The sequence below is a fragment of the Shinella zoogloeoides genome (genome assembly GCF_022682305.1).
GTDB classification, from domain to species: Bacteria; Pseudomonadota; Alphaproteobacteria; order Rhizobiales; family Rhizobiaceae; genus Shinella; species Shinella zoogloeoides_B.
The window spans coordinates 3969826-4020000 of record NZ_CP093528.1 but is presented as its reverse complement, the minus strand read 5'-3'; the positions used below and the strand labels follow the sequence as shown (position 1 = coordinate 4020000).

Annotated in this window: 44 protein-coding genes (1 of these 44 only partly in view); 29 read left to right on the top strand and 15 right to left on the bottom strand. The window is 65.3% G+C overall.

Translation table 11 applies throughout. The features are described 5' to 3' along the window. The first annotated feature begins 489 nt into the window (after positions 1–489). The 3 genes from hrpB to MOE34_RS19895 all read left to right on the top strand — a co-directional run bounded on the left by hrpB (position 490) and on the right by MOE34_RS19895 (position 4921). Positions 490–2961, top strand: coding sequence for an ATP-dependent helicase HrpB (hrpB, locus tag MOE34_RS19905; RefSeq protein ID WP_242224154.1), 2472 nt, complete (start codon positions 490–492; stop codon positions 2959–2961). Positions 2962–2972: 11 nt separating this feature from the next. Beyond that, positions 2973–4274 (top strand): ActS/PrrB/RegB family redox-sensitive histidine kinase, encoded by a 1302-nt coding sequence (locus tag MOE34_RS19900; RefSeq protein ID WP_242219165.1) that lies wholly within the window; start codon positions 2973–2975, stop codon positions 4272–4274. Positions 4275–4351: 77 nt separating this feature from the next. Next, the gene (locus MOE34_RS19895; RefSeq protein ID WP_160786108.1) at positions 4352–4921 is read left to right on the top strand and encodes an ActR/PrrA/RegA family redox response regulator transcription factor; all 570 of its coding nucleotides are present in this window, start codon (positions 4352–4354) and stop codon (positions 4919–4921) included. Here the strand turns inward: MOE34_RS19895 and MOE34_RS19890 are convergent, their stop codons facing one another. Beyond that, positions 4922–5452 carry an MmcB family DNA repair protein gene (locus tag MOE34_RS19890; protein ID WP_242219164.1) on the bottom strand — a complete coding sequence of 177 codons (531 nt, stop codon included), beginning with the start codon at positions 5450–5452 and terminating at the stop codon, positions 4922–4924. 379 nt (positions 5453–5831) lie between these two features. On the opposite strand from MOE34_RS19890, the gene MOE34_RS19885 reads away from it, so the two are divergent. After that, positions 5832–6494: a L,D-transpeptidase gene (locus MOE34_RS19885; protein WP_242219162.1), complete on the top strand. Its 663-nt coding sequence runs from the start codon at positions 5832–5834 to the stop codon at positions 6492–6494. A 109-nt stretch (positions 6495–6603) separates the two neighbouring features. Here the strand turns inward: MOE34_RS19885 and MOE34_RS19880 are convergent, their stop codons facing one another. Then, on the bottom strand, positions 6604–8772 hold the full coding sequence (locus MOE34_RS19880; protein WP_242219159.1) for a malate synthase G: 2169 nt from the start codon (positions 8770–8772) through the stop codon (positions 6604–6606). A 287-nt stretch (positions 8773–9059) separates the two neighbouring features. Between MOE34_RS19880 and hslV the strand changes: the two genes are divergently transcribed. From hslV to MOE34_RS19860, 4 genes are all read left to right on the top strand, one after another. After that, on the top strand, positions 9060–9620 hold the full coding sequence (gene hslV / locus MOE34_RS19875) for an ATP-dependent protease subunit HslV (protein WP_242219157.1): 561 nt from the start codon (positions 9060–9062) through the stop codon (positions 9618–9620). Between the two features lie 109 nt (positions 9621–9729). Next, positions 9730–11034 carry an ATP-dependent protease ATPase subunit HslU gene (gene hslU, locus MOE34_RS19870; RefSeq protein WP_242219156.1) on the top strand — a complete coding sequence of 435 codons (1305 nt, stop codon included), beginning with the start codon at positions 9730–9732 and terminating at the stop codon, positions 11032–11034. Between the two features lie 183 nt (positions 11035–11217). Further along, a complete protein-coding gene (locus MOE34_RS19865) occupies positions 11218–12165 on the top strand; it encodes a DUF1402 family protein (RefSeq protein ID WP_242219155.1) in 948 nt (315 codons plus the stop codon). 54 nt (positions 12166–12219) lie between these two features. Beyond that, complete coding sequence (locus MOE34_RS19860; protein ID WP_242219154.1) at positions 12220–13629, top strand: cytochrome P450; 1410 nt, start codon at positions 12220–12222, stop codon at positions 13627–13629. Here MOE34_RS19860 and MOE34_RS19855 read toward each other — a convergent pair. Further along, positions 13574–14113 (bottom strand): hypothetical protein, encoded by a 540-nt coding sequence (locus tag MOE34_RS19855; RefSeq protein ID WP_242219153.1) that lies wholly within the window; start codon positions 14111–14113, stop codon positions 13574–13576. The genes MOE34_RS19860 and MOE34_RS19855 overlap by 56 nt on opposite strands. Before the next feature lie 124 nt (positions 14114–14237). Between MOE34_RS19855 and MOE34_RS19850 the strand changes: the two genes are divergently transcribed. The 8 genes from MOE34_RS19850 to coaA all read left to right on the top strand — a co-directional run bounded on the left by MOE34_RS19850 (position 14238) and on the right by coaA (position 20910). Beyond that, positions 14238–16244 carry a hydantoinase/oxoprolinase family protein gene (locus MOE34_RS19850; protein ID WP_242219151.1) on the top strand — a complete coding sequence of 669 codons (2007 nt, stop codon included), beginning with the start codon at positions 14238–14240 and terminating at the stop codon, positions 16242–16244. A 91-nt stretch (positions 16245–16335) separates the two neighbouring features. After that, positions 16336–16929: an imidazoleglycerol-phosphate dehydratase HisB gene (gene hisB, locus MOE34_RS19845; protein ID WP_242219150.1), complete on the top strand. Its 594-nt coding sequence runs from the start codon at positions 16336–16338 to the stop codon at positions 16927–16929. Positions 16930–16952: 23 nt separating this feature from the next. Further along, complete coding sequence (locus tag MOE34_RS19840; RefSeq protein WP_242219149.1) at positions 16953–17423, top strand: DUF2628 domain-containing protein; 471 nt, start codon at positions 16953–16955, stop codon at positions 17421–17423. A gap of 1 nt (position 17424) precedes the next feature. Next, positions 17425–18066, top strand: coding sequence for an imidazole glycerol phosphate synthase subunit HisH (hisH, locus tag MOE34_RS19835; protein WP_242219147.1), 642 nt, complete (start codon positions 17425–17427; stop codon positions 18064–18066). 1 nt (position 18067) lies between these two features. Beyond that, positions 18068–18811 (top strand): 1-(5-phosphoribosyl)-5-[(5-phosphoribosylamino)methylideneamino]imidazole-4-carboxamide isomerase, encoded by a 744-nt coding sequence (hisA, locus tag MOE34_RS19830; protein ID WP_242219145.1) that lies wholly within the window; start codon positions 18068–18070, stop codon positions 18809–18811. Next, positions 18808–19584 (top strand): imidazole glycerol phosphate synthase subunit HisF, encoded by a 777-nt coding sequence (gene hisF, locus MOE34_RS19825; protein WP_242219143.1) that lies wholly within the window; start codon positions 18808–18810, stop codon positions 19582–19584. The genes hisA and hisF overlap by 4 nt, the downstream gene beginning before the upstream one ends. Before the next feature lie 10 nt (positions 19585–19594). After that, positions 19595–19915 (top strand): phosphoribosyl-ATP diphosphatase, encoded by a 321-nt coding sequence (locus MOE34_RS19820; protein WP_242219142.1) that lies wholly within the window; start codon positions 19595–19597, stop codon positions 19913–19915. After that, complete coding sequence (coaA, locus tag MOE34_RS19815; protein WP_242219141.1) at positions 19915–20910, top strand: type I pantothenate kinase; 996 nt, start codon at positions 19915–19917, stop codon at positions 20908–20910. Before MOE34_RS19820 ends, coaA begins: the two co-directional genes overlap by 1 nt. Before the next feature lie 5 nt (positions 20911–20915). Here the strand turns inward: coaA and MOE34_RS19810 are convergent, their stop codons facing one another. The 4 genes from MOE34_RS19810 to MOE34_RS19795 form a co-directional block, all read right to left on the bottom strand. Continuing rightward, entirely contained in the window at positions 20916–21539 is a 624-nt protein-coding gene (locus tag MOE34_RS19810) for an alpha-ketoglutarate-dependent dioxygenase AlkB family protein (RefSeq protein WP_242219139.1), read from the bottom strand. After that, on the bottom strand, positions 21539–22051 hold the full coding sequence (gene lysM / locus MOE34_RS19805; protein WP_160786126.1) for a peptidoglycan-binding protein LysM: 513 nt from the start codon (positions 22049–22051) through the stop codon (positions 21539–21541). Before lysM ends, MOE34_RS19810 begins: the two co-directional genes overlap by 1 nt. A 75-nt stretch (positions 22052–22126) precedes the next feature. Continuing rightward, complete coding sequence (arfB, locus tag MOE34_RS19800) at positions 22127–22561, bottom strand: alternative ribosome rescue aminoacyl-tRNA hydrolase ArfB (RefSeq protein WP_242219137.1); 435 nt, start codon at positions 22559–22561, stop codon at positions 22127–22129. A 113-nt stretch (positions 22562–22674) separates the two neighbouring features. Next, entirely contained in the window at positions 22675–24285 is a 1611-nt protein-coding gene (locus tag MOE34_RS19795) for a phosphoenolpyruvate carboxykinase (protein WP_242219135.1), read from the bottom strand. A 314-nt stretch (positions 24286–24599) separates the two neighbouring features. On the opposite strand from MOE34_RS19795, the gene MOE34_RS19790 reads away from it, so the two are divergent. From MOE34_RS19790 to trxA, 12 genes are all read left to right on the top strand, one after another. After that, positions 24600–25334, top strand: coding sequence for a response regulator transcription factor (locus MOE34_RS19790; RefSeq protein WP_160786129.1), 735 nt, complete (start codon positions 24600–24602; stop codon positions 25332–25334). Between the two features lie 121 nt (positions 25335–25455). After that, positions 25456–27234, top strand: coding sequence for a sensor histidine kinase (locus tag MOE34_RS19785; protein WP_242224152.1), 1779 nt, complete (start codon positions 25456–25458; stop codon positions 27232–27234). Then, positions 27231–27686, top strand: a complete 456-nt coding sequence (locus MOE34_RS19780) for an HPr kinase/phosphorylase (protein WP_242219133.1) — start codon at positions 27231–27233, stop codon at positions 27684–27686. Before MOE34_RS19785 ends, MOE34_RS19780 begins: the two co-directional genes overlap by 4 nt. Before the next feature lie 150 nt (positions 27687–27836). Further along, complete coding sequence (locus MOE34_RS19775; RefSeq protein ID WP_242219132.1) at positions 27837–28238, top strand: PTS sugar transporter subunit IIA; 402 nt, start codon at positions 27837–27839, stop codon at positions 28236–28238. Positions 28239–28253: 15 nt separating this feature from the next. After that, positions 28254–28526 (top strand): HPr family phosphocarrier protein, encoded by a 273-nt coding sequence (locus MOE34_RS19770; RefSeq protein ID WP_242219130.1) that lies wholly within the window; start codon positions 28254–28256, stop codon positions 28524–28526. A gap of 108 nt (positions 28527–28634) precedes the next feature. Further along, on the top strand, positions 28635–30032 hold the full coding sequence (gene ahcY, locus MOE34_RS19765; protein WP_242219129.1) for an adenosylhomocysteinase: 1398 nt from the start codon (positions 28635–28637) through the stop codon (positions 30030–30032). A gap of 203 nt (positions 30033–30235) precedes the next feature. Further along, positions 30236–32767: an ATP-binding protein gene (locus MOE34_RS19760; RefSeq protein ID WP_431522447.1), complete on the top strand. Its 2532-nt coding sequence runs from the start codon at positions 30236–30238 to the stop codon at positions 32765–32767. A gap of 4 nt (positions 32768–32771) precedes the next feature. Then, positions 32772–34268 carry a tRNA (adenosine(37)-N6)-threonylcarbamoyltransferase complex ATPase subunit type 1 TsaE gene (gene tsaE / locus MOE34_RS19755; RefSeq protein WP_242219126.1) on the top strand — a complete coding sequence of 499 codons (1497 nt, stop codon included), beginning with the start codon at positions 32772–32774 and terminating at the stop codon, positions 34266–34268. Positions 34269–34281: 13 nt separating this feature from the next. Then, the gene (locus MOE34_RS19750; RefSeq protein ID WP_242219123.1) at positions 34282–35016 is read left to right on the top strand and encodes a nucleotidyltransferase family protein; all 735 of its coding nucleotides are present in this window, start codon (positions 34282–34284) and stop codon (positions 35014–35016) included. Then, positions 35013–38189 carry a double-strand break repair protein AddB gene (gene addB / locus MOE34_RS19745; RefSeq protein ID WP_242219121.1) on the top strand — a complete coding sequence of 1059 codons (3177 nt, stop codon included), beginning with the start codon at positions 35013–35015 and terminating at the stop codon, positions 38187–38189. The genes MOE34_RS19750 and addB overlap by 4 nt, the downstream gene beginning before the upstream one ends. Beyond that, on the top strand, positions 38182–41739 hold the full coding sequence (gene addA / locus MOE34_RS19740; RefSeq protein ID WP_242219120.1) for a double-strand break repair helicase AddA: 3558 nt from the start codon (positions 38182–38184) through the stop codon (positions 41737–41739). Before addB ends, addA begins: the two co-directional genes overlap by 8 nt. Positions 41740–41844: 105 nt before the next feature. Further along, positions 41845–42165, top strand: a complete 321-nt coding sequence (gene trxA, locus MOE34_RS19735; RefSeq protein ID WP_160786138.1) for a thioredoxin — start codon at positions 41845–41847, stop codon at positions 42163–42165. A gap of 56 nt (positions 42166–42221) precedes the next feature. Here the strand turns inward: trxA and MOE34_RS19730 are convergent, their stop codons facing one another. Genes MOE34_RS19730 through MOE34_RS19710 form a run of 5 tightly spaced genes read right to left on the bottom strand, consistent with a single transcriptional unit; the run spans position 42222 to position 47235 of the window. Next, entirely contained in the window at positions 42222–43565 is a 1344-nt protein-coding gene (locus MOE34_RS19730) for a bifunctional folylpolyglutamate synthase/dihydrofolate synthase (protein ID WP_242219118.1), read from the bottom strand. A gap of 1 nt (position 43566) precedes the next feature. Beyond that, the gene (accD, locus tag MOE34_RS19725; protein ID WP_242219117.1) at positions 43567–44463 is read right to left on the bottom strand and encodes an acetyl-CoA carboxylase, carboxyltransferase subunit beta; all 897 of its coding nucleotides are present in this window, start codon (positions 44461–44463) and stop codon (positions 43567–43569) included. Between the two features lie 39 nt (positions 44464–44502). Next, on the bottom strand, positions 44503–45342 hold the full coding sequence (trpA, locus tag MOE34_RS19720) for a tryptophan synthase subunit alpha (RefSeq protein ID WP_242219116.1): 840 nt from the start codon (positions 45340–45342) through the stop codon (positions 44503–44505). Position 45343: 1 nt separating this feature from the next. Then, positions 45344–46564 (bottom strand): tryptophan synthase subunit beta, encoded by a 1221-nt coding sequence (trpB, locus tag MOE34_RS19715; RefSeq protein ID WP_242219114.1) that lies wholly within the window; start codon positions 46562–46564, stop codon positions 45344–45346. Further along, entirely contained in the window at positions 46561–47235 is a 675-nt protein-coding gene (locus MOE34_RS19710) for a phosphoribosylanthranilate isomerase (RefSeq protein WP_242219112.1), read from the bottom strand. Before MOE34_RS19710 ends, trpB begins: the two co-directional genes overlap by 4 nt. Before the next feature lie 130 nt (positions 47236–47365). Here MOE34_RS19710 and MOE34_RS19705 point away from each other — a divergent pair, with 130 nt between their 5' ends. Beyond that, positions 47366–47563 carry a YqaE/Pmp3 family membrane protein gene (locus MOE34_RS19705; protein ID WP_242219109.1) on the top strand — a complete coding sequence of 66 codons (198 nt, stop codon included), beginning with the start codon at positions 47366–47368 and terminating at the stop codon, positions 47561–47563. Positions 47564–47596: 33 nt separating this feature from the next. On the opposite strand, the gene MOE34_RS19700 is transcribed toward MOE34_RS19705, so the two are convergent. The 3 genes from MOE34_RS19700 to phaZ all read right to left on the bottom strand — a co-directional run. Next, positions 47597–48358 carry a M48 family metallopeptidase gene (locus MOE34_RS19700; RefSeq protein WP_242219108.1) on the bottom strand — a complete coding sequence of 254 codons (762 nt, stop codon included), beginning with the start codon at positions 48356–48358 and terminating at the stop codon, positions 47597–47599. Between the two features lie 95 nt (positions 48359–48453). Beyond that, positions 48454–48888: a DUF2852 domain-containing protein gene (locus MOE34_RS19695; protein ID WP_242219107.1), complete on the bottom strand. Its 435-nt coding sequence runs from the start codon at positions 48886–48888 to the stop codon at positions 48454–48456. A 128-nt stretch (positions 48889–49016) separates the two neighbouring features. Beyond that, positions 49017–50175, bottom strand: the 3' portion of a protein-coding gene (phaZ, locus tag MOE34_RS19690) for a polyhydroxyalkanoate depolymerase (RefSeq protein WP_242219106.1). It continues 128 nt past the right edge of the window; 1159 of the gene's 1287 nt are visible here — the last part of the coding sequence; the start codon falls outside the window, past its right edge; the stop codon is at positions 49017–49019.

The window sequence follows — 50175 nt, the reverse complement described above, 5'->3', positions numbered from 1 at the left end:
CGCCGACCACGTTTCTCTTTCTTCTATATTCAATTGTCAAAAAACCGACGGACAATCCGTCTCAGTCACCAGAAGCAGCAAATCAAACCCGAACCAGTCAGGCCCAATTCTCACCAGCTTCTCAAGGAAACCCTAGAGCGAGTTCGTCGGCCGCCAGAAGCGCCGCCGCTCTCGTTCGATGAGCGGCGTTATAGGCCCAACATTTTAAACCGTCAACTCACATAATCACAAAAATGAAAAAAATCAGTAAGATATTGATTTTTAATGTGTTTCCTTGATGCGCCCCTCCAAATTCCGGCGAATACCCCACTAAAACCATCAAAAGTCTTGTCTAGGTGGTAAAATTTCTCGCGAAATCCGTTTTACGTGTCCTTGCAAGGCCATAACGCCCTCGGCCCCTTCTCTCCGATATCGGAGCCGGCTATTCAGACAGAAGAAACAAGACCGGAGAGAGATATGTCCAGCCTTGCTGAAGGCACCTTCCCGACCATGACGGTGTCTCTTATAGAGCGCCTGCCGCGCCTGCCCGTTTCGGAGGCTCTTCCTTCCCTGGGCGAGGCTCTTCATGCGGGCACGCGAGCGGTACTTTCCGCACCGCCCGGCGCGGGCAAGACGACCTTGGTGCCACTCTTCCTGCTTGATGCCGCCTGGCGAGGCGATGGAAAGATCATTCTTCTGGAACCGCGCCGGCTGGCCGCCCGCGCCGCGGCGGGCCGCATGGCAGAGCTTTTGGGGGAAAAGGTTGGCGAGACGGTCGGCTACCGCATGCGGCTCGACAACCGCATTTCGGCCAGGACCCGTATCGAAGTCGTGACGGAGGGCGTCTTCGCCCGGATGATCCTCGACGATCCGGAACTTTCCGGCGTTGCCGCCGTGCTCTTCGACGAGTTCCATGAGCGTTCGCTGGATGCGGACTTCGGCTTGGCGCTCGCGCTCGACGTGCAGGCGGCTCTGCGGGACGACCTGCGTCTTCTCGTCATGTCGGCGACGCTCGATGTGGAACGGGTCTCGGCACTGCTCGACAATCCGCCGGCCATCGTCAGCGAGGGGCGGAGCTTCCCGGTCGACGTGCGCTATCAGGACCGTCCGGCGGGCGAGCGTATGGAAGACGGCATGGCGCGCGCTATTATAGAGGCGCATCGCAGCGAAAGCGGATCGATCCTCGCCTTTCTGCCTGGGCAGGCCGAGATCACGCGAACTGCCGAGCGGCTGGAGGGCCGATTCGGCCCGGAAACTGCTATCGTGCCGCTCTATGGCAATCTCAGCCAGAAGGAACAGGATACCGCAATCCGCCCCGCCCCGGCCGGCACGCGAAAAATCGTGCTGGCGACCTCCATTGCCGAAACCTCCATCACTATCGACGGCGTGCGCATCGTCATCGACAGCGGCCTGCAGCGCCTACCCGTTTTCGAGGCGGCGACCGGCATCACGCGTCTTGAGACCGTGCGGGTCTCGCGCGCCTCGGCCGACCAGCGCGCCGGACGCGCCGGACGAACGGAACCGGGCATCGCGATCCGGCTCTGGCATGCCGGCCAGATGGCGGCGCTGCCCGCCTTCACGCCGCCGCAGATCCTTTCCAGCGATCTTTCCTCCTTCATGCTCGATCTTGCCCATTGGGGCGTGACCGATCCGGCGGGCCTCCGGCTCGTCGACCAACCGCCGGCAGCGGCGGTGGAAGAGGCACGCAACCTGCTTCGCCTGCTCGGCGCGCTGGATGAGGCGGGTGCGCTCACCCCGGCGGGCAAACGCATTCGCGAACTGGCCTTGCCGCCGCGGCTTGCCGCGATGATCCTCCATGCCGCTCATGAGGGACAACAGGCCGCCGCCGCACGGCTGGCGGTGCTGCTCACCGAACAGGGCCTCGGCGGTTCGGTCGTGGACATAGAAGAGCGCCTGCGCCGCTTCGCCAATGAACGCGGCGAGCGGGCCGAGGCGGCGAAGCGGCTGGCGCAGCGCATGGCGGATGGTTTCGGCAAGGCCGCATCCCCCACGGCGAGCACGCCGGGCGCGCTGCTGCTGCATGCCTTTCCCGATCGCGTCGCCCTGCAGCGCGGCGGGCACGGGCGCTTCGTCATGGCGAACGGGCGCGGCGGCGAATTGCCGGAAACCGAGCGGCTGGCCGGCACCGAGATGATCGTCGTCGCCGACCTGACCGGGCAGGCGGGCCGGCAGCGCATTCTCGCGGCGGCGGAAATCGACCGCGCAACCGTCGAGGCGGAGCTTGCCGAAAAGATCGTACGCGAGGATCAATGCATCTTCGACCGGGCAAGCCGGCAGGTGCGGGCGCGGCGGGTCGTGCGGCTCGGTGCGATGATCCTCGAGGAGACCCCGCTTCCGCGGCCGGGCGGACCGAAGGCGGCACAGGCTCTCGCCGAGGGCGTGCGCCAGCTCGGAATTCAGGTTCTGCCGTTTTCCCGCGAGGCGGCGCAGCTTCGCGACCGGATCGGCTTCCTGCATCGTTCCATCGGCGAGCCGTGGCCGGATACGAGCGACGGCGCCCTGCTGGCGCGGCTGGACGACTGGTTCGTCCCCTTCCAGGAGACGGCGCGCGGCATCGACGACATTTCGCCGGGCCGTTTGCAGGAAGGGCTGCTTGCGCTTGTCCCCTATGATGTACAGCGTGATCTGGCGCGGCTCGCACCCACCCATTTCGAGGCGCCCACCGGGCAGCGCCATCCGATCCGCTATGATGGCGAAGAGCCGGTGCTGGCGATTCGCGTGCAGGAACTCTTCGGACTGAGGCAGCATCCGGCCGTCGCCGGCGGACGGCTGCCGCTGCTTCTGGAACTGCAATCGCCCGCCCATCGCCCGATCCAGACGACGCGGGATCTTCCCGGCTTCTGGGCCGGGTCCTGGCGGGACGTGCGCGCGGACATGCGCGGACGCTATCCGAAACATCCCTGGCCGGAGGATCCGGCCGAGGCCATGCCGACGACGCGCGCCAAGCCGCGCGGGACGTGAAGGAGACGGGAATGACATTCTACCAGGATCTCGACCTCGACGGCTCCGGCCGGCGGCTTCGCCTCGAGACGCTCATCCGCCTGCGCTGGCTGGCGGTGGCCGGCCAGTCGATCAGCGTCATCGTCGTAGCGCTCTGGCTGGACTTTCCGCTGCCGCTGCTGCCGAGCGCGGTGCTGATCGCGCTTCTGGCGGCGGTGAACTTCTTCCTCGCCGTGCGCTTTCCGCCGGCCCATCGCCTCACGCCGGCGGCGGCCTTCCTGTTGCTCGCCTTCGATCTGTGCCAGCTGACTGCGCTGCTCTTCATCACCGGCGGCCTTGCCAATCCCTTTGCGCCGCTCGTCTGCGTGCCGGTCATCATCTCCTCGTCGCTACAGCCGGTGCGCTTCAGCCTGACGCTCGGCGGGCTTGCCGTTGCGGGCATCACGGCGCTCGCCTTCACCCCCTTTCCGCTGCCGTGGTTTCCGGGCACGCTGCTCGTCGTGCCGCCGATCCTGACGGCCGGCTTCTGGTTCGCCATCGTCTCGACGACTGCCTTCGCCGCCTTCTATTCCTATCGCGTGTCGCAGGAAGCGGCGGAGCTTTCCGATGCGCTGGCGGCGACCGAACTCATCCTCCAGCGCGAAAAGCATCTTTCGCAGCTCGACGGGCTGGCCGCGGCGGCAGCGCACGAGCTGGGCACGCCGCTCGCCACGATCAGCGTCGTCGCCCGCGAGATGGAGCGGGAACTGGGCAGCGACGACCGTTTCAAGGAAGATGTGCAACTGCTGCGAAGCCAGAGCGAGCGCTGCCGCGACATCCTGCGGCGGCTGACGACGCTGTCCACCGAGGACGAGGCGCATATGCGTGTGCTGCCGCTCTCCTCCCTTATGGAAGAAGTCCTGGCGCCGCACCGCGAATTCGGCATCCGGCTCAATCTCGTCGAAAACGGCGAGCGGGAGAGCGAACCGGTCGGCAACCGCAATCCCGGCATTCTCTACGGCCTCGGCAACCTGCTCGAAAATGCGGTCGACCATGCCCGCGAGGAGGTGACCGTCACCGTGAGCCACACGCCGGAGCGGGTGACGATCGTCATCGAGGACGACGGCGACGGCTATGCGGCGGATATCCTCCAGCGCATCGGCGACCCCTATGTCACCAAGCGGCAGAAGGACGAGCGGGCCGGCGGCCTCGGCCTCGGCCTCTTCATCGCCAAGACGCTGCTGGAGCGCTCCGGCGCGAAACTGACCTTCGGCAACCGCACCGGCGACCGGCCGGGCGCACGCGTCTCGGTCGATTGGCCGCGGACCCGCATGGAAGCCAAGGGTGCGAAATGACTTTACCCACCCTCTCGAACGGGTGATAAGCTGACGCCGATCAAGACTGGACGAAAACCGGCCACGGAAGAAGAAAAATGACAGAAAATACCGAACCGCAGACGGCAACCGACGATATCGGGCCGGATCCTTCCCTTCTTCTCGTCGATGACGACGCGCCCTTCCTGCGCCGGCTTGCGCGCGCCATGGAAACGCGCGGCTTCGCCGTCGACACGGCCGAGTCCGTGGCGGAAGGGATCGCCAAGGCCAAGACGAACCCGCCGAAATATGCGGTCGTGGACCTGCGCCTCGGCGACGGCAGCGGCCTCGACGTCATCGCCGCCATCCGCCAGCGCCGCGACGACACACGCATCATCATGCTCACCGGCTACGGCAATATCGCAACGGCGGTGAATGCGGTGAAGCTCGGCGCGGTCGATTATCTCGCCAAGCCCGCCGATGCCGACGACATCTTCGCCGCGCTGACGCAGCGCCCCGGGGAGAAGGTGGAACTGCCGGAAAACCCGATGTCGGCCGACCGTGTGCGCTGGGAGCATATCCAGCGCGTCTACGAGATGTGCGACCGCAATGTTTCCGAGACGGCCCGCCGCCTCAACATGCACCGCCGCACGCTTCAGCGCATCCTGGCAAAGCGCGCGCCGAAATAATCAGGCCGGTTCGTCCCGGCGACCGGAAACGATGGCAGAGATGTCCGGCCCGTCGCGCCGGGCATCCATGGAGAATTCCGCAAGCAGCAACCGGCCCGCGGCGACGCGGGCGAAGGCGAAGGTCACGGCCTTGCGCGTCGGGGCGGAAAGCCTGTGCTCTGGCGCCTCGCGCAGCATATGCGCGCCGTAACCATCGGAAAGGATGAGGCCGCAATCCTCCGGGAAGATATCGAGCGGCACATCCTTGTGGGTGGCGAAGAACAGCCTGTCGCAATGGCGGCGGTAATCCGGCCATTTGCGGTCGACGCGAAAATCCTCGATCGACGTCTTGATCTCGACGATCCAGATCTCGCCCTTGTCCGAAAGGCTGATGAGGTCGGCGCGCCGGCCGCTCGCCAGCGTCAGCTCGGGCAGAACCGCATGGCGCATCTCCATCAGCATGCGCTGCACGCCGCGGCGCACCATCATGGCGCGGTCCGACTGGCGGCCATCGAGCAGCGGATTGTCGTTGTGCAGCGAGACGATCGTCATCTGGAAATCCTCGGGATCGAATCGCAGTCTAGCGCGAATCGCCTGTCCGGCCGGCGAAAAGTTAAGACGGGGCGTACCATCGCGACTCACGAAAGACTCCATTAACCGCCCCGCGCGGTTCCTGTGCGGCTTCGGGCCGACAGGCGCAAAGGCCGTTGAACGGGCGGGCAAGGCGTGCTTGGCATGGCGTCGGGTGCGGCGAAAGCGGCGGAAACCGGGCGATATTGTTGCAAAAAAACACTCTCCCGGTTTTTTGCTCAAGCGCAGGCCCATGCCGCAGCGCACGCGCTTGCATTGACCGGTTTAATCGAAAATAAACCATGATCGATGAAAGTTCTGCGCCACGGAACTTCCTAATTCCCTGACCCAAGAGACTCCCATGCGCCTCCGCAATGCCCTCCTTCTGTGCGGCCTCGCAGCAGCCGTCACGCTCGCCGGTTGCTCTTCCTCCTCCACGTCCGGTCCGGGCGAAAAGGTGGCGACCAATGCCATCTTCACTTCGGATTATGGCGCTGTCGAGGACAACGGCTACGCCCTGCCGGCAATCCCGATCAGCAAGGTGAACACGAAGTACCACCGCCAGATCGTCGATTACGCCACCAGCGAGAAGCCGGGCACGATCGTCGTCAACACGCCGAACCGCTTCCTTTATTATGTACTGCCCGGCGGCAAGGCCGTGCGCTACGGCATCGGCGTCGGCAAGTCGGGCTTTGCCTGGCAGGGTGAAGCCTATATCGCCTGGAAGCAGGAATGGCCGACCTGGCATCCGCCGAAGGAAATGGCGGACCGCAAGCCGGAAGTCGCCCGCTACGTCAAGGACGGCATGGGTCCGGGCCTGAAGAACCCGCTCGGCGCACGCGCCATGTATCTCTTCAACGACAAGGGCCAGGACACGCTGTTCCGCCTGCACGGCACGCCGGAATGGTCCTCCATCGGCACCGCCGCCTCCTCGGGCTGCATCCGCCTGATGAACCAGGACATCATCGACCTCTACAAGCGCGTCCGCCCCGGCACCAGCGCCCGCGTCGTTGTCCAGCAGTAAGCGGACAATCGATCCCGTATATATATAGAGAGGCCGCCGGAGCAATCCGGCGGCCTCTTTCGTTTGAGATCGTGCCGACAGGACGGCGAGCGCCTTGCCGGTAGAAACGTCAGCCGCCAGCGGCCTTCAGCTCCAGGCGGCGACGATGCAGGACCGGCTCGGTATAGCCGTTCGGCTGTTCGCGGCCCTTCAGCACCAGTTCGACGGCCGCCTGGAAGGCGATGGAGCCGTCGAAATTACCGGCCATCGGACGGTAGAGCGGATCGCCTGCATTCTGCCCGTCGACGACGGCGGCCATGCGCTTCATCGTCTCGAGGATCTGCGCCTCGGTGATGACGCCGTGATGCAGCCAGTTGGCGAGATGCTGGGCGGAGATGCGCAGCGTCGCGCGGTCTTCCATCAGGCCGACATTGTTGATGTCCGGAACCTTGGAGCAGCCGACGCCCTGGTCGATCCAGCGCACGACATAGCCGAGGATGCCCTGCGCATTGTTGTCGAGTTCACGCTGGATTTCCTCCGGCGTCCAGTTCGGACGAATCGCGACCGGAACGGAGAGGATGTCGGAGAGCTTGGCGCGCGGACGCGAGCGCAGCGAGGCCTGAACCTCGGCGACATTGACCTTGTGGTAGTGCGTGGCATGCAGCGTCGCAGCCGTCGGCGAGGGAACCCAGGCGGTGTTGGCGCCGGCCTTCGGATGGGCGATCTTCTGTTCCAGCATGGCGGCCATCAGGTCGGGCATGGCCCACATGCCCTTGCCGATCTGCGCATGGCCGGACAGGCCGCATTCGAGGCCGATATCGACGTTCCAGTTCTCGTAGGCGCCGATCCAGGCCGCCTGCTTCATGTCGCCCTTGCGGATCATCGGACCCGCTTCCATCGAGGTGTGAATTTCGTCGCCGGTGCGGTCGAGGAAGCCGGTATTGATGAAGACGACGCGTTCCCTGGCGGCGCGGATGGCTTCCTTGAGGTTGATCGTCGTGCGGCGCTCCTCGTCCATGATGCCCATCTTCATGGTGTTCGGAGCCATGCCGACGGCGACCTCGACGCGGCCGAAGAGCTTCGAGGCGAAGGCGACTTCTTCCGGGCCGTGCATCTTGGGCTTCACGACATACATGGAGCCGGCACGCGAATTCTGGCGGCGGCCGTTCGGGCCGACGTCGTTGAGCGCGATCAGCGCGGTGACCATGGCGTCCATGATGCCTTCCGGCACTTCGTTGCCGTCGCGGTCGCGGATCGCCGGATTGGTCATGAGGTGGCCGACATTGCGCACCAGCATCAGCGAGCGGGCCGGCAGCGTCAGGGTGGAGCCGTCGGGCGCGGTATAGGCGCGGTCGGGGTTGAGGCGGCGCGTGATGGTCTTGCCGCCCTTGACGACTTCTTCCGAAAGGTCGCCCTTCATCAGGCCGAGCCAGTTTCGATAGACGACGACCTTGTCCTCGGCATCGACGGCGGCGACGGAGTCTTCGCAGTCCATGATCGTGGTCAGCGCCGATTCGATCACGACGTCGGAAATATGCGCCGCATCATCCTTGCCGGTCGGCGTGGCGGCATCGATGCGGATCTCGATATGCAGGCCGTTGTTGCGCAGGAGAACACGCGTCGGCGCCGCGGCCTCACCGGCATAGCCGGCAAACTTCGTCTCGTCGGCAAGACCCGTCTTGCCACCACTCGCCAGCGCTACGACCAGCTTCCCGCCCTCGACGGAAAGGCCCGCCGCGTCGCGCCAGGAGGCGCCGGCCAGCGGCGCGCCATCATCGAGGAAGCCGCGCGCCCAGGCGATGACCTTGGCGCCGCGCACTGGATTGTAGCCCTTGCCCTTTTCCGCACCGTCCGTTTCCGGGATCGCGTCCGTGCCGTAGAGCGCGTCGTAGAGCGAACCCCAGCGCGCATTGGCGGCGTTCAGCGCATAGCGCGCATTCATGACGGGAACGACGAGCTGCGGACCGGCGACGACGGCGATTTCCGGATCGACATTGTCCGTCGTCACGGAGAACGTGTCGCCCTCGGGCAGGAGATAACCGATCTCGCGCAGGAACGCCTCATAGACGGCCATGTCCGAAGGCGCGCCGTTCTTGCGGTACCACGCGTCGATCTTTTCCTGCAGCGCATCGCGCTTGGCGAGCAGCGCGCGGTTTTCCGGCGCAAGGTCATGCACGATCGCCGAGAAATCCGAGAAGTAGCGTTCCGCGTCCACGCCCGTGCCGGGCAGCGCCTCCTTCACGAGAAAATCATAAAGGGCGCTATCGATCGAAAGACCGGCTTTTTCCGTATAGGTCATGTGAAAAGCTCTCCGAAGGACGGGACGATGGGGGAGTATCCCGAATGCTGTCACTTTCAGGAGCTTTCATTGATAGTCAATTCGGCAAGGGCATAAAGAATTTATTCCGCTTGGGATAAAATCATACTTTGTGCGTCGTTCTTCATCTCCCGCGCGGCAAAATAACCCCGGAAATCTCTCCTTCCGTCCCCCGTTTGCAATTGCCGGGGCGCTGCTTACATAGGGAACGACGAAGCCGCCTCGCCGGCGGTGCCCTGCCCGGCCCCCCGGGTCCGAAAGGTCCATCCATGAGTGAACACGATCCTTACGCTTCCATGCACGCCACGACGATCATCACCGTCCGCAAGGACGGCAAGGTGGTGATGGCGGGCGACGGCCAGGTGAGCCTCGGCCAGACCGTGATGAAGGGCAATGCCCGCAAGGTGCGCCGCCTCGCCAAGGGCGACGTGATCGCCGGTTTCGCCGGCGCCACCGCCGACGCCTTCACCCTGCTCGAACGGCTGGAAGCCAAGCTGGAGCAATATCCCGACCAGCTCATGCGCGCCGCTGTCGAGCTTGCCAAGGACTGGCGCACCGACCGCTACCTGCGCCGGCTCGAAGCCATGATGCTCGTCGCCGACAAGTCCGTCACGCTGGCGCTGACCGGCAACGGCGACGTGCTGGAGCCGGAACACGGCACCATGGCGATCGGCTCGGGCGGCAACTATGCCTATGCCGCGGCCCGCGCGCTGATGGACACCAACAAGTCGGCCGAGGAGATCGCGCGCCGCGCCATGCAGATCGCCGGCGACATCTGCGTCTACACCAACCACAATGTCGTGGTGGAAACGCTGGACGCCGATCGCTGAGACCGTCCTGCCCACGCCTTCGAGGGCGGGCACGATATACGAGACTTCACAGACGGGGCGGCCCGGCGCTGACGATGGCCCGGAACCGCTGCCAGAAACGGAAAAGCCCATGTCCAATTTTTCGCCCCGCGAGATCGTTTCCGAACTCGACCGCTTCATCATCGGCCAGCACGACGCCAAGCGGGCCGTCGCCATCGCGCTTCGCAACCGCTGGCGCCGCCACCAGCTGGAGCCGGACCTGCGCGACGAGGTGATGCCGAAGAACATTCTGATGATCGGCCCGACGGGCGTCGGCAAGACGGAAATCTCGCGCCGCCTCGCCAAGCTTGCCGGCGCGCCCTTCGTCAAGGTCGAGGCGACGAAGTTCACCGAGGTCGGCTATGTCGGCCGCGACGTCGAGCAGATCGTGCGCGATCTCGTGGAGGTCGGCATCGGCCTGGTGCGCGAGAAGAAGCGCGCCGAGGTGACCGCCAAGGCCCATGTGAACGCCGAGGAACGTGTGCTCGACGCCCTCGTCGGCGCGACCGCCTCGCCGGCGACGCGCGATAGTTTCCGCAAGAAGCTGCGCAACAACGAGCTGGACGACAAGGAAATCGAGGTCGACGTCGCCGATAGCGGCACGCCGGGCGGCTTCGAGATTCCCGGCATGCCGGGAGCCAATATCGGCGTGCTGAACCTGTCCGAGATGTTCGGCAAGGCGATGGGCGGACGCACCAGGAAGGTGAAGACGACAGTCAAGGACTCGTACAAGATCCTGATCGACGACGAATCCGACAAGCTGCTCGACAACGAGCAGATCCAGCGCGAAGCCATCCGCTCGGCGGAGAACGACGGCATCGTCTTCATCGACGAGATCGACAAGATCGCCGCGCGTGACGGCGGCATGGGCGCGGGCGTTTCCCGCGAGGGCGTGCAGCGCGACCTCCTGCCGCTCGTCGAGGGCACGACTGTCGCCACCAAGTACGGCCCGGTGAAGACCGACCATATCCTCTTCATCGCCTCCGGCGCGTTCCATGTCTCCAAGCCCTCGGACCTGCTGCCGGAGCTTCAGGGCCGCCTGCCGATCCGCGTCGAGCTGCGGGCGCTGACCAAGGAGGACTTCCGCCGCATCCTCACGGAAACGGAGGCAAGCCTCATCCGCCAGTACAAGGCGCTGATGCAGACGGAGGACGTCACGCTCGACTTCACCGAGGACGGCATCGACGCACTGGCGGACGTCGCCGTGCAGCTCAACGCCAGCGTCGAGAATATCGGCGCGCGGCGTCTGCAGACGGTGATGGAGCGGGTGCTCGACGAAATCTCCTTCGAGGCGCCGGACAAGGGGGGCAACAGCCTCCTCATCGACGCCGACTATGTGCGCAAGCATGTCGGCGCGCTGGCGGCCAATACGGACCTGTCGCGCTATATCCTGTGACGTTTCGGCACCGGCAGCCGCGAAAGGGGCCGCCGGTGCCGCATTTTTGAAGACATGGCCCCTCGACAGGAGGGGCGCTCGCGCCTTACGCCTTTGCCGCGCGCCTGGCATCATTCCGACACGATTGTCGTGCATCGGTCGCCGCCATCCGCCGACAGATTCGACCAGACGGGAAATTGAACCGTGCGACAGCTCTTGCCTGTGCTTGCCCTTGCAACCGCCCTTTTCGTCCAGAGCCAGACGACGGCGCTGGCCATCGACGTGGTGCCGCCCGGCAACCGCAACGCCGAGCAGCCGAGCATCCCGGGCGCTTCCACGCGCCGCACCAAGGCCGGCAAGACCTCCTTCGACGCCAAGTACGAGAAGGTGCGCGACCTTATCGCCAATGACGGCCAGCTCACCGGCAAGATCAAGTCGATCGCCGGCAAATACGGCATCGCCCCGATCCATATGGTCGGCGCCATCGTCGGTGAGCACACCTATAATGTCGACGCCTACGACCGCCTCCAGAGCTATTACGTGAAGGCCGCGTCCTACACCGGCAATTTCCGCTTCGCCTATGACGGCGAATCCATCGGCGACTTCGTCGCGCGGCCGGAATTTGCCCAGTGCGCGTCCAAAAAAGGCTCCTACGCGCTGTGGACCTGCCGAGAGAGCGTCTGGAACCGCAGCTTCCGGGGCAAGACGGTCGGCGGCACGTCCTTCCCGAACAACCGCTTCAGCGCGGTATTCTTCCAGCCCTTCTATGCCGGCCAGACCTTCGGCCTCGGCCAGATCAACCCGCTGACGGCGCTGACGCTCACGGACGACGTCGCCCGCATCTCCGGCTACGACAAGCTCGACGAGAACGACGCGGCCGGCGTCTACCAGGCGATCATGGACCCGGATATCTCGCTCGCCTACATGGCCGCCGCGATCCGCCGCTCCATCGACGCCTACAGGAAGATCGCCGGCGTCGACATCTCGAAGAATCCCGGCCTGACGGCGACGCTCTACAATATCGGCAATCCCGACGCCCGCGCGAGCGCCTTTTCCGCGCACCGCGCGGCCGGCGAGACGACCTGGCCGGAAGAGAACTATTACGGCTGGCTGATCAACGACAAACTGGCGGAACTCGAGGGCCTGCTCTAACTTCCGCCCACCTCTCGGCCCATCTTCGATAGAGCCGATGGAAGGAGGCAGACGATGGACATGCGCCCCGAGCCGTTCGAACCGCCAGCACCCGTTCCCCGCACGGTGCCGCCGTCGAAGCTCGAGATCATCCGCACCGTCTTCCGCAACCCGCTGGAACTGTGGGGCACGCCGTCCTATACGCTGCCCTGGATCATGACGAGCTTCTTCGGCGAGAAGACGCTGATCGTCAACGATCCCGGCCTCATCAAATACCTGCTCGTCGACAACGCCGCCAACTACAGGATGGCGACGGTGCGCCAGCTCGTGCTGCGCCCGATCCTGCGCGACGGACTGCTGACGGCGGAAGGCGCGGTCTGGCGGCGCTCGCGCAAGGCTGTCGCGCCGATCTTCACGCCACGCCACGCCAAGGGCTTCGCCACCCAGATGCTGGCGCAGTCGGAGCTTTACGCGCAAAAATACGAGGGCGCGGACGGCGCGGTCTTCGACATCGGCAACGACATGACGGAACTCGCTTTCGCCGTGCTCTCCGACACGCTGTTCTCCGGCGAGATCGTGACCTCCTCGGACAAGTTCGCCGACGACGTGGACGATCTCCTCCATTCCATGGGCCGCATCGACCCGATGGACCTTCTGCGCGCGCCGTCCTGGGTACCGCGCCTCACGCGCATCGGCGGCCTGAAGGTGCTGGGGAAATTCCGCCGCATCGTGCGCGACACGATGGACCTGCGCCTGAAGCGCATGGCGGAGGACGGCGACGGCGCGCCGAGCGATTTCCTGACGCTGCTCCTGCGCGCGGCGGGACCGGAGGGCCTGACCATGGAGGAAGTGGAGGACAATATCCTCACCTTCATCGGCGCGGGCCACGAGACGACGGCCCGGGCGCTCGCCTGGACGCTTTATTGCGTGGCCAACTCCCCCCATGTGCGCGAGGCGATGGAAGCGGAGATCGACCGCGTTCTCGAAAGCGGTGCAGATCCCGTCGACTGGCTGGACCTCATGCCCTGGACGCGTGCCGCCTTCGAGGAGGCCATGCGGCTCTATCCGCCCGCGCCCTCGATCAACCGCGAGGCGATCGCCAACGATCGCTGGACCAGCCCTTCCGGCGAGGCGGTCGATATCCCGAAGGGCGTTACCATCCTCGTCATGCCCTGGACGCTGCATCGCCACGAACTGCTCTGGCAGAAACCGCGCGCCTATATGCCGGAGCGCTTCCTGCCCGAGAACCGCGAGGCGATCCACCGCTTCCAGTATCTTCCCTTCGGCGCGGGGCCGCGCATCTGCATCGGCGCGACCTTCGCCATGCAGGAGGCGATCATCGCGCTCGGCGTGCTGATGCGCCGCTTCCGCTTCGACATGACGGCGGAAACCAGGCCCTGGCCGGTGCAGCGCCTGACGACGCAGCCGGCTAACGGGCTGGCGTTGAGGGTGACGGCTCGTCGGTCCGCTTCTTCGCCTTCTTGATCGTCTTGATCGCGGCGCAGGTCGCTTCCGGGTTCTTGCACGGCTGGTAGACGACGATCTCGCTGCCGCTGCCGTCGTCCCAGACGGCCTGTACGGCGATGGTCTCGGCCTCGCCCGGCTTCAATTCGATATAGAGCCAGTTGCTCGTGTCGTCCGAGGGCAGGTTGAAGGGCAGTTGCGGATCGCATTCCGCCATCGGGAAGGTCTTGTCGAGCGCATCGGAATTGATCGAATAGCGCACCTCCTTCAGCCGGCAATGCATGGTCTGCAACGCCGTGAAATAGATGAGCTGCCGGCCGGCGAATTCACGGAACTGCACCCAGCCCGTCTGCTTGTTGGCATCCAGCATCGCCTTGTAGATCGAGACGTCGGGGATTTGCGCCCGGTACTGCTCCTCGTCGTCCTCCTGCGCGCCCGCCGGCAGGTTGCCGGCAAGAAGGAGAAGGGCTGCCAGAAGCGGCTTTCGGATGGCGCGGTCGGTCAATGGCTGGCTCCTCGTTCTTTCACCCGATGTCGCCGCTGGAATGGTGGCAATCGGCCCGGACATGCAATAACACCATTGCAGGCCCGCTTTGCAAAGAGACGGCGGGACGCATGGAAGAATTCTCGTGGCAGACCATTTGTTACTCGGCATCGATACCGGCGGCACCTATACGGACGCCGTGCTCTATAGCGAAACGGCGGGCGTCGTCGCCCGCGCCAAGGCGCTGACCACCCGCCATGACCTGTCGGTCGGCATTTCCGGCGCGGTCGAGGCGGTGCTGGCCGAGGCGAAGGCCCCGGTCTCCGCCATCGGCCTCGTCTCGCTCTCCACCACGCTCGCCACCAATGCGCTGGTGGAGGGACAGGGCGGCCGCGCCGGCCTCGTCATGATCGGCTTTACCCCGGAAGACCTCAAGCGCGACGGCCTTGCCGACGCGCTCGGCAACGACCCCGTGCTCTTCCTGCCCGGCGGCCACAACGTTCACGGCACCGAGACGGCGCTCGACATGACGGCGCTGGACGAAGCCCTGCCGCTGCTTGCGCAAACCGTCTCCTCCTTCGCCGTCGCCGGCTATTTCGCCGTGCGCAACCCGGCGCACGAGGAGCGGGTGCGCGCGCGCATTCGCGGCGCCTCGCACCTGCCGGTCACCTGCAGCCACGAGCTTTCCTCCAAGCTCGGCGGTCCGCGCCGGGCGCTGACGACGCTGCTCAACGCCCGCCTCGTCTCGATGATCGACCGGCTAATCGGCTCCTGCGAGGACTACCTGAAACGCCGTGGCATCGACGTGCCGATGATGGTGGTGCGTGGCGACGGCGCGCTGATCTCGGCCGCCGAGGCGCGGCTTCGCCCCATCGAGACCATTCTGTCCGGCCCGGCCGCGAGCCTCGTCGGCGCGCGACACCTGACCGGACTCGACAATGCCGTCATCTCCGATATCGGCGGCACGACGACCGACGTCGCGGTGCTCGACGGCGGACGACCGAGGCTCGATGCCGACGGCGCGGTGGTCGGCGGCTTCCGCACCATGGTCGAGGCAGTCGCCATGCGGACTTTCGGCCTCGGCGGCGATTCGGAAGTGCGCGTCGACGACCGCGGCCTCCGGGCGAAGATCGATCTCGGCCCACGCCGCTTCATGCCGCTCAGCCTCGCCTCGGCACTGCATCCTGAAGCCGTCGTTTCCGTGCTGGAGCGCCAGGTCCGCGCGCCCCATGCCGGCCGGCACGACGGGCGCTTCGCGGTACGCACCGGCGTGCCCGAGCGGCTCGCCAGCGGCCTCCTGCCGCAGGAACAGGCGCTCTACGAAAAGATCGGCGACACGCCGCTGCCGCTCGACGGGCTGCTGGCGACGACGCTGCAGAAGGCAACGCTCGACCGGCTCGTCGCGCGCGGCCTCGTCCATATCTGCGGCATCACCCCGTCGGACGCCATGCATGTACTCGGCGGACAGGGCCAATGGGACCCCGCCGCCGCCCGTCTCGGCCTGGAGCTTGCCGCCCGCACCAAGGACGGCACCGGACGGCCGATCGCCGAAAGCCCGGAGGATCTGGCGCACCTCATCGTCGACCGGCTTACCCGTCAGTCGTCGGACGTCATCCTCTCCGCCTGTCTTGCCGATGACGGCGCGGGATCGATCGATCCGACCGTGTCCGCCTCCGTGCACCGCGCGCTGCACCGGGTTCCCGGCATCGTGCAGTTCCGCATCGCGCTCGACCGTCCGCTGGTCGGACTCGGCGCGTCGGCTCCGGTCTATTACCCGGCTATCGCCGAAATGCTCGGCGCCGAATCCGCCATTCCCGCCGATGCCGGCGTCGCCAATGCGGTGGGCGCGGTGGTCGGCCAGGTGCGCACCGCCGTCACCGTCTTCGTGACCATGCCGGAAGAAGGCATCTTCATCGTCGGCGGCGCCGGCGAAAGCGCGCGCTTCATCGACGAGAACGAGGCTTTTGCTCTGGCGAAGGAACGCGCCATGACGGCGGCACTCCATGCGGCCCGCGCGAACGGCGCGGACGAGCCCGTGGTGACGCTCACCGAGGATATCGACGCCCCCGAGGTGGAAGGCCGGCGCAAGCTGATGGAGGCCCGCTTCACCGCCATCGCCAGCGGCCGTCCGCGCATCGCGGAGGCCGCGTAGGGCGCTGGTGCGCATCGCCGAACGCCCGCGAAAGACTGGTCTTTTCATGACAGCCCTGTTAAGGAGCGGCGATAAAATACCGGAGAAACCCATGAGCCGCACCGCCAGCGTTTCGCGCAAGACGAACGAGACCAGCATTTCGGTCACCGTCGATATCGACGGCACCGGCACGTCGAAGATTTCGACGGGCGTCGGTTTCTTCGACCACATGCTCGAGCAGCTCGCGCGACATTCGCTCATCGACATGGAGATCAAGGCCGACGGCGACCTTCACATCGACGACCACCACACGGTCGAGGATACGGGCATCGCCATCGGACAGGCCATCGCCAAGGCGCTCGGCGACCGGCGCGGCATCACACGCTACGCCTCGCTCGACCTTGCCATGGACGAGACGATGACGCGCGCCGCTGTGGACGTCTCGGGCCGACCGTTCCTCGTCTGGAACGTGGATTTCTCCGCCCCGAAGATCGGCACCTTCGATACCGAACTGGTGCGCGAATTCTTCCAGGCGCTCGCCCAGCACGCCGGCATCACGCTGCATATCCAGAACATCTACGGCGCGAACAACCATCATATCTCGGAGACGTGCTTCAAGGCCGTCGCACGCGTGCTGCGCACCGCGACCGAGATCGATCCCCGCCAGGCGGGCCGCGTTCCCTCGACGAAGGGTTCGCTGGCCTGAAGGGCAAAGCTGGAGGCCTGTAGATGGCCACGTTCCTCGTTCTGATACCGCCGGGCGCCCGAAGCGGCGATGAAAAGGCCCGCATCGTCCGCGACCGCTTCTCCTGGCTCGCGCTTTTCCTGCCGGTGATCTGGCTGCTCTGGCATCGGGCGTGGCTCGCCGCCGCCCTCGCCTTCGCGGTGCAAGCGCTCGGCTCGGCCGTCTCGGACCATCCGGTCTTCGGTCTTGCCGGCCTCGGCCTTAGCCTTGCGACCAGCCTTCTCGTTGCCCTCGAGGGCCCTTCCATGGTCGTCGCGGGCCTCGAACGGCGCGGCTGGACGGTCGATGCGGTGATTGTCGCCGACGACCGGAAAACGGCGGAAGACATCTATTACACGGAAACCCCGGCCGGCGAGGCGGAAACGCGGGAGAGCGTTTCCCTTCCGGCCTCCGAAACCTCCCGTCGCCGGCACGCTCCCATGCTCGGCCTCGTCGGTTTCAAAGAAGGACGCTGACATGCGCGTTGCGATCATAGACTACGGCTCGGGCAACCTGCGCTCGGCCACCAAGGCTTTCGAGCGCGCGGCGCGCGAAGCCGGCATTGCCGCCGAAATCGACCTGACGGACAAGGCCGATCGCGTCGCCTCCGCCGACCGCATCGTCCTGCCCGGCGTCGGCGCCTATGCCGATTGCCGCCGCGGCCTCGATGCCGTGCCCGGCATGGTGGACGCGCTGCGCGATGCCGTCGAGACGAAGGCCCGCCCCTTCCTCGGTATCTGCGTCGGCATGCAGCTCATGTCCTCGCGCGGCCTGGAAAAGACCGTGACCGAGGGTCTTGGCTGGATCAAGGGCGACGTCGTGAAGATGACGCCGGACGATCCCGCTCTGAAAATCCCGCAGATCGGCTGGAACACACTCGACCGCAAGCGCCCTCACCCGCTCTTCGACGGCATCCCGGAAACGCTGCACGCCTATTTCGTGCATTCCTACCACCTTGCCGCCGACAACCCGGAGGACGTGGTCGCGACCGTCGACTACGGCGGGCCGATGACCGCCTTCGTCGCCAACGGCAACAAGGCCGGCGCGCAGTTCCACCCGGAAAAGAGCCAGACGCTCGGCCTCGCCCTCATCACCAATTTCCTGCGCTGGAAACCCTGATATGATCCTCTTTCCCGCCATCGACCTGAAAGACGGCCAGTGCGTTCGCCTCAAGCTCGGCGACATGGACCAGGCCACCGTCTACAATCCCGACCCGGCCGCCCAGGCGAAAGCCTTCGAGGACCAGGGTTTTGAATGGCTGCATGTCGTCGACCTCAATGGCGCCTTCGCCGGGGAAAGCGTCAACGGCGCGGCTGTCGACGCCATCCTGAAGGCGACGAAGAACCCGGTGCAGCTCGGCGGCGGCATCCGCACACTCGACCATATCGAAAGCTGGCTGTCGCGTGGCCTCTCGCGCGTCATCCTCGGCACTGTCGCCGTGCGCGATCCCGCGCTCGTCATCGAGGCCTGCAAGAAATTCCCCGGCAAGGTCGCCGTCGGCATCGATGCCAAGGGCGGCAAGGTCGCCGTCGAGGGCTGGGCGGAAGCCTCCGAACTCGGCGTGATCGAGCTTGCGAAGAAGTTCGAAGGCGCGGGCGTTGCCGCGATCATCTATACCGACATCGACCGCGACGGCATCCTGGCGGGCATCAACTGGGCTTCGACGCTGGAACTGGCCGACGCCGTCTCCATTCCCGTCATCGCCTCCGGCGGCCTTGCCTCCATGGACGATATCCGCCGCCTCGTCGCTTCCGACGCCCGCAAGCTCGAAGGCGCGATCTCCGGCCGGGCGCTCTATGACGGGCGTATCGATCCGGCCGAGGCGCTGGCCGTGATCCGCGGCGCGAAAGGACGTGCAGCATGACCCTCAAGGCACGCGTCATCCCCTGCCTCGACGTCAAGGACGGCCGTGTCGTCAAGGGCGTCAGCTTCGTCAACCTCGTCGATGCCGGCGATCCCGTGGAATCGGCCAAGGCCTATGATGCGGCCGGTGCCGACGAACTCTGCTTCCTCGACATCACCGCCTCCTCCGACAACCGCGACACGATCTTCGACGTCGTGGCGCGCACGGCCGACCATTGCTTCATGCCGCTGACCGTCGGCGGCGGCGTGCGCGCGGTCGCCGATATCCGCAAGCTGCTGCTCGCCGGGGCCGACAAGGTGTCGATCAACTCGGCCGCCGTCTCCAATCCCGATTTCGTCGCCGAGGCCGCCGACAAGTTCGGCAACCAGTGCATCGTCGTCTCCATCGATTCCAAGAAAGTATCGGCCGAAGGCGAGGAAGATCGCTGGGAGATCTTCACCCACGGTGGTCGCAACGCGACCGGCATCGACGCCGTCGCCTTCGCGGAAAAGATGGTGGAGCGCGGCGCGGGCGAACTGCTTCTGACCTCCATGGACCGCGACGGGCAGAAGGGCGGCTACGACATCGCGCTGACCCGCACGATTGCCGACCGCGTTTCCGTTCCGGTCATCGCGTCCGGCGGCGTCGGCAATCTCGACCACCTCGTCGAGGGCGTGCGCGACGGCCATGCGACGGCGGTCCTGGCCGCCTCAATCTTCCACTTCGGCACCTATACGGTGGGCGAGGCCAAGCGCTACATGGCCGAGCATGGCATCGCCATGCGGCTCGACTGAGGAGCATCCCATGAGCACCTTCACCCTCGCCGATCTCGAAGCCATCGTCGCGGCCCGCGCAGCGGTCGATCCCTCGGAAAGCTGGACGGCCAAGCTGGTTGCGGCCGGGCAGCAGAAGGCTGCGAAAAAGCTCGGAGAAGAGGCCGTCGAGACCGTTATCGCGGCCATCGAGGGCAAAAAGGCCGATTTGACGAGCGAAACGGCCGATTTGCTCTATCATCTCATGGTCGTATTGAAAATCGGCGGCGTCCCGTTACAAGATGTCATGGGGGAGCTGGAACGGCGCACAGGCCAGTCCGGTCTTGCGGAAAAGGCCAGCCGGAAGAGTTGATGATCCAGGCAGCGCGCGACAAGGACCAGCCGGATATTCCGGACGATTTCGGAAACCGCGATTATTCGCCCTACCGCTTCTTCACGGCAGACGAATGGGCACATTTCCGGGCCGACACGCCGCTGACGCTGACGGGGGACGAGGTCCAGCGCCTGCGCTCGCTCAACGACCCGATCGACCTCGACGAAGTCCGGCGCATCTATCTCTCGCTCTCGCGCCTGCTTTCGGCCCATGTCGAATCTTCGCAGATGCTCTTCGAGCAGAGGAAGCAGTTCCTCACCCTCTCGGACGAGGCCAAGACGCCCTTCGTCATCGGCATTGCCGGCTCCGTTGCGGTCGGCAAGTCGACCACCGCGCGCATCCTGATGGAGCTCCTGTCGCGCTGGCCCTCCAGCCCCAAGGTCGATCTCGTGACGACCGACGGCTTCCTCTACCCGAACGCCGTGCTCCAGCGTGAAAACATGATGGACCGCAAGGGCTTTCCCGAGAGCTACGATACCGGTGCGCTGCTGCGCTTCCTCTCGGCCATCAAGGCCGGCAAGAAGGACGTCAAGGCGCCGATGTATTCGCACCTGACCTATGACGTTCTGCCGAATGCATCGCGTACGATCGACCGGCCCGATATCCTCATCTTCGAGGGCATCAACGTGCTCCAGTCGCGCAATCTGCCGGCGGACGGCAAGATCGTGCCGATGGTCTCGGATTTCTTCGATTTCTCGATCTATATCGATGCTGAAGAGAAGCTGATCCACGCCTGGTACGTGGAACGCTTCATGCGCCTGCGCGAAACGGCCTTCAAAAACCCGGATTCCTACTTCCACCGCTATGCGACGATCAGCGAGACGGCCGCGCTCGCCATCGCGGAAAGCCTCTGGCACAATATCAACCTGAAGAACCTGCACCAGAACATCCTGCCGACGCGCCCGCGCGCCGACCTGATCCTGCAGAAGGGCAAGAACCACCTCATCGAGACGGTGGCGCTGCGCAAGCTGTAGCCGGCTTAGGGGTTCACACGCCGAAGCGTCAGGTTGATGCGCCCGGCATTCTTCAGCAGCGTCGACGTGCCTGGATAGATCCGGTCGACCCCGTGGAAGACCAATCGGCTTTCGCCTCCGAAGACGAAGACATCGCCGCTCGACAGCCGGAACGACCGCGTCGGATCGTTCCGTGAAACCCCGCCGACACGAAACAGGCATTGATCGCCCAGCGAGACGGAAACGACAGGCGCGCCGAACTCGTTCTCGTCGCGGTCCTGATGCAGGCCCATCTTCGCATCGGGATCGTAGAAATTGACGAGGCAGGCTTCCGGCGGCTTGCCGAAGCCGGAGACCTCGTCCCAGAGCGCCAGCAGCACCGCGGGGATCGCCGGCCAGGGACGGCCGGTCTCCGGGTGGGTGGGCTGGTAGCGGTAGCCGTTTTCCTTGTCCGTAACCCAGCCGAGCGAGCCGCAATTGGTCATGCGGACCGACATGGGCTTTCCGGTCTTCGGCATACGAGGCACGAAGAGCGGCGCATCGGCCACGACCTGCCGGATGGAAGCGACGAGCGCCTCCTGCGCGGCACGGTCGAAACGGTCGGGGAAATAGCGCAGCCCCGGAGCGAGGCCGCGCTCGGAGGCGGCCATTACGCCTCCGCGACGTCTGGGATACGCAGCACCTGGCCGGGATAGATCTTGTCCGGATGGGAGAGCATCGGGCGGTTGGCGTCGAAGATGATCGTGTGCTTGGCGCCCTTGCCCTTACCGTAGTGGGTTTCGGCGATCTTCCAGAGATTGTCGCCCTTCTTGACGGTGTAAAGCACGGGTTCGCCGGCCGGCGCGGAGGCCTTGAGGAGATCGGCCATGTCGGCCTGGGTGATCTTGAGGTCGGAGCCCGGCGCGATGACCTTGAGGTCGGCAGCTTCCACCTTGGAGATGCCGAGCGTGTTGCCCACGGCAACGACCGCCTTTTCAAAGGCCGTCTGGTCGGCCACGACGCCCTTCAGCACGCATTTGTCGCCTTCAACGGAGACCTCGACATTCTTCGTGCCGAGATCGAAGGAATCCAGCTCCTTCTTGACCGCCTCGGCCTCCGGCGCTTCGTCGTCGCCGATGCCGAGCTTCTTGCCGGCGTTCTTGATGAAACTGAAGAGACCCATGCCCACCTCCCTGCTTTTCCCGGACTTACGCCGGTTTCACTTCAATCATACCCATAAACGGCCAAGTTGTGGCAATCATTCTCCACCCGGCTTGGCGCGCATGCGTTTCACATCCGACCGGCCCGCCTTGGCCTTGAGCCGGCGTTCGACCGAGCCTTTCGTCGGCTTCGTCTTGCGGCGCGGCGGCGGCGGTGGCTCGGCAGCCTTGAGGATCAGTTCCTTCAGCCGCTCGCGCGCATCCTCGCGGTTGCGCTCCTGGCTGCGGAAACGGTTCGCCTCGATCAGCAGCACGCCGTCCTTGGAGACCTTGCGGCCGGCGATCTTCTCGGCATTCGCCTTGATGCGCTCGTTGAGCGAGGGCGAGTTGCGCAGGTCGAAGAAGAGCTGGACCGCCGTCGAGACCTTGTTGACGTTCTGCCCGCCCGGCCCGCCGGCCAGCACGAATTGCTCGGTCAGTTCCCAACCGGCAATCGTGATCGAAGCGTTGATGTAAAGCGGGTCGCTGGCCATGGCATTTCCTTTCCCGCCCGTTTTAGCGGCGAGGAAGGCAAACGGGAAGCCGGCTCCGGAGACGAAAAACCCGGCCTGATAGACCGGGTTTCACGTGAATCATTACCGAAACCTTACTCGGCGGCAACCTTGAGGCCCGGAGCCGCGTCACGGACGCTGCCGTCGACCTGATCCTCGAACTTCTCGAAGTTCGTGATGAACATGTCGACGAGCTTGCCGGCCTGCTTGTCGTAAGCGGCGCCGTTCGCCCAGGTCGAGCGCGGGTCGAGGATCTTGGTGTCGACATCCGGCACCGAGACAGGAACCTGGAAGCCGAAATTGTCGTCGCGGCGGAAGAGCGCATCCTTCAGCGAGCCGTCGAGGGCGGCGGCGAGCAGGGTGCGGGTCGCCTTGATCGGCATGCGACGGCCTTCGCCGTAAGCGCCGCCCGTCCAGCCGGTGTTGACCAGCCAGCAGTCGACGCCGTGCTCGGCGATAAGTTCCTTCAGGAGGTTGCCGTAGACCGTCGGGTGACGCGGCATGAAGGGAGCGCCGAAGCAGGTCGAGAAGGTGGCTTCCGGCTCGGTCACGCCACGCTCCGTGCCGGCGACCTTGGCGGTGTAGCCGGAGAGGAAGTGGTACATGGCCTGGTCGGGCGTCAGCTTGGCGATCGGCGGCATGACGCCGAAGGCATCGGCCGTCAGCATGATGATCGTCTTCGGATGCGGCGCGCGGCCGGTCTCGCTGGCATTCGGAATGAAGTGCAGCGGATAGGCGCAGCGGGTGTTTTCCGTCAGCGAGCCGTCGTTGAAATCCGGAACGCCCTCAGCATCGAGCACGACGTTTTCGAGGACGGTGCCGAAACGCTGGGTCGTGGCGTAGATTTCCGGCTCGGCTTCGGCCGAAAGACGGATCGTCTTGGCGTAGCAGCCGCCTTCGAAGTTGAAGATGCCGTTTTCGCCCCAGCCGTGCTCGTCATCGCCGATCAGCGTGCGGTTCGGGTCGGCGGAAAGCGTCGTCTTGCCGGTGCCGGACAGGCCGAAGAACACGGCAGCGTCGCCAGCCGGGCCTACGTTGGCCGAGCAATGCATCGGCATGACCTTTTCCGACGGCAGCAGCCAGTTGAGCACGGTGAAGACCGACTTCTTCATCTCGCCTGCATAGTAGGTGCCGGCGATGAGAACGATGCCGCGCGTCAGGTCGCAGGCGATCATGGTCTCGGTGCGCGCGCCGTGACGGGCCGGGTCGGCCTTGAAGGTCGGCAGGTCGATGATCGTCAGCTTCGGCGCGAAACCGGCCAGATCCTTCTCTTCCGGGCGGATGAGCAGGTTGCGGATGAACAGCGAATGCCAGGCAAGCTCGGTGATCACGCGGGTCGGCAGGGCATATTCCGCATCGGCGCCACCGACGAGGTCCTGTACGAAGAGATCGCGGCCGCCGGCATGGGCGAGCATATCGGCATGCAGCGCATCGAAATGCTCGCGCGACACGGCCTTGTTGTTATCCCACCAGATGGCGTTCTCGGTGTTTTCGTCGCGCACGACGAACTTGTCCTTCGGCGAACGGCCGGTGTGCTGGCCGGTCAGCGCACGAAGCGCGCCATGGGCCGTCTTGACCGCCTCGCCGCGACCGAGGGCCTCTTCATAGAGAGCCTCCGCTGCAAAGTTGTACCGGACCGTGCCGCTGGTGTTGATGCCCATCTCGGTAAGCCCCAGAGCGGGGTTGCGAACGCCAAGTTCCTGCATGGTCCAGATTTCCTCCGTGGACGAAGAGCCAGGTGAATTTTCGGGGAACCTAATCTGCGGCTGTCACAAAAACAAGAGGGAATTGGAAATTAGGCAATAATATCAATCTATTAATCGATTTAAATAATCACATTACTTTTTTAATCGTTTGAATAATCGATTTAAAAGCGCATCGAAAATCACCCCCGAAACGTCACCCTTTATCTTTGCCACAATTTGTTCCACCTTTATCCTCAGACAGGCGCTCATTCATCCAGGACAGGAACACGAATCCGAAGTCGGGAAAGGCGCTCATGAACATGGAGACGAGCAGGATGCAGACGATCGCACTGGTGGACGACGACCGGAATATCCTCACATCCGTGTCGATCGCGCTCGAGGCGGAAGGCTACAAGGTCGAGACCTATACGGACGGCGCCTCCGCGCTCGACGGCCTTCTCGCCCGCCCGCCGCAGCTTGCGATCTTCGACATCAAGATGCCCCGCATGGACGGCATGGAGCTGCTGCGGCGCCTGCGCCAGAAATCGGACATCCCCGTCATCTTCCTTACCTCCAAGGACGAGGAGATCGACGAGCTGTTCGGCCTCAAGATGGGCGCGGACGACTTCATCACCAAGCCTTTCTCGCAGCGCCTGCTGGTCGAGCGCGTCAAGGCGATCCTGCGCCGCGCCTCCAGCCGCGAGGCGGCGGCTTCCGGGGCCAGTGGCGCCGCGGGCGCGGCCAAGGCCGGGGAAGTGGCCGCGCGCTCGCTGGAGCGCGGCCAGCTCGTCATGGACCAGGAGCGCCACACCTGCACCTGGAAGGGCGAGCCGGTGACGCTGACCGTCACGGAATTCCTCATCCTCCATTCGCTCGCCCAGCGCCCCGGCGTGGTCAAGAGCCGCGATTCGCTGATGGATGCGGCCTATGACGAGCAGGTCTATGTCGACGACCGCACCATCGACAGCCACATCAAGCGGCTTCGCAAGAAGTTCAAGATGGTCGACACCGACTTCGACATGATCGAAACGCTCTATGGTGTCGGCTACCGCTTCCGCGAAAGCGCCTGAGCGATTTCGCTTGATCGACTGCCGCGGCAATGCCATGCCGCGGCAGGCGCTTCGCGCCGCAAAAGATTGGCGCGGCTCCCGCCGGAACCGCGTGAGAGGATGAACACGCTTGTCGCAGACCGTGCCTGAAAAGGATGGAGAGGACGCCGAAGGCCGGCCCGCGCCGCGCGCCGGACGCCGCTGGACCCATCCCTTCACGCTGGCCCGCCGCATCTTCGGCAATGCCGTCTTCTCCAGCCTGACGCGCCGCATCCTCTTCTTCAACCTCGTCGCGCTGGTCGTGCTCGTCGCGGGTATCCTCTATCTCAACCAGTTCCGCGAGGGCCTGATCGACGCCCGCGTCGAAAGCCTCCTGACGCAGGGCGAGATCATCGCCGGTGCAATCTCCGCCTCCGCCTCGGTCGACACCAACTCGATCACCATCGACCCCGAAAAGCTGCTGGAGCTGCAGGCCGGCCAAAGCATCACGCCGCTGCCGGGCGACGACGACCTCGAATTCCCCATCAATCCCGAGCGTGTCGCCCCTGTCCTCAGACGGCTGATCTCGCCGACGCGTACCCGCGCCCGCATCTACGACACCGACGCAAACCTGCTGCTCGATTCGCGCCACCTCTACACACAGGGCCAGGTGCTGCGCTTCGACCTGCCGCCGGTAGAATCCGAAAGCCCCGGTCTCCTCGACCAGCTCAATGTCTGGTTCAACCGCATCCTCCAGCCAAGCAACCTGCCGCAATACAAGGAAGCGCCGGGCGGCGACGGCTCGATCTACCCGGAAGTGATGAACGCGCTGACCGGCGTGCGCGGCGCCGTCGTGCGCGTCAACGACAAGGGCGAGCTGATCGTCTCGGTCGCCGTGCCCGTACAGCGTTTCCGCGCGGTGCTCGGCGTGCTGCTGCTGTCCACGCAGGCGGGCGACATCGACAAGATCGTTCACGCCGAGCGCCTTGCCATCATGCGTGTCGCCGGCGTCGCGGGCCTCGTCAACATCGCCCTGTCGCTGCTTCTGTCCAGCACCATCGCCAATCCGCTGCGCCGACTTTCGGCGGCGGCGATTCGCGTCCGGCGCGGGGCGAAGGAGCGCGAGGAGATTCCCGACTTCTCCGCGCGTCAGGACGAGATCGGCAACCTTTCCATCGCGCTGCGCCAGATGACGACGGCGCTCTACGACCGGATCGACGCGATCGAGAGTTTCGCGGCCGATGTCAGCCACGAACTGAAGAACCCCCTGACCTCGCTGCGCAGCGCCGTCGAAACCCTGCCGCTTGCGCGCACGGACGATTCCAAGAAGCGCCTGCTCGATATCATCCAGCATGACGTGCGCCGCCTCGACCGCCTGATCAGCGACATTTCCGACGCCTCGCGGCTCGATGCCGAGCTGGCTCGCAGCGATGCCCGCAAGGTGGACCTCGAAAAGCTGCTTGGCGACCTCATCGACATCTCCCGTCAGGTCAATACGCGCAAGAAGCCCGTCACGCTCGATTTCGTGGTCGACCGCAAGGACAATCCGAAGACGAAATTCGAGGTCTCGGGCTACGAGCTGCGCATCGGCCAGATCGTCACCAACCTGATCGAGAACGCGCGCTCCTTCGTGCCGGATCCCGGCGGGCGCATCGTCGTGCGCCTGTCGCGCGGGCGGAACGACCGCTGCCTCATCCAGGTCGAGGACAACGGCCCCGGCATCCAGGCGGAAGATATCGACCGCATCTTCGAGCGCTTCTACACGGACCGCCCGGCAAGCGAGGACTTCGGCCAGAATTCCGGTCTCGGCCTCTCCATCTCCCGCCAGATCGCCGAGGCGCATGGCGGCACGCTGAAGGCCGATAACATCCTCGACAAGGCGACCGGCGAAAAGCTCGGCGCGCGCTTCACTCTCGCCCTCCCCGCCGGCACGCATAAATGACCGGCCCCGCCAACGTGCATGGAACGGCCATCGTGCTCGGCTCGACCGGGCTTCTCTTCGTTGGCCCTTCCGGCGCAGGCAAAAGCTCCGTCGCCCTTCATTGTATCCATGAGGCCAGGACGCGTGGGCTTTTCGCCGCACTTGTCAGCGACGATCAGGTTCTCGTTTGCGAAGAAGACGGCCGGCTCGTCGCGAGGGCGCCGGAAAGTATTGCCGGCCTTGCAGAGGTGCGCGGCGCCGGGATCGTCAAGGTGGAGACGGTCGAGAAGGCCGTGCTGAACCAGGCCATCCGCCCTGTCGCACCGCCCTTTGCCGAGCGGCTGCCGCCGGAGGGCGAAATCTTCGAGGTCTTGCCCGGGCATATCCTGCCGCTGACGCGGCTGCCGCTCCTTGCCGGCTGCACGGCTTTCTCGATCCTGGCCACGATCCACCCGGAAATCCTGCGGGATTGAGCGCAAAAGCCTCGGCATTCCGCTTAAACGGGCATTTAGGGCTTGCACTTGGGCTTTTCATTGACATGATGGCGACCCCAGCGGTGGACGGAATTGTTGCATTGCAGTAATGAGCCGTCCGTTTGAATTGGGAAACTGGAGCGACTGCTGATGATCGGACTGGTGCTTGTCACCCATGGCAAGCTGGCGGAGGAATTCCGGCATGCCCTCGAACATGTCGTCGGTCCGCAAAAGGCCATAGAGACCGTCTGCATCGGTCCCGAGGACGACATGGACCAGCGCCGCCAGGACATCCTGGACGCGGTCAACAAGGCCGACCAGGGCCATGGCGTCATCATCCTCACCGACATGTTCGGCGGCACCCCGTCGAACCTCGCCATCTCCGTGATGACCGGCAACGGCATCGAGGTGATCGCCGGCGTCAACCTGCCCATGCTGATCAAGCTGGCGGGCGTGCGCGGCGAGAACAACATGGAGAAGGCGCTGGTCGATGCCTCCGAGGCCGGTCGCAAATATATCAACGTGGCAAGCCGCGTCCTCAGCGGCAAATAAGGTTTCCCGCCGCCCATGACCGTCTCGAAAGAGCTTCTCATCATCAACAAGCGGGGCCTGCATGCCCGCGCCTCGGCGAAATTCGTGCAGACCGTCGACGGCTATGACGCGGAGGTGACCGTCTCCAAGGACGGCATGACGGTCGGCGGCACCTCGATCATGGGCCTGATGATGCTGGCCGCCAGCCCCGGCTGCAGCGTCTTCGTCACCGCCACCGGCACGCAGGCGCGTGAGGTGCTCGACGCGCTCGATGCGCTGATCGCCGACCGGTTCGGCGAGGAGATGTAAGCCTTCCATTAATATAAGGACATAAAGACTTCTTTATGTCGCCTTGCTCCAGCCGGCGTTTCCTGTTAGGAAGCGCCATCCGAACAGAGCCAGAAGGCTGGAGCTTCCATGACCACCAAGGACTACCACGTCGCCGACATCGCGCTTGCCGATTTCGGCCGCAAGGAAATTCAGATCGCCGAAACCGAAATGCCGGGCCTGATGGCCTGCCGCGAAGAGTTCGGTGCCTCCAAGCCCCTCAAGGGCGCGCGCATCACCGGCTCGCTGCACATGACCATCCAGACCGCCGTCCTCATCGAGACGCTGGTGGCGCTAGGCGCCGACGTGCGCTGGGCCTCGTGCAACATCTTCTCCACGCAGGACCATGCCGCCGCAGCCATCGCCGCCGCTGGCATTCCGGTCTATGCCGTGAAGGGCGAAACGCTCACCGAATACTGGGAATATACCGACAAGATCTTCCAGTGGACCGATGGCGGCTTCTCCAACATGATCCTCGATGATGGCGGCGACGCCACCATGTACATCCTGCTCGGCGCGCGCGCCGAAGCCGGCGAAAACATTCTGGTCAATCCGGGTTCGGAAGAAGAGGAAATCCTCTTCGCGCAGATCAGGAAGCGCCTTGCCGCTTCGCCGGGCTGGTTCACCAAGCAGCGCGACGCCATCCAGGGCGTGACGGAAGAGACCACCACCGGTGTCAACCGTCTCTACCAGCTCCAGCAGAAGGGCCTGCTGCCCTTCCCGGCGATCAACGTCAACGACTCGGTCACCAAGTCGAAGTTCGACAACAAGTACGGCTGCAAGGAATCGCTGGTCGACGGCATCCGCCGCGGCACCGACGTGATGATGGCCGGCAAGGTCGCCGTCGTCTGCGGCTATGGCGACGTCGGCAAGGGTTCGGCCGCCTCGCTGCGCGGCGCCGGCGCCCGCGTCAAGGTTACGGAAATCGACCCGATCTGCGCCCTTCAGGCCGCCATGGACGGTTTTGAAGTCGTGCAGCTCGAGGACGTCGTGTCCTCCGCCGACATCTTCATCACCACGACCGGCAACAAGGACGTCATCCGCATCGAGCACATGCGCGAGATGAAGGACATGGCGATCGTCGGCAATATCGGCCACTTCGACAACGAGATCCAGGTCGCCTCGCTGCGCAATCTCAAGTGGACGAACATCAAGCCGCAGGTCGACATGATCGAGTTCCCGAAGGGCAACCGCATGATCCTGCTTTCGGAAGGCCGCCTGCTGAACCTCGGCAACGCGACCGGCCATCCGTCCTTCGTCATGTCCGCCTCGTTCTCGAACCAGGTTCTGGCCCAGATCGAGCTCTACACGAAGGGTGACGCGTACAAGAACGAAGTCTACGTCCTGCCCAAGCAGCTCGACGAGAAGGTCGCGCGCCTGCACCTTGCCAAGCTCGGCGCCCGCCTCACGGAACTCTCCGAGGAGCAGGCCGGCTATATCGGCGTGACGACGCAGGGTCCGTTCAAGGCCGAGCACTACAGGTACTGATCCTTACCCGGATTATCCACAACATCTAGAGGCGGCGCGCTTGACACAAGCGCGCCGCCTCTTTTTTGGCCCCGTCCCTTCCCGACGATTCGGGAAACAAGTATCGTTTAAGGCGTTGATTCGGCGCGCAGATGCGGACCTTCGCGCCGGATTGGGATGTCTTGTCGATCAGGCGGCAAACGGACGGAGACATACCGGGGATGATGTCGGAAGAAAAACGAGGCCGTTCCGGGCAGGCTTTTGGCCTGGCGGGGCGGGATAAGGCGCATGCATTTGTGCCGAAAAACATGGTTAATGGCTGGTTGACGCAGCGCGCAAGGCGCCTGCTGACGGCCGGCTCGGCGCTGGCGTCGCTTGCCTTTGCAGGCCCGGCGCATGCCGCCCCCTATCTCGCCACCACGGAAGTCGTCACCGGCTCCCTGCTGCTCGGCGTGCTGTCGGCGGCAATGATCTCGGCGGTCTGGATGATCCGCCTGCGCGGCCGCGTCGAGGCCGAGCATCGCGAACTGCGCGCGCATCTCTCCGACGCCCGCCACACCGTTTCCCGCCTGCAGGCGCTGATCGGCGACAAGAACCGCCGCATCGTCATGTGGGACGGGCTTTCCGGCAAGCCGGAATTTTTGGGCCAGCTTCCGCCGGAGACCGGCGCGCCGCAGGCCGACCGCGATTTCCTCGCCTTCGGCCGCTGGCTGAAGCCGGCCTCCGCCAGCGAGATCGAGCGCGCCGTCGAGAAGCTGCGCTCGCAGGCCCAGAGCTTCGACCTCGTCGTGGAAACCACCCGCGAGGAAGTGCTGGAGGCGCAGGGCCGCGTTTCGGGCGGGCAGGCCTTCGTGCGCTTCGTGGCGCTCAACAACCTGCGCGCCGAAGCCGCCGGGCTGAAGCTCGAGCGCGACCGGCTGGTCGCGGCGCTGACGACCCTTCAGGGCCTGCTCGACCAGATCGACCTGCCTGTCTGGCAGCGCGCCGCGGACGGTTCGCTCGCCTGGGTGAACGAAGCCTATGCCGAGGCCGTCGAAGCCAAGGATGCCGCCGGCGCGGTCACCGAGGGCCGCGAACTGCTGCCGACCATCGCGCGCGAAAAGATCCGCGCCACCAGCACCTACGACACGCCGTTCCGTGACAAGGTCTCGACCGTCGTGCATGGCAACCGCAGCTTCTTCGACGTGGTCGATGCGCGCAGCGCAAGCGGCTCCGCCGGCATCGCCGTCAACGTTTCCGATGTCGAGGCGGTGCGCGAGGAACTGGTACGCACGCTGAAAAGCCACGCCGAGACGCTCGACCATCTGGCGACGCCCGTCGCGATCTTCGACGGCGACCAGCGCCTGCAGTTCTACAATCAGGCCTTCCAGACCATGTGGGAGATCGACACGGCGTTCCTGGAAAGCAAGCCCGGCAACGGCGAACTGCTGGACCGCCTGCGCGCGGCGGCAAAACTGCCGGAACAGCTCAACTGGAAACAGTGGAAGGAAACCGCGCTTTCCGTCTACCGCGCCATCGATACCCAGACCGACCTCTGGCACCTGCCGAACGGCCAGACGCTGCGCGTCTTCGCCACCGCCCGCCCGCAGGGCGGCGCGACCTGGGTCTTCGAGAACCTGACGGAAAAGGTCGATCTCGAGACGCGCTACAACACGCTGGTACAGGTACAGGACGAGACGATCGATCACTTGGCCGAAGGCGTCGCGGTGTTCAGCCCGGACGGGCGCATCCGCCTCTCCAACCCGGCCTTCCGGGCGCTTTGGGGCATCAGCGAGGCAGAGGCGAAATCCGGCACGCATATCCGCGCCATCGAGCAGGCCTGCGCGCCGTCCTACGACAAGCCGGACGGCTGGAAGCGCTTCGCACATATGATCACCAGCTTCGACGACGAACGGCCTTCCTGCCAGGGTGTCCTTGAGCTGCGCACCGGCCTCATCCTCGACTTCGCGGTCATTCCGCTCTCCAACGCCCAGACGATGCTGACCTTCGTCAACGTCACGGACAGCGTGCGCGTCAGCCGCGCCCTGACCGAAAAGAACGAGGCGCTGCGCAAGGCGGATGCGCTGAAGAACGATTTCGTACAGCACGTTTCCTACGAGCTGCGCTCGCCGCTGACCAATATCATCGGTTTCGCCGACCTCCTGAAGACGCCGACCATGGGCGACCTCAACGACCGGCAGTCCGAATATGTCGACCATATCGCGACGTCGTCGGCCGTACTGCTGACCATCGTCAACGATATTCTCGATCTTGCGACGGTCGATGCCGGCATCATGGAACTCGACTATACCGAGATCAACCTGACGGACCTTATCGACGACGTATCGATGCAATTCGCCGACCGGCTGCACGACGCGCAGGTGACGCTTGAAATCACCGCGCCCGACAATCTCGGCACCATCGTCGCGGACCAGCAGCGGCTGAAACAGATCCTCATCAAGCTGCTCAGCAACGCCGCGAATTTCGCGCCGCCCGGCAGCGCCATCGGCTTCCGCTGCTGGCGCGAGGGCAGCGATCTCGTCTTCACGGTCTCCGACCGGGGGCCGGGCATTCCGCAGGATGTGCTGACGACGGTGTTCAACCGCTTCGAGAGCCATGGCCGCCACGGCGGCGCGGGTCTCGGCCTTTCCATCGTGGAAAGCTTCGTCAGCCTCCACCACGGCACCGTCAAGATCGACAGCCACGAAGGCCGCGGCACCGATGTCACCGTGCGCATTCCCTCCGCCACGATGACCTCGTTTGCGGCTGCGGAATAGGCGCATGGCGCTCGACATCTTCCTTGCCGACGAAGCCGCCACCATCCGCTTCGGGGAGGACATGGCGATTGCGCTCAAGCGCGGCGACTATGTCGCGCTGTCGGGCGATCTCGGCGCGGGTAAATCGACCTTTTCGCGCGCGGTGATCCGCGCCATCGCGGACGATGCCTATCTGGAAGTGCCGAGCCCGACCTTCACGCTCGTGCAGAGCTACGAGCTGCGCGTTCCCGTCGCCCATTTCGACCTCTACCGCATTGCTGATGCCGCCGAGATCGACGAACTCGGCTTCGACGAAGCGCTTGCGGACGGGATCTGCCTCGTCGAATGGCCGGAAAAGGGCGAAGGCGCGCTGCCTGTGAACGGCATCACACTGACCTTCACGCATGAGGGTGATGGGCGGCGTGTTTCCATCAACTGCGTGGCACCGGCGCTTGCCCGCATCCAGCGGTCTCTCGCCATCCGCGCCTTCCTCGACGAAGCCGGCTACCGGGATGCCATCCGCCGGCACCTGACGGGCGATGCCTCCGTGCGCGCCTATGAGCATGTCCATTTCGGCGGCACACGCTACGTGCTGATGGATGCGCCGCGCCATATGCCCGGCCCGATCCTCGCCCACGGCAAGTATTACCAGCAGATCGCCCATATCGCCGAGGACGTGAAACCGTTCATCGCCATCGGCCGGCACCTCGCTTCCCGCGGCCTTCGCGCTCCCGCCATCTACGAGACGGATATCGAGCAGGGCATCCTCTTGATCGAAGACCTCGGCAGCGAAGGCGTTCTCGATGCGGAGGGCGCGCCGATCGCGGAGCGCTATCTGGAGAGCGCCGCCTGCCTCGCGGCGATGCACGGCCAGCCTTTCGCGCGCGATCTTCCGGTGGCCGATGGCATCGTCCATACCGTGCCGGATTTCGATCGCGATGCCATGCAGATCGAGGTGAGCCTGCTTACCGACTGGTATCTGCCCTTCAAGCATGGCACGCCGGCGAGCGACGAGGAGCGCCGGGACTATATCGCCATCTGGGACCGACTGATCGAAAGCCTTGCGGCCGCCGAGCACAATCTCCTGCTGCGCGACTTTCATTCCCCGAACATCATCTGGCGGCCGGAGGCCCAGGGCATCGACCGGGTCGGCATCATCGATTTCCAGGATGCGATGATCGGCCCCTCGGCCTATGACGTCGCCTCGCTGGTGCAGGATGCCCGCGTCGACATCCCCGACGGCCTGGCGGACGGCATGCTCGCCCGCTACCTTTCCCTGCGGGAAAAGCAGGGCGATTTCGACCGGGACCGTTTCCTGCGCGACTGGCATGTCATGGCGGCGCAGCGCAACTGCAAGCTCGTCGGCATCTGGGTGCGGCTGATGCAGCGTGACGGCAAGCCGGCCTATATGCGCCACATGCCGCGCACCTTCCGCAATCTTACGCGGGCGCTTTCCCATCCGGACCTCGCCCCCTTGCGCGTCTGGTGTGAAAAGGCTGGAATCCTCGCGACCGAATCATAGCGCGAGTGCCCCGATGAAGATCGAAGACGCCATGGTGTTGGCCGCCGGCCTTGGAACGCGCCTGCGCCCCATCACGAACACCATGCCCAAGCCCCTCGTGCCCGTCGCGGGCAAGCCGATGATCGACTACGGGCTGGATGCGCTGGCCGAGGCGGGCATCAAACGCGCCGTCGTCAACGTGCACCATTTCGCCGACCAGATGACGGCGCATCTGGCGAGCCGCACCGAGCCGGAGATCGTGCTTTCCGACGAGACGGACCAGCTGATGAATTCCGGCGGGGGACTTTCAAGGGGGCTGAAGCTGCTGGGGCGCGAACCCGTGCTCGTCATGAACGCCGACCTCTTCTGGATCGGCGAGAAGCCCGGGCAGAAGACCAATCTCCAGCGGCTCGCGGAAACCTTCGATCCCGATGCCATGGACATGCTCATGCTCTGCGTGAAGCTGGAGGATACGACGGGGCACAACGGCAAGAAGGACTTTTCACTCGATGCGGAAGGCAGGCTTACCCGCTACCAGGAGGACAGCGGCACGCCGGTCGTCTATGCCGGGGCGCTCGCCCTGATGCCGGCGCTGCTCGACGATGCGCCCGATGACGCCTTCAACCTCAACATCTATTTCGACCGCGCCATCGAGAAGGGCCGGCTGCACGGCATCATGCTGGAAGGCCACTGGATCACCGTCGGCACGCCCGAGGCGATCGGCGCGGCGGAAGCCGTGATCGGCGCCTTCCGCGAGGCGGCGGCGTGACGGGCGGCCGGGGCGGCCGCATCTATTCGATCCCCGCGAGCCTGCCCTTCCTGAAGACGGTCGCCGAAAGCCTCGTCGATGGGCGGCTCGTGCCCGGTTTCACCTACGATCCGGCCGATCCGCTGGCGCTGGCCGACGTCACCATCTATGTGCCGACCCGGCGCTCGGCCCGCGTCATCCGCTCGGAATTCGTCGACCTCTTCGGCGGGCGCTCGGCCATCCTTCCCACCATCCGCGCGCTTGGCGAGACGGACGACGACAGCGGCTTCTTCGACGAGGTGGCCCCTGCCCTCCTCGACATGGCCGAACCGCTTTCCGGCCCGACGCGGCTTCTGGAGCTGGCCCGCCTCGTCCTCGCCTGGCGCAACCGCCTGCCGGCCGCCGTCACCTCCATTCATGCCGACAGCCCGCTCGTCGCCCCCGCAAGCCCGGCGGATGCCGTGTGGCTCGCCCGCAACCTCGCCGAGATCATCGATGCGATGGAGACGGAGGAGCTGGACTGGTCGGCGCTGGATAATCTCGACACGTCCAACCATGCGCTCTGGTGGCAGCTCACCGCCGAATTCCTGAAGATCGCCAGCGATTTCTGGCCGGCGCGGCTGACCGAGCTGAACCGCTCCTCCCCCTCTCTCCGGCGCAATGCGACGCTGCATGCCGAGACGGAGCGCTACCGCCATTCCCCGCCCGGCGGCCCCGTCATCATCGCCGGCTCCACGGGCTCCATTCCGGCGACGGCCGAACTGATCGCCGCCGTGGCGGAAATGCCGAACGGCGTCGTCATCCTTCCGGGACTGGACCGCTTCATGTCGGATGCCGAATGGCTGCTGGTCGGCCGGCAGGACGGTGCGCAGAAGCCCGACGCCGCATCCCGCAGCCACCCGCAATACGGCCTTCACCGGCTGCTCGCCCGCATGGGCCGCACGCGGGGCGACGTGGAAACACTGGGCATGCCGCCGGAAGCTCTGGAATACCGTACAAAAATCCTCTCCAGCGCCTTCCTGCCAACGCAGGCGACGGCGGGCTGGGGCGAGGTCCGGGGTACGCTCGATCCGGATGCGATGGCAGCGGCCTTCCGTGATGTTTCCCTCATCGAGGCAGCGAACGAGCGTGAGGAGGCGCTGGCCATCGCCATTGCGCTGCGGCTCGCGCTGGAAGAAAGCGAAGACGCGCAGGCGGCGCTGATCACGCCCGACCGCAAGCTCGGCCGGCGCGTGGCGGCGGAACTTGCCCGCTTCGGCATCGAGGCGGACGATTCGGCCGGCACCCCGCTGCTTTCCACACCGCAGGGCACGCTGCTGCGCCTGCTCGCCGAGGCGACACTACGACCCGGCGACCCGGTGCCGCTGGTCGCGCTCCTGAAACATCCCCTCGCCCGATTCGGCCTTGCCGAGGCGGAGATCCGCGCGGCGGTGACTGCGCTGGAACTGACGGCGCTGCGCGGCGGTACAGTGGAGATCGACATTTCCACGCTGGAACCGCTGCTGGAAGCCGCCCTCGCGCAGCAGGCAGGCGACCGCCATCCGCCAGCCTGGCGCACCGCGCTGCCGGAGGGCGCCGTTCCGCTCGCCCAGGACCTCGCGCGACGCATCGCCGAGGCGGTCGAACCGCTGGCCGGCCTCCTCGTGCAGCAAAGCCGGACGGGGCGGCGCTTCTCCTCCCGGCTGCCGCTCTCCGATTGGGCGGAGCGGACCGGGCGGGCGCTGGAAGCCGTGGTGGTGGACGAGCGTGGCGATCTTGCGGCGCTCTGGTCCGGCGAGGCGGGCGACAGCCTTGCCAACCTCCTGAAAAGCGTCATCGAGACGGATGGACAGATCGAGGCCGACGGGCCGCAATGGTGCGATATCATCGAGGCGCTGGCGACGAGCGAGAGCGTCAAGCCGCGTTCCATGCGCCATCCGCGCGTCTTCATCTTCGGCGCGCTCGAATCGCGCCTGCAGAGCGTCGACACGGTCGTGATCGGCGGGTTGAACGAGGGAACCTGGCCGGGGCAGGCGGCGAACGACGCATTCCTCTCCCGCATCATGAAGGTGGAGATCGGGCTGGAGCCGCCGGAGCGCCGCATCGGCCAGCTCGGCCACGACCTGCAGATGGCCGCCGGAGCGCCGAAGCTCATCCTGACGCGGGCGCTGCGCAACGGCACCGCGCCCACCGTCGCCTCGCGCTGGCTGCAACGGCTGCTCGCCGTCGGCGGCCCCACGCTGGCAAGCGACCTGCGGACACGCGGCAAGGATTTCGTCCTCTGGGCAAATGCCGTGGACAGGAGCGCGCCGGTGCCGAATGCGCCGCGCCCGGCCCCCCGTCCGCCGGCAGACCTGCAGCCGAAAAAGTACTCCTTCAGCCAGATCGGGCGGCTGCGGCGCGATCCCTATGCGATCTATGCCCAGCATATCCTCAAGCTCGATCCCGTCGCCCCCTTCAATCTCGATCCCGGCCCGACCGAGCGCGGTTCGCTCTATCACCGCATCGTCGATCGCTTCGTGCGGGAGGAGGCGACAGGCGAACCGCAGTCGTTGATAAGCCGGATTCTCACGGAGGAATTCGACACGATAAGCCTACCGCCGCATATCGACGCCGTCTGGCGGCCGCGCTTTGCCGCCGTCGCACGCGCCTTCGTGGAGTGGCACCTGAAGCGGGCAGCCGGGGTAAGGGAGAGCCTGACGGAAGTGCCGGCCTCGCTCGATCTGTCCGTGAGCGGCGTTCGGCTCACCGGCATTGCCGACCGCATCGACATCCTGCCGGGCGGCAGCGCCGATCTTCTCGACTACAAGACCGGCAGCACGCCCTCCCTGAAGGTGGCGCGGGCGCTGCTCGATCCGCAGCTTGCGCTGGAGGCGGCGGCGATCAGGCGCGGAGCGTTCCGCGGCCCCGGTATCCGCGAGCCGGCGAACCTTCTTTATGTCCGCCTCAAACCCGGCGAACGGTTCAAGGAAGAGCAGGTCAATAACGAGCACTCCAAATCCGCCAATACGACGCCGAAATCCGCGTCCGACCTTGCGGAGGAAGCGCTTGCCGAACTGGAGAAGCTGCTGACGGGGCTGATCGAAGGGCGCTACGGCTTCGCCTCGCGGCTGATCCCCGAACAGGAACGGGATTATGGCGGAGAATACGATCATCTGGCGCGCGTCGCCGAATGGTCGTCGGCCGAAAACAGCGGGGAGGCCGAAGATGCTTGAGGAAGACAGGCCCGCCTCTTCGGAACCCGCCGCCTGGCTGGACTGGACGTCGCGCAAGCAGGCGACGGCCTCCGATCCGCGCCGTTCGGCCTGGGTTTCGGCCAATGCCGGCTCGGGCAAGACGCATGTGCTGACGCAGCGCGTCATCCGCCTGCTGCTCGCCGGCTGCCGGCCCTCGGCGATCCTGTGCCTGACCTATACCAAGGCCGCGGCCTCGGAAATGTCGAACCGCGTCTTCGAGCGGCTGGCCGAATGGGCGACTCTCTCGGACGAAGCGCTGTCCGATCGGGTGGCGGCCATCGAGGGCGAGAGGCCTGATCTCTTCAAGCTGGCCGAGGCGCGGCGGCTCTTCGCCCGGGCGCTCGAAACGCCGGGCGGGCTGAAGATCCAGACCATCCACGCCTTCTGCGAGGCGCTGCTGCACCAGTTCCCGCTGGAGGCCAATGTCGCCGGCCATTTCTCCGTGCTCGACGACCGGGCGGCGGCCGTGCTGCTGGCGGATGCGCGGCGCACGCTCCTGACCGCGACGGCGAGCGAGGACGACCGGACGCTCGCCGCCGCCTTCGCCACCGTGCTCGACATCGCCGACGATACGGGGCTGGAAAAGCTGATTTCCGACATCGTCGCCAGCCGCGGTCCGATCCGCGAATTCTTCGACGCCACGGAGAAGGTCGGCGGCACGGAGACGGTGCTTCGCCGGGAAATCGGGCTGGCACCCGGCGGGACGGCGGAGGACATGCTCGCCGCCTTCTGGCCGCTCGACGGCTTGCAGGGGGCGGTGCTGGAAAGCTACCTCGCTGCTGCGGAAAACCTTGGCAGCGATACGGTGAAGGCCACCGCAGCCGGATTGCGCGGAATTGCGCGGCTGACGGATGCCGAAGCGCGGCGGGCGGCGCTCCACGATCTCTTCTTCACCGGCACCGGCTCGCCGCGCAGCCTGGAGCGCTCGTTCCTCTCCAAGAAGGTACGCGACAGCGCGCCCCATCTGGAGGCTGTGCTACAGGCCGCGCAGGCCCATGTAATCGCCTGCGATGACCGGCTACGGCGCTTCCGCATGTACGAGGCGACCCTTGCCGCGCTCGTCATCGCCGAGCGGCTGATCGGCGACTACGAGGACCTGAAGCGGGCGCGCAGCCTGCTCGATTTCGACGACCTGATCGACCGCACGGCGGCACTGCTCACCCGGGAACAGGTGAGCGCCTGGGTGCACTACAAGCTCGACCAAGGCATCGACCATATCCTCGTCGACGAGGCGCAGGACACCAGCCCCCGGCAATGGCAGATCGTCAAGGCGCTAACGGACGATTTCTTCGCCGGCGAAACGGCGCGGATCGCCGGTCGCACGATCTTCGCCGTGGGAGACGAGAAACAGTCGATCTATTCCTTCCAGGGTGCGCGGCCGGAGCGGTTTGCTGAGGAGGGCCGGGACGTTTCCCGCCGAACGCGGATGGCGGAGGCTGCTTTCAGCCCGATCCGGCTGCTGCTCTCCTTCCGCTCGACGCGCGACGTGCTTTCGGCGGTCGACCGGGTGTTCCTCGATCCCGGCAATGCGCGCGGGCTGACGCCCGACGGCGGCGAGATCGTGCATGCCTCCAATCGCGGGCGCGAGCCGGGAGCGGTCGATATCTGGGAGGTGATCGCAGCGCCACCGGGTCTGGACGAAGAAGACTGGACAGCGCCCTTCGACGCCGTCGCCGAGGAAGCGCCGATCAATGTTCTGGCCCGGCGCATCGCCGATACGCTTGCGGGCTGGATCGGCCGCGAGACGGTGACCGAAAAGGGTAAGGCCCGGCCGATGGAGGCGGGCGATGTGATTGTGCTGGTGCGCAAGCGCGACGCCTTCGTCAATGCGCTGACCCGCACGCTGAAGCAGCGGCACAACCTGCCTGTCGCAGGGGCCGACCGGCTGGTGCTGACGAAGCACATCGCCGTGCAGGACCTGATGGCGCTCGGCCGCTTCGCCGTATTGCCTGAGGACGATCTTTCGCTGGCTGCGCTTTTGAAAAGCCCGCTGTTCGGCCTCGATGAAGATAGCTTGTTCGAGCTTGCCGCCCGGCGCGGCGAGAAGCAGGCGCTCTGGGCGCGGCTCCGCAACATGGCGCAGACAGATGAAAGGCTTGCGACGGTCGTTCGCCGGCTTGAAGGCACCATTTTCGATGCGCGCGCTCAGTCGGTATATGACTTCTATGCGCGCATCCTCGGCGCGGGTGGCGGTCGGCGTGCCTTCCTTTCCCGGCTCGGGGCGGAAGCGGGCGAGATCATCGACGAATTCCTGACCTTCGCGCTGGAGCAGGAGGAAAACGGCTTGCCGGGCCTGCAGGCCTTTGTCTCTACGCTCGAGTTGGAAGCCCCCACCGTCAAGCGCGAGCAGGACAAGGCGCGCGGCGAGATCCGCATCATGACCGTGCATGCGGCCAAGGGACTGGAGGCGCCGGTCGTCTTCCTCGTCGATGGCGGCGCGAAGGCATTCAGCCACAGCCACATGCCACAGCTTCGCTTCCTCTCGGGGCTGGGGCCGCCCGGCGGCCTCCCCGCCTGGCTGCCGCTGAAGGATCTGGGCAATGAACTGACCGAGGCCGATGCCGAGCGCATCAAGGCCGGGGCGGAAGAGGAATATCGCCGGCTGCTCTATGTGGCGATGACGCGCTCGGCCGACCGGCTCGTCGTCTGCGGCTATCGTGGCCGGCAGGAGAACAAGGACACTTGGCACCCGATGATCGCGGCCGCGCTCTCGGCCGATGGCGAACGCTGCGTGGAGAGGGCTTTTTCCACCCCGGGGGAAAGCTGGCAGGGGTTTGCCTGGCGCGAGGCGGGCGCGGCGGAGGCCGGCGCGATCAGTGCGACGACCGCCGTGGAGAAGACGGAGACGGTGCTGCCGGAGGCGCTGGGGCGGCCCCTCCCCCCGCAGAAATCCCTGCCGCGCCCGCTCAGCCCTTCCGGCGCGGCGGCGGTGATCGAGACGGACAAGGCGGACCTTCTGGTGCCCTCGGCGCTCTTCGGCAAGCGAGGCGGCGCCTCGGGCGCAGGGCTCGCGCTGGAGCGCGGGCGCATCCTGCACCGCTTCCTCCAGGTCCTGCCCGCCTTCGCGGCAGAGGAGCGGCCGGCGGCGGCGCGGCGTTACCTTGAGCGGGCGGCGGCGAACTGGCCGGAGAATGCGAAGAACGCCCTCGTTGCCGCCGCGCTCGCGGTCATCGGCGACGAGAGCCTTGCGGCGATCTTCTCCGCCTCCGCGCGGGCGGAGGTCTCGATCATGGGTACGCTGACGCTCGGCAGCCGGGACTATGCCGTCTCGGGCCGTATCGACCGCATGGCGGTGACTGAGGAGGCGGTGGAGATCGTCGATTTCAAGACCAACCGCGCGCCGCCAAACACGCTCGACGAGATTCCCTTCGAGCACCGGGCGCAGCTTGCGATCTACCGGTCGATCCTCGCGCCGCTTTATCCGGGCCGGCAAATCCGTTGCGGGCTGATCTATACGGAGGCGGCCAGAACCTACTGGCTCGGGTCCGACCGGCTGGAGGCCAGCCTTGCCGAACTTGCCTCGAAATGAGATACCGAAGGGGACATCCGCGGCCTTGCCTCTCCCGTCCGGCCTTGAAACCGGAGGCCGGCGGCATCACATCTTGTGCAACGATCACCATTCAAGGAGAGCCTCATGGCTACCGTTAAAGTCGACAAGTCTAATTTCCAGGCCGAAGTGCTCAATTCCGCCGAGCCGGTCGTCGTCGATTTCTGGGCCGAATGGTGCGGCCCGTGCAAGATGATCGCGCCCGCCCTGGAAGAAATCTCCGCTGAACTCACCGGCAAGGTGAAGGTCGCCAAGCTGAACATCGACGAAAACCCGGAACTGGCCGCTGCCTATGGCGTGCGCTCCATTCCGACGCTCGCCATGTTCAAGGGCGGTGAAGTCGCCGACATCAAGGTCGGCGCGGCGCCGAAGACGGCCCTGTCCTCCTGGATTTCCAGCGCCGCCTGATCGGCCTTCGACTGGATCAAACTCAAAGCCCGGCCTTTGCGCCGGGCTTTTTGTTGTCAGGTCGGCGGGGTGCCGTTGTCGGCAAGGACATCGCCGACGAGATAGAGCGAACCGCCGATCAGGATACGCGGCGGAACGGAATCCTCCGCGGTGATGCGGCTTATCTCGATAAGAGCCTCCGCGACCGTCGGGATGGGTTCGGCTTCGAGGCCCGCACGAGCGGCATCGCCGGCGAGCGCCACCGGGTCGAGACCGGCGTCGGAGCCGCGGATCGGCACCGTGAAGACACGCTCGGCAAGGGCGCCGAAGGGCTCGAAATAGCCGACCGGGTCCTTCGTGTTGATCATGCCGGTGATGAGGAAAAGCGGGCGCGGATCGCGCTCCTCGAAATTCGCCATGGTCTCGGAAATGACCTGGCCGGCGCCCGGATTGTGCCCGCCGTCGACCCAGATCTCGCTGCCGCGCGGCGCGAGATGCGCCAGCGCGCCGTCCGTCAGCCGCTGCAGGCGGCCCGGCCATTCGACGCGGGAAAGGCCGACTTCCATAGCATGCTCTGTAACTGCGAAGCCGGCCGCCTTGACGGCGCGGATGGCTGCGGCGGCATTGGCATATTGGTGGCGGCCCGGCAGGCGGGGCAGCGGCAGGTCGGCAAGGCCGAACTCGTCCTGATAGACGAGGCGACCAAACTCCTCATGGGCCAGGAAATCCTGACCGTAGACGGCATAGGGGCAGCCGAGACGTTCGGCGGTGGCGATCAGCACGTCGCGGGCGGCCTCTTCGCTCTGGAATCCGATGATGACGGGTGCGCCGCGCTTCATGATGCCGGCCTTTTCCGCCGCGATCAGCTCGACGCGATCGCCGAGATAGGCCTGGTGGTCGAGCGAGATCGGCATGACGATCGAAACGGCGGGGCGCGGGATGACATTGGTCGCGTCGAAGCGGCCGCCAAGGCCGACCTCGATGATCGCAACATCCGCCGGATGCTCGGAAAAGAGCAGGAAGGTGACGGCGGTCAGGATCTCGAAGACCGTGATCTTCTCGCCGCCATTGGCCTCTGCCACCCGGCGCACGGCATCGGCAAGGACGGCGTCCTCGACGAAGCGGCCGCGTCCGCCCGCAACACCGAGGCGGTAGCGCTCGTGCCAGTTGACGAGATGGGGCGAGGTGTGGACGTGGACGGAGAGGCCCGCCGCCTCAAGGATCGAGCGGCAGAAGGCCGTCACCGAACCCTTGCCGTTGGTGCCGGCCACATGGATGACCGGCGGCAGTTTCAGATGCGGATCGCCGAGGGCGGTGAGGAGCCGCGTGATGCGGTCCAGCGAAAGATCGAACCCCTTGGGATGAAGACCGAGAAGCTTCTCGATCTCCATTGCCGCCTCGCTGGCCACCACACCGGTCATGTCACTGGGCCGCGATGGCAAGGGCGCCGTTCGCGGAAGCCGCCGGCTTCTTCATCAGAATCTTCAGAAGGCGGGCCAGCGTTTCGGGAATGTCATGGCGCTTGACGACCATGTCGACCATGCCGTGATCGAGCAGGTATTCCGAGGTCTGGAAGCCCTCGGGCAGCCTCTCGCGGATGGTCTGTTCGATGACGCGCTTGCCGGCGAAGCAGATTTCCGCACCCGGCTCGGCAAGGTGGATATCGCCCAGCATGGCGTAGGAAGCCGTCACGCCGCCCGTCGTCGGGTTGGTGAGCACGACGATATAGGGCAGGCCCGCTTCCTTCAGCATTTCCACGGCGACCGTGGTGCGCGGAAGTTGCATGAGCGAGAGGATGCCTTCCTGCATGCGCGCGCCGCCGGAGGCGGGGAACATGACGAGCGGGCACTTTTCCGCGATGGCGCGTTCGAAGGCCTTGATGATCGCCTCGCCGGCGGCAATGCCGAGCGAGCCGGCCATGAAGGCGAATTCGTGCACGACGGCGACGAGCTTGACGCCGCGCACCTTGCCGACGCCGGCAAGGATCGTGTCTTCCTGCTCGGTCTTGGCGCGGCTGTCCTTCAGGCGGTCGGTGTACTTCTTCGAATCGCGGAACTTCAGCGGGTCCTGCGCCACCTTCGGCTGCTGCAGGGCCTCGTAGAGGCCTTCGTCGAAGAGGTCCTTGAGGCGAGCCTTGGCCGGCATCTTCATGTGGTAGCCCGAAGCCGGGATGACCCACTTGTTTTCCTCAAGATCGCGATGGAACACCATCTCGCCGGTTTCCGGGCACTTGATCCAGAGATTTTCCGGTACATCCCGGTCAGGGCGGCCAAGCATCGAGTTGATCTTCGGCCGAACGTAATTCGTGATCCAGTTCACGGTCTAGACTCCCGTTACAACGGTTCCCATGTGGGAACTTTACTCTGCCGCCGCAAGGCGCGCTGCACGCACGCCCGATGCGAGGCTCCTGACCAGCGTTTCGACACCGGCGACGGTGGCGGCGCTCGCCTTGCCGTCCGCCGTGAGGCTGGAGGCGATCTGGTTGACGATGGCGGTGCCGACGACGACACCATCCGCGGATGCGCCGATGGCGCGGGCATGCTCGGCCGTCTTGACGCCGAAGCCGACGCAGACGGGCAGTTTCGTATGGGCCTTGATGCGACCGACCGCACCGCCGATGAGCGAGGGATCGGGCAGGGCCGAACCGGTGATGCCGTTCATCGAGACGTAGTAGACGAAGCCCGACGTGTTCTTCAGGACGGTCGGAAGACGCTTCTCGTCCGTGGTCGGGGTCGCAAGGCGGATGAAGTTGATGTTCCGGGCGAGTGCCGGAATGCACAGCTCGTCATCCATTTCCGGCGGCAGGTCGACGACGATGAGTCCGTCGATGCCGGCCGCAAGCGCCTCGTCGAGGAAGCGTTCGACGCCATAGATATAGATCGGATTGTAGTAGCCCATCAGCACGATCGGCGTCGCATCGTCTTCCTTGCGGAAGTCGCGAGCCATCTGCAGCGTCTTGGCAAGCGTCTGGCCGCCCTTCAACGCGCGCTGGCCGGCAACCTGGATCGCCGGGCCGTCGGCCATCGGGTCTGAGAAGGGCATGCCCAGTTCGATGACGTCTGAGCCTGCCTTCGGCAGCGCCTTCATGATCTCCATCGAGCTGGCATAGTCCGGATCGCCGCCCATGAAATAGGTCACGAGGGCCGGGCGGCCTTCGGCGGCGAGATCCGCGAAGCGTTTGTCCATGCGTGCGGTCATCTTAGAGCTCCATGCCGAGGATCTTGCCGACGGTGAAGATATCCTTGTCGCCGCGGCCGGAGAGGTTCATCAGGATGATCTGGTCCTTGCCCATCTTGGACGCGCGCTTGATCACCTCGGCGACGGCATGGCTCGGCTCCAGCGCCGGAATGATGCCTTCGAGCTTCGTCAGGAGCTGGAAGGCTTCCAGCGCCTCGTCATCCATGATCGGAACATATTCGGCGCGGCCGATCTGATGCAGCCAGGCATGTTCCGGGCCGATGCCGGGATAGTCGAGACCGGCGGAGATCGAGTGACCTTCCTTGATCTGGCCGTCGGCATCCTGCAGCAGGTAGGTGCGGTTGCCGTGCAGAACGCCCGGCGAACCGGCCGTCAGCGAGGCACAGTGCTCATCGCCCTCAAGGCCCTTGCCGCCGGCTTCGACGCCGACGATCTGGACGTTCTTGTCGTCGAGGAACGGATGGAAGATGCCGATGGCGTTGGAGCCACCGCCGACGGCGGCGACGACCATGTCCGGCAGGCGGCCTTCGGCGGCCAGCATCTGCTCGCGCGCTTCCGTGCCGATGACGGCCTGGAAATCGCGCACCAGCTCCGGATAGGGGTGCGGGCCGGCTGCGGTGCCGATCAGGTAATAGGTATCGTCGACATTGGTGACCCAGTCACGCAGCGCCTCGTTCATCGCGTCCTTCAGCGTGCCGCTGCCGGCCGTGACGGGGCGGACTTCCGCGCCGAGCAGCTTCATGCGGAAGACGTTCGGCACCTGACGCTCGACGTCCGTCGCGCCCATATAGACGACGCAGGGGAAGCCGAAGCGGGCTGCGACCGTGGCCGAGGCCACGCCATGCTGGCCAGCGCCGGTTTCCGCGATGATGCGCGTCTTGCCCATGCGCTTGGCAAGCAGGATCTGGCCGATGCAATTGTTGATCTTGTGCGAGCCGGTGTGGTTCAGCTCCTCGCGCTTGAAGTAGATCTTCGCGCCGCCGAGATGCTGCGTCAGGCGCTCGGCATAATAGAGCGGGCTCGGGCGGCCGATATAGTGGGCGCCGAGGTCCTTCAGCTCCGCCTGGAAGGCCGGATCGGTCTTGGCCTTGTTCCACTCTTCCTGAAGATCGAGGATCAGCGGCATCAGGGTTTCGGCGACGAAACGGCCGCCGAAAATGCCGAAACGGCCGTCCTCGTCGGGACCCTCGCGGTACGAATTCAGGTTGGGTGACTGGTTCACTTGCCTCTCCCTGCGGCAGCGGTCTTGCGTTCCGCTTCTCGTGCCGCCTCAAAAAACGCTTCCATCAAACCGAGATCCTTGACGCCGGGTGCGCTCTCGACACCGGAACTTGCGTCGATGCCCGGCGCGCCGGTCATCTGGATGGCCTCGGCGAGGTTATCCTTGTTCAGCCCACCCGAAAGCATGTAATCGACGCCGTCGTCAAGCAGATGCATGAGGTTCCAGTCGAACGAGACGCCGTTGCCGCCCGGAAGCTCGGAGCCTGCCGGCGGCTTGGCGTCGAAGAGGAACCGGTCGGCAATGCCGATATAGGGATCGATCTTCTTCAGATCGTCCGCTTCGCGCACGGAAAAGGCCTTGATGACCGGCAGGCCATAGACAGCCTTGACGGTCAGAACCCGCTCCGGGCTTTCGCTGCCGTGGAGCTGGAGCATGTCGGGCGAAAGCTGGTCGACGATCTCGTCGAGCGTGTCGCTGTCGGCATTGACCGTCACCGCGACGATCTTCGCGCGGCCGCGCGCCCGCTCCGCCAGACGGCCGGCATCGGAAGGCTCGATATTGCGGGGGCTTTTGGGAAAGAAGATGAAGCCGATATGGCTGGCGCCGAGCGCAACCGCCTTGTCGACGGCTTCTTCGGTCCGCAATCCGCAGATTTTGATGTCGAGTGTCATGGGCCATGGGAGTCGCACGAATCACCGGAAGAGTCGAGCCGAAAGACGGCGGCAAGAGGGCCGGAACCGACACCCTTGCATGGGCGGGAACAGCGCCCATATGGAGGGCAGATCAAGACCGGAGACGACCATGCGGCTCATCATCGCCATCCTCCTGCCCTTTCTGGTGTTCTTCACCATCGGCCGGCCGATTGCCGGCATCATCTGCCTGATCCTGCAGGTCACGCTGATCGGCTGGCTGCCGGCCGCCATTTGGGCGGTCTATGCGCTGGGGCAGTACAATACGGACCGGAAGATTCGCGAGGCGCTGGCCGATCGCGGGCGCTGATCTTCAACACCGCTCCGCGCGTAAAACCGCCCCCTAGCCGAAATCCACCGCGTGCAGCAGGCTGCCATTGCGCTTTAGCCAGCGCTTGGCCTCCTCCGTCGTCGGGCAGAGCTGCTCGCAGAGCGACCAGAAGGCGGGGCTGTGGTTCATCTCGGAAAGATGCGCCACCTCATGGGCGGCGAGATAATCGATGACATGGGGCGGGGCCATGGCGATGCGCCAGGAGAAGCTAAGCGCGCCATCCGCCGAACAGGAGCCCCAGCGGCTGCGCGTGTCGCGCAGGGTCAACGACTTCACGCGCCTGCCGATGCGGCCGGAATGGACGGCGACGAGTCGATCCAGCTCCAGCCGCGCCTCCTTCTTCAGGAAATCGCTGATGCGGCGGGGAATACTTTCCTCCATGCCGCCGACGCGCAGCACGGCCTCATCGTCGACGATGACGGCCTCGGTCAGCCCGCGCAGCCTGCCCGTCGCCTCGATGCGGTGGGCGACACCGCGGATCATGACGTAGCCGCCATCTTCCAGTTCGTTGGTCGAGCGGAACTTTGCGAGCTTCGTCATCAGCCAGCCCTGATGACGGGTGAGGAAATCGCGAATATCGCGCTCGGCTATGCCGTTCGGCACCGTCATGCGCAGCGCCCGGCCGCCCGGCTCGATGCGCAGCGTCAGGCGCGTGGCGCGAAAATCCCGCCGGATGGTGAGCGGCACGGCCCTGCCATTGACGTCGATCTCGCGCCGTTCCGGCGGAGGCGGGGTCTTCAGGGCCTTGCGGGGCTTGCGAGCCAAGGAAAACATGCTGCCTTTCATAGCCGATTCGGGGCGGGCTGAAACGCCTCGACGAAAAACCGGCGCACAAGGCGCCGGTCGCTTCCTTCATCCATTCAGGCTGCTCAGCTCGCCGGGAAACCCGGGACATCGCTCTGGCCGTTGGCGCGGCGTTCGCGCATGAAGCGGTCGAACTCCTCCTGGTCCTTGGCGCGGCGCAGTTCCCGGCTGTAGGCGTCGAACTCCTCGCGCATTTCGTCCAGCTTGCGGCGCTCCTCGTCGAGGCGGGCGAGCTCGGCGTCACGCCAGTCGTCGAAGGCGACATTGCCGGTGGCGCTGCGGAAGCCATGGCCACGGCCGCCGCGGAACTTGCCGCGGCAGGAGGCGAACATGCCGTCCACGGTGTCGATGGCGTCTTTCTTGAAGGTTCTCAGGCGGTCGCCGAAGATGATGTAGGCAAGCATGGCAAGGCCGAGCGGCCAGAACACCACGAAGCCGAGCACCATCAGGGCGATGGTCGCAGGCGTCCAGTCCGGACGGATCAGTGCTGACTGGTTCATGTGCAATCTTCCTCACGATCGGCGGAAACCACCCCGGTTTCCGGTGAATCCGATGTGGGCAGCGTGCCCATGGCGTTCAAGGCAATGCCCGACGGAATCGGGCAAGTGCCTGAAACGAGCCTCAAAAATCAGACGCCGCCAGCCTTGCCGCCCTTGATGACGCGCGGCATCGGCTTCGCCTTGCCGGCCTTGCCATGCTCGGCCATGAAGGCGAGGATGCGCGGCGCGATCTCCTTGCGGAAGCGCGACCCGTTGAAGACGCCGTAATGGCCGACATCCGGCTGGACGTAATGCATGCGCATATCGTCCGGGATGTTGGTGCAGATAGTCTGCGCCGCCTCGGTCTGGCCGACGCCGGAAATGTCGTCGTTCTCACCCTCGACGGTCAGCAGCGCCACCTTGCGGATCGCCGTTGTATCGACGGGACGCGTGCGGTGCATCATCTCGCCCTTCGGCAGGGCGTGCTTCATGAAGACCGTCTCGACCGTCTGGAGGTAGAACTCGGCGGTCAGGTCCATGACGGCGAGATATTCGTCGTAGAAGTCGCGGTGCTTTTCGGCTGCATCCCCATCATTCTTCACCAGATGGGCGAAGAACTCCTTGTGGGCGATGACATGGCGGTCGAGGTTCATCGACATGAAGCCGGAAAGCTGCAGGAAGCCCGGATAGACCTCCCGCATCACGCCCGGCTGCGGCCACGGCACCGGCATGATGACATTGTCGCGGAACCACTCGATCGGCTTTTCCTTGGCGAGCTTGTTGACCGCCGTCGGATTGATGCGCGTATCGATCGGCCCGCCCATCAGCGTCATGGACGAGGGCGACAGCGGGTCGTTCTCGGCTTCCATGACCGAAACGGCGGCCAGAACCGGCACGGCCGGCTGGCAGACGGCGATGACATGGGTATCCGGTCCCAGCGCATGCAGCATCTGGATGACGTAGTCGATATAGTCATCGAGATCGAAGCTGCCCTCGGAGAGCGGCACCATGCGCGCATCGACCCAGTCGGTGATGTGTACCTCCGCATGCGGCAGCAGCGCCTCGACCGTGCCGCGCAGCAGCGTCGCATAGTGACCCGACATGGGGGCGACGATCAGGATCTTCGGATCCTTGCGGTGGCCGGCCGGCAGACAGCGCTCGAAATGAATGAGATTGCAGAAGGGACGCTGCCAGACGATCTTCTCGTGCACCGAGACGTCCTTGCCCTCGATGGCGGTGGTGGGCAGGCCGAATTCCGGCTTGCCGTAACGCCGGGTCGTGCGCTCCAGAACCTCGAAGCCCGCCGCG

Excerpts from the sequence above, each read along its gene's own strand:
- MOE34_RS19760 (WP_431522447.1), top strand. The coding sequence starts at position 30,236 with ATGTCGGAAGAAAAACGAGGCCGTTCCGGGCAGGCTTTTGGCCTGGCG.
- MOE34_RS19790 (WP_160786129.1), top strand. The coding sequence starts at position 24,600 with ATGCAGACGATCGCACTGGTGGACGACGACCGGAATATCCTCACATCC.
- MOE34_RS19705 (WP_242219109.1), top strand. The coding sequence starts at position 47,366 with ATGCGGCTCATCATCGCCATCCTCCTGCCCTTTCTGGTGTTCTTCACC.
- MOE34_RS19820 (WP_242219142.1), top strand. The coding sequence starts at position 19,595 with ATGAGCACCTTCACCCTCGCCGATCTCGAAGCCATCGTCGCGGCCCGC.
- MOE34_RS19860 (WP_242219154.1), top strand. The coding sequence starts at position 12,220 with ATGGACATGCGCCCCGAGCCGTTCGAACCGCCAGCACCCGTTCCCCGC.
- hslU (WP_242219156.1), top strand. The coding sequence starts at position 9,730 with ATGTCCAATTTTTCGCCCCGCGAGATCGTTTCCGAACTCGACCGCTTC.
- arfB (WP_242219137.1), bottom strand. The coding sequence starts at position 22,561 with ATGGCCAGCGACCCGCTTTACATCAACGCTTCGATCACGATTGCCGGT.
- hrpB (WP_242224154.1), top strand. The coding sequence starts at position 490 with ATGACGGTGTCTCTTATAGAGCGCCTGCCGCGCCTGCCCGTTTCGGAG.
- MOE34_RS19695 (WP_242219107.1), bottom strand. The coding sequence starts at position 48,888 with ATGAACCAGTCAGCACTGATCCGTCCGGACTGGACGCCTGCGACCATC.
- trpA (WP_242219116.1), bottom strand. The coding sequence starts at position 45,342 with ATGACCGCACGCATGGACAAACGCTTCGCGGATCTCGCCGCCGAAGGC.
- tsaE (WP_242219126.1), top strand. The coding sequence starts at position 32,772 with ATGGCGCTCGACATCTTCCTTGCCGACGAAGCCGCCACCATCCGCTTC.
- MOE34_RS19780 (WP_242219133.1), top strand. The coding sequence starts at position 27,231 with ATGACCGGCCCCGCCAACGTGCATGGAACGGCCATCGTGCTCGGCTCG.
- hisF (WP_242219143.1), top strand. The coding sequence starts at position 18,808 with ATGACCCTCAAGGCACGCGTCATCCCCTGCCTCGACGTCAAGGACGGC.
- MOE34_RS19885 (WP_242219162.1), top strand. The coding sequence starts at position 5,832 with ATGCGCCTCCGCAATGCCCTCCTTCTGTGCGGCCTCGCAGCAGCCGTC.
- MOE34_RS19880 (WP_242219159.1), bottom strand. The coding sequence starts at position 8,772 with ATGACCTATACGGAAAAAGCCGGTCTTTCGATCGATAGCGCCCTTTAT.
- MOE34_RS19900 (WP_242219165.1), top strand. The coding sequence starts at position 2,973 with ATGACATTCTACCAGGATCTCGACCTCGACGGCTCCGGCCGGCGGCTT.
- MOE34_RS19810 (WP_242219139.1), bottom strand. The coding sequence starts at position 21,539 with ATGGCCGCCTCCGAGCGCGGCCTCGCTCCGGGGCTGCGCTATTTCCCC.
- lysM (WP_160786126.1), bottom strand. The coding sequence starts at position 22,051 with ATGGGTCTCTTCAGTTTCATCAAGAACGCCGGCAAGAAGCTCGGCATC.
- MOE34_RS19710 (WP_242219112.1), bottom strand. The coding sequence starts at position 47,235 with ATGACACTCGACATCAAAATCTGCGGATTGCGGACCGAAGAAGCCGTC.
- trxA (WP_160786138.1), top strand. The coding sequence starts at position 41,845 with ATGGCTACCGTTAAAGTCGACAAGTCTAATTTCCAGGCCGAAGTGCTC.
- MOE34_RS19750 (WP_242219123.1), top strand. The coding sequence starts at position 34,282 with ATGAAGATCGAAGACGCCATGGTGTTGGCCGCCGGCCTTGGAACGCGC.
- hisH (WP_242219147.1), top strand. The coding sequence starts at position 17,425 with ATGCGCGTTGCGATCATAGACTACGGCTCGGGCAACCTGCGCTCGGCC.
- hisB (WP_242219150.1), top strand. The coding sequence starts at position 16,336 with ATGAGCCGCACCGCCAGCGTTTCGCGCAAGACGAACGAGACCAGCATT.
- ahcY (WP_242219129.1), top strand. The coding sequence starts at position 28,635 with ATGACCACCAAGGACTACCACGTCGCCGACATCGCGCTTGCCGATTTC.
- coaA (WP_242219141.1), top strand. The coding sequence starts at position 19,915 with ATGATCCAGGCAGCGCGCGACAAGGACCAGCCGGATATTCCGGACGAT.
- addA (WP_242219120.1), top strand. The coding sequence starts at position 38,182 with ATGCTTGAGGAAGACAGGCCCGCCTCTTCGGAACCCGCCGCCTGGCTG.
- MOE34_RS19700 (WP_242219108.1), bottom strand. The coding sequence starts at position 48,358 with ATGTTTTCCTTGGCTCGCAAGCCCCGCAAGGCCCTGAAGACCCCGCCT.
- MOE34_RS19890 (WP_242219164.1), bottom strand. The coding sequence starts at position 5,452 with ATGACGATCGTCTCGCTGCACAACGACAATCCGCTGCTCGATGGCCGC.
- MOE34_RS19770 (WP_242219130.1), top strand. The coding sequence starts at position 28,254 with ATGACCGTCTCGAAAGAGCTTCTCATCATCAACAAGCGGGGCCTGCAT.
- MOE34_RS19895 (WP_160786108.1), top strand. The coding sequence starts at position 4,352 with ATGACAGAAAATACCGAACCGCAGACGGCAACCGACGATATCGGGCCG.
- hslV (WP_242219157.1), top strand. The coding sequence starts at position 9,060 with ATGAGTGAACACGATCCTTACGCTTCCATGCACGCCACGACGATCATC.
- MOE34_RS19730 (WP_242219118.1), bottom strand. The coding sequence starts at position 43,565 with ATGACCGGTGTGGTGGCCAGCGAGGCGGCAATGGAGATCGAGAAGCTT.
- MOE34_RS19840 (WP_242219149.1), top strand. The coding sequence starts at position 16,953 with ATGGCCACGTTCCTCGTTCTGATACCGCCGGGCGCCCGAAGCGGCGAT.
- hisA (WP_242219145.1), top strand. The coding sequence starts at position 18,068 with ATGATCCTCTTTCCCGCCATCGACCTGAAAGACGGCCAGTGCGTTCGC.
- MOE34_RS19795 (WP_242219135.1), bottom strand. The coding sequence starts at position 24,285 with ATGCAGGAACTTGGCGTTCGCAACCCCGCTCTGGGGCTTACCGAGATG.
- MOE34_RS19775 (WP_242219132.1), top strand. The coding sequence starts at position 27,837 with ATGATCGGACTGGTGCTTGTCACCCATGGCAAGCTGGCGGAGGAATTC.